Genomic DNA, 56,772 nt, shown 5'->3' with positions numbered 1-56,772 from the left:
CAGCTGCAGCAGGGAGCGGGACGTGGCGCCATTGAATTCCATCCCGATGGCGGCTCCAGTGGCGGTCGCATCGTGATCCAGCGCGGGGATGCCCGATGGCGCATCGATGTGGGCTGGCTGACCGGCGAAGTCCGCTCCGGTCCGGATGCAGTGCAATGACGCGGTCCCGGTCGGGGCTGCGGGGGGGCCGCCATGCGCGCGGCTTCACCCTGCTGGAGGTGCTGGTGGCATTTGCATTGCTGGCCATCGCACTGACCCTGCTGCTGGGCACCTTGTCCGGTGCCGCGCGGCAGGTGGGGCAGGCCGACGCCCGCACCCGGGCGGTCCTGCATGCACAGTCGCTGTTGACCGGCGTGGGAATCGAATCGCCATTGCAGGAAGGCCGGCAGCAGGGACGCTGGGAGCAGGGACGCTACCAGTGGCAACTGCAGGTGCGTCCGTACGTGGAACCGCGTGCGGCGCCGGCGACCGCCGCGGGGTCCGAGGCCGTTGCCGGCCCGCGCCTGGTCGAGCTGGAACTGCAGGTGCGATGGACCCAGCCGCGCGCCGGTGAGCTGCGCTGGCGCACGCTGCGCCTGCTGCCGCCGACGCTGGAGGCAAGCCCATGAAGCCGCGCGCGGCAGGCTTTACCCTGATCGAAGTGCTGCTGGCCACCGCCCTGCTGGCGGCCGGGCTGGCGTTGGCCTTCGTGACCGTGCGTTCGGCGATGACGATCAGCCAGCGCGGCGAGACGATGGCCGCCGACAACGAACGCATGCGGGCCGTTCAGGGGCTGCTGCGGCGGCAGCTGGGCCAGGCCCTGCGCAGCCGCATCGAGCCGGCCGACCCGGCGCGCGAGCCGCTGTATTTCATCGGCGAAGCACAGCGCCTGCGCTTCGTTTCCGAGGTTCCGGGGTACCTGGGACGCGGCGGTTCCTACGTGCATGACCTGCAGGTCGTGCGCAGCGGGCAGGGCGTTCGCCTGCAGTTGGGGCTGGTGATGGTGCAGGGAGGCGTGCAGATCCAGGAACGTCCTCCGCGCGCGCCGGAGCTGCTGGCCGATGGCCTGCGCCAGGTGACGCTGCGTTACCGTGGCATGGACGAGACCACTGGCGCGATGGGCGATTGGATGGACGCCTGGCCCGATACCCGGCGCCCACCGGTGCTGGTAGCGGTGCAGGTGCAGCCGCTGCGCGGCCCAGCGTGGCCGGAGCTGCGCGTGGCGATTGAAAACGCCGGCCAGGAGCAGCCGCGATGACCCCGACGCGTTCGCACATGCAGCGGGGCGCGGCGCTGGTGCTGGTGCTGTGGCTGATCGCCTTGCTCACCGCGCTGGTCGGCGCCTTCGCCCTTTCCGCGCGGATCGAACAACTGCAGCAGCGTGTGCAGGACGACACCGCCCGTGCGCAGGAAATCGGCCACGCAGGGGTGGCCTATGCAATGTCGCGGCTGCGCGCCGATCCCGCGCGGCCACCGTGGCAGCCTGATGGCCGGCTGTACCGCTGGCAGTACGACGGCGCGAAGGTGGATATCCGCATCGAGGACGAAAGCGGCAAGATCAACCTCAACCTGGCCGACCCGGCCCTGCTGGAGGGCTTCCTGCGGGCGCTGGAGGTGCCCCAGGCGCAGGCCACGCAGCTGGCCGGCGCCATCATCGACTGGCGTGATGGCGATGACCTGAGTCCTGCCGGAGGAGGTGCCGAGCTGCCCGACTATGTCGCCGCCGGCCTGCCGTATGGCCCGCGCAACGCGCGTTTCGAAACGTTGGGGGAGCTGCAGCGGGTGCTGGGCATGACCCCTGCGCTGTACCTGCAGATGCGCCCGATGCTGACCCTGCACGGCCGCCAGGCGCGCCCGGACGCGCGTTTCGCCCGCGCGCCGGTGCTGACCGCACTGGGCCTGGATGCGGCGCTGGTACTGGCCCAGCGCGAACAGGAATGGAGCGGTGCCGACGATCCTTCGCGTCCGGCCTCTATTGCCACCGGCAGCGGCACCTATAGTATCGACTGTCGGGTCACGGACGACCGGGGGCGCATCGCCACCAGCCGGGCAGTGGTGCGCAATGCCCGGAACGTGGCGATGGGACGGGCTTACACAGTGCTTGAATGGGAGCAGGGAATGGCGTCGCAATGACAGCATGGCAGCAAGGATTCAGGCAGGTCACCGCGCAGATCGCGCCGCGTGCCGGCCATTTCCTGCGGTGGTGGCGCAGCTCGCTGCTGGCCTGGTTGCCCGAGCGCTGGCAGTGGGCACTGGGCTGGGCGCCTGCCCGCCTGTTGCTGCTGCAGCAGGGTGACCAGCTGCATCTGGAACGCGAAATCGGCAGCCAGCGCCTGCGCGTGGCCAGCCTGGCCTGGCCCTGCCAGGCGACGGCGCTGGCGGCCGCGCTGCCCCCGCGCCTGCAGCGGTTGCCGCGCTACTGGCTGCTGGATGGCGCACAGGTGCTGCGTCGCACGCTGCGCGTTCCCACTGCCGCAGCGGGTCGCCTGCTGGACGTGATGGGCTTCGAGATCGATCGGCAGACACCCTTCACCGCCGACCAGGTGACCCATGACGTACGCCTGCTCGGCGATGCCGGCACCGGCCAGCTGGACGTTGAACTGGTGGTGCTGCCGCGGGTGCGCCTGGAGCAGTGGCAGCAGGCCGTGGGCAGCTGGGCCGATGCGGTCAGCGGCATCGACGTGATCGATCCCGCCGGCAACCCGCTGCAGGTGAATCTGCTACCGCCACTGCTGCGCCGGCACATGCGCAACCCCCAGCTGCGTCTGGAACTGCTGATGGCGGTCGCAGCGGCGGTGATGCTGCTGCTGGCGGGCAGCCAGCTGCTGAACAACCGCGAACAGGCGGCCGACACGCTGCGTGCGGACGTGGAGCGCAGTGCGCGCAACGCGCGTGGCGTTGCCGATGAACGCGCACGGCTGCAGGCGCTGGTGGATGGAGCGCGCTTCCTGGACGGTGAGCGCGCGAAGCGACCGACGATGCTGGCGGTGTGGACTGAACTGAGCGGAAAGCTGCCTGACGGCAGCTTCCTGGAGAAGATCGGCGTGGAAGGCCAGCAGCTCCAGTTGATCGGCCTGAGCCGCGAGGCCAACCAGCTGGTGCCGCTGCTGCAGGCATCACCGTTGTGGCAACGGGTGAACCTGACCGGCGTGCTGCAGGCTGATGGAACGGCAGGCGGACGTGACCGCTTCACCTTGACTGCCGAGCTGCGTGCTGCCGCTCCCGCCGCTGCTGCCATGACGAAAGAGGGAGCGGCCGATGCCGATGCAGCCGACACCCCGTGACCGCTGGCTGGCGCTGGCCCTGCTGCTGGCCGTGCTGGCACTGGTCTACCTGTTGCTGGTGCACCCCTTCTTTACCGTGCCGTGGCGTGCGATCGACCAGGACATCAGCGCACTGCAGCAGCGCCAGCACCGCGTGCAGGTGCAGATCGACCAGCGACCGGAAGTGAGCGCACGCCTGCAGCAGGTGCAGCAGGCGCTGCGCGAGCGGCCCGGATTCCTGCCCGAAGCCACCGCCGAAGCGGCTGCGGCCGCGTTGTCTTCACGCGTGCAGGACGTCGTGCTGTCTGCCAGCCCGGGCAACCGCGGCTGCGTGGTCAGCAACCGCACGCCCATGCCGGACAACCGCAGCGAGGCCAGCTATACCCGGGTCGCCCTGCAGGTGCGGCTGCGCTGCGGCGTGGACGAAACCGCCAGCGTGCTGCATGCCCTGGAAACCGGAAACCCGCGGTTGTTCGTGGAAAACCTCAACATGCTCGCGCAGCGCTTCCAGCAGTCCACCGATGAAGCCGGCACCGGCCTGGATGTATCGTTCGAGTTGATCGGCTATCTGCAGCCCGGAAGCGTCGATCCCGGTGCGGCAGCCGCCGCAGGCGCGGCCACCGCCGACGGCGATGGCGAAACCGCCATGGCAGAGAGCGCCCCGGTGGCGGATCCGGCCCCGGCCAGCGGGCAGGACGATGCCACCCGCGTCCCGCCCGCCGATGCGGAGCAGATCGATGCAGAGTGAGCGCTTCAGCCTGCGTGGAGCGATCCTGCTCGGGCTTGCCCTGCTGGCCGCCGCCGCGTGGTTGGCGACGGTGCTCGGTGTGGGCACCCACATCCGTGGCGAGGACAACAGCGAGGTGGCCGCGCCGCGCCTGCCGATGCTTGCCGATGTCGTGGCGGATCCGATGCTGGCGCCGTCCAGCTTCAGCGCCATCACCGAACGCCCGGTGTTTGCCGAAGACCGCCGTCCGCACCCGTTCCGCTTGGGCGGGCAACCGCAGGCAACGCCGGGCGGGGCACTGCGCTTGACCGGCGTACTGCTCAGCGGCAGCTTCGGTATGGCCACGTTGTCCGGTGACAACAACCGCTCGTTGCGCCTGCGCCTGAATGGCGAAGCGCTGGAAGGCTGGCAGCTGCTGGCGCTGGAGCCGCGCCGCGCCACCGTGCTCGGGCCTGACGGTGCGCAGGTGCTGGAACTGGCGGTATTCGACGGTCAGGGCGGGCAACCCCCCACCCAGCTTCGCAATCCGGGTGCCACCGGTCCGATCCGGCCGCTCGCCGCCGCACCGTCGGTGTCCGCCGCCAGCGCGCGCGCAGGCCAGGCCACGCCGGCAGCCCTCCCTGCCGGCGCTACACCCGCGCCGGCCACCCAGGAAGGGCCTGCCAACCAGGGCCCGAGCGAAGAGCAGATGCGTGCCATCCGCGAACGCATCCGTGCCCGTCGCGAACAGCTGCAGCAGCAACAGCAACGCCAGTCGACGCCGCCCCCCGGCGGCGCTGCCAACCCTTAGAGTGAAAGCATGAACCTGCGTTACCTTTCCTGCTCGTTCGCCCTCGCCCTGCTGGCCGGGTGCACCACGGTGCCGACCCCGGACGTGCGCCGCACGGCGCGCTTTGACAGCGGCACCAGCGTGCCCGCCAACGATCCTGCACTGGCCGCCGAGGACGGCGCGCCGAAGGCGGTGATCCGGCGCGGCACCGGCACCATGATCAACCGCAGTGCCGCATCCGCCCCGTCGCCCGCGCTGGCGCAGGCGAGCAGCGGCGATGCCACGTTCAACTTCGAAGGCGAGTCGCTGCACGCGGTGGTCAAGGCGATCCTGGGCGACCTGCTGGGGCAGAACTACGTCATCGCGCCGGGCGTGCAGGGCACGGTCACCCTGGCCACGCCCAAGCCGGTGTCCGGTGCGCAGGCACTGAACCTGCTGGAGATGGTGCTGGGCTGGAACAACGCCCGCATGGTCTACAGCGGCGGTCGCTACAACATCGTCGCCGCCGACCAGGCCCTGGCCGGCACGGTGGCGCCGAGCACTGCCCCGGCCGCCAACGCGCGCGGGTTCGAAGTCCGCGTGGTGCCGCTGCAGTACATCTCCGCCACGGAGATGAAGAAGGTGCTGGAGCCGTATGCGCGACCCAACGCCATCGTCAACGTCGACAGCGGGCGCAATGTGATCACCCTCGGCGGCACCCGCGCGGAACTGGAAAACTACCTGCGCACTGTGCAGATCTTCGATGTCGACTGGCTGTCGGGCATGTCCGTCGGCGTGTTCCCGATCAGCTCGGGCAAGGCCGAACAGGTCGCCGCCGACCTGGAAAAGATCTTCGGCAAGGACAGTGAAACGCCCAGTGCCGGCATGCTGCGCTTCCTGCCGCTGGAGAACGCCAATGCGGTGCTGGTGATCACCCCGCAGGTGCGTTACCTGGACCAGATCCAGCAGTGGTTGGACCGTATCGACACCGCCGGCGGTGCGCCGCGGCTGTTCTCCTACGAACTGCGTTACGTCAAGGCGCGCGATCTGGCCGAGCGGCTGGCCGAAGCCTTCGGCAGCAGCGGCGGTGGCCGTGGCGGCGACAGCGGCGCGTCACTGGCACCGGGTGCCGCCAGCTCGCGGATCGACGGTGGCGAAAGCCGCGCGCAGGACGCCGGCCTGGACAGCAGTGCGCTGGGCAGCTCCGGCAGCGGCGGTGGCCAGGGCGGACCTTCGATGAACCTGCCGCAGCGCCAGTCAGGCAATGCCAGCGTCACCCTGGAGGTCGGCGGTGACACCGTCGGCGTGTCCGCCGTGGAGGAAACCAACACCCTGCTGGTACGGTCCACGCCGCAGGCCTGGCATTCCATCCGCGAGGTAGTGGAAAAGCTGGACGTGATGCCGATGCAGGTGCACATCGAAGCCCAGGTCGCCGAGGTCAGGCTGACCGGTGACTTGAGCTATGGCGTGAACTGGTTCTTCGAAAACTCGCTGACGCGCGGAAGCGACGACGCGTCCGCTGCCAGCCTGATCGGACCCGGACTGGGTCTGGACGCCAACCTGCGCCCTTCAGGTGGATGGCAATCCCTGTTCGGCGTGGTGACAGGCAACGGCGCGTCATGGACCATCGCGCGCAACAATGCCGCCGCCGTGGTGACCGCACTGGACAAAGTATCCGATGTCCGGCTGCTGCAGACGCCCTCCATCTTCGTGCGCAACAATGCCGAAGCGACCCTCAACGTGGGTGAGCGCGTGCCGATCACCAGCACCTCGTTCAACAGCGGCGTGGGCGGTGGCACCTACGGCCAGGTCCAGTACATCGATACCGGCGTGATCTTGAAGGTGCGGCCACGCGTGACCCGCGATGGCACCGTTTTCATGGATATCGTGCAGGAGGTGAGCAACGCCGAGCAGGTCGCCAGCAACTGCAACCAGGCCAGCGGCGGCTGCAACCCGCGCATCACCACGCGCAAGCTGGCCACCGAAGCGGCGGTGCAGAGCGGCGACACGATCATGCTGGCCGGGCTGACCACCGACTCCGGCACCGACAGCAGCAACGGTATCCCGGGCCTGAGCCGCATTCCGGTGATCGGTGCATTGTTCGGTACCAAGGGCCGCAACAGCGGACGTTCGGAAGTGATCGTGCTGCTGACCCCGACGATCGTGCGCAACGGCCAGGAATCGCGCAACCTGACCGACGAATACAGCCGGCGCTTCCGCGCGATGGAACCGATCAACACCCCGCGCCAGAAGTAATCGGCGACGAGGGCAGTCGCATTGCGGCCGCCCTGCTTGCTACGCTGGCGGCACACGGCCGTGGCACCCGCCCGCCGTGCATCCACCAGCGGAGGCGGGATGGGGGCGATCGTGTTGTTGCCGTTGGGCGTGGATGATTCGTCGCTGGACCGTTGCCTGGCGGCACTGGATGCCGGCACCGCAGCCGGCACGGCGGTGTGGCTGGCCGATGATGCCCAGGCCGGCCCGCGCGCGCAGGCGGTGGTGCAGCACTGGCTGGCGCACACGCCGCTGCAGGCCGAGTACACACGCCGCGCGCGGCCCTTGGGCGAAGTCGCCCATCTGGATGAAATGCTGCGCGCCTGCGCGGGCCTGGATGTTGCGGTGCTGGCGCCGGACAGCGTGCCCGGAGTGGGCTGGCTGGATCAGCTTCAGGCCTGCTTCGCACGCGATGCCTCGATCGCCACGGCCACGCCGTGGTGCAATGCGGGGGAGACCATTGCATGGCCGCGGATGGGCGAGGTCAATCCAGTGCCGGAGGCACCTGCTGCGCTCTCGCAGGCCTGCGCCGGCATGCCGCCGGAACATCCGGAACTGCCTTCGGCGGTGACCCACGCGGTGCTGGTGCGGGGCACCGCCCGGCAACGTGCCGGTGGCCTGGACGCCGACAGCTATGGCGGCTGGAGCGCGGCGCTGATCGACCTGGGCCTGCGCATGGCCGGCCTCGGCTGGCGCAACGTACTGTGCGAGACCGCGTTCGTGGCACGGGCCGACGAGGGCCGGCATGCGCCGGGTGACCTGGAGGCGCTGGCCAGTCGCTGGCCGGCGTGGACGCCACGGCTGGCTGATTTCCTGATGCACGATCCGCTGCGTGCCGCACGTGAGGACCTGCAGCTTCGCTACCAGCGCGCGATAATGCCCAAGGCGCAGGGCGATCTGTTCGGCGTCGCATCGCCGCTGCAGGAGCCGCACGCTTGAACCTCGCCATCGTCGCCGTCGTCGTCACCTACCAGAGCAGCAGCACCATCGAGGACTGCCTGCAGCGCCTGCGCGACGCGCGCGGCATCGCCGAGATCCGCGTGGTGGACAACGGCTCGGTGGACGACACCGTGGACATCCTGCAGCGCCATGCCAGCCATGATCCGCGCGTGCGCTTCATCGCCAACCCGGACAACCCCGGCTTCGCTGCGGCCAACAACCAGGGCGTTGCCGATTCCAGCAGCCCCTGGCTGGCCTTCATCAACCCTGACGTGATGGTGGGAGCGGATACCCTGGCGGTGCTGTGCGAGCGTGCGCAGCCGCTGGGCGATTGCCTGCTGGGGGTCGAGCAGGTGGATGAGCACGGCCGCGCGGATGATGCGGTGCGTCGGCGTGATCCGGATTTCCTGGCGATGCTGCGTTCGCCGGGCAGCGGGTCGAAGCTCGCCCTTGCGCGTGATCCGGACGTGGCGATGCAGTACGTGCCGGCGATTTCCGGTGCGGTGATGCTGATGCCGCGCGCGCTGTTCGACCGCATCGGCGGCTGGGATGCCGGCTACCGGCTGCACGCTGAAGACCTCGACCTGTGCCGTCGCGTGCGCGGCGCCGGTGGCGTGGTGGCCATTGCCAACGACCTGCAGGTGCTGCACGTACGCGGGGTGTCCAGCCGCTCGCGGCCGTTCTTCGTGGAATGGCACAAGCATCGTGGGCTGTGGCGGTATTTCCAGCGCTTCGAGGCACGGCAGCGCAGCCTGCCGGTGCGGGTGGCGGTGTGGGGGGCGATCTGGGCGCATGCACTGCTGCAGGTGCCGAGGCTGCTGCGAGCGGCGTAGCCCCTCGTGGCTGGCGTCTGGTTCTGGCTGCTGGTTTGGCGCCGGGTGGGTGGGTCATGCAGGACACGCCGTGAATCCGTCCATGGAGGCTCGCTGTTCGCATCCATGCGAACAGACGGTCCTGCATGACCCACCCACCCGGCGCCCTGACAGGTTCCGTGCGCCGCCAGCCACGTAAAAAAATGAAAAAAAAGCGGTAGCGCCGACCCATGGTCGGCGGCATCCATCAGACCCCCCTTACCCCCCTTCCGCCGACCATGGGTATGCCGGTCGTCCTGACCAGCACCCTGCGGGCCATCGCAAGCGATGTTGGCAGCGGCTCCTGCCTCTGCCTTCGGCGCTACCGAAGATTCCAAGGCCACCAGGGACCCGTCGAAGGTGGGGCGGGGTGGGTTGGCGGGGGCGTTGAGCGCCATGGATGGCGCGAATCGAGGCCCGCATGGACGCAGTCTTTGCCGTCCCCCGCAAACCCACCCCGCCCCGCCAATCCGCCAGCCCTGCAGCCGTTGCCGTTGCCGTCGCTCTCGCCGTTGCTCCGGCTTGAAGAAGCGGGCGCCGGGCCGCAGGCCCGGCAACAACCCCCGCACGCGGCGCATAATGGCGGCATGATCATCCAATCCCTGCTCGACACCGACCTGTACAAATTCACCATGATGCAGGCGGTGCTGCACCAGTACCCCGGCGCCACGGTGCAGTACCGGTTCAAGTGCCGTACCCCGGGCATCGACCTTGCGCAGTTCATCGATCAGATCGACGCGGAGATCGACCACCTGTGCAGCCTGCGCTTCAACAGCGAAGAACTGGATTACATGCGCGGCCTGCGCTTCGTGAAGCCCGACTTCGCCGACTTCCTCGGCCTGTTCCACCTGGACCGCAAGTACATCACCCTGCGTGCCTCGGACAGCGTGCCCGGCGAGATCGAGCTGGACATCACCGGGCCGTGGCTGCACACGATCATGTTCGAAGTGCCGCTGCTGGCGATCATCAACGAGGTCTGGTTCCGCAACACCACCACCGCCGACATCGCCGAAGGCGAACGACGGCTGCAGGCCAAGGCGGCGCTGCTGCGTGACACCCCCGGTTTCGAGCAGTGCCGGGTCGCCGACTACGGCACGCGCCGGCGCTACTCGCGTGATTGGCATGCACGTCTGTTGCCGCTGCTGCGTGACGCGCTGGGCGCGCAGCTTGTAGGTACAAGCAACGTGCATTTCGCCCGGCTGTACGGCATGACCCCGCACGGCACGATGGCCCACGAGTACCTGCAGGCCTTCCAGGCGATCGGTCCGCGCCTGCGCGATTCGCAGGTGGCCGCACTGGAATCGTGGGCACGCGAATACCGCGGCGACCTCGGCATCGCGCTGTCCGACGTGGTCGGCCTGGATGCGTTCCTGCGCGATTTCGACATGTATTTCTGCAAGCTGTTCGACGGCGTGCGGCATGACTCCGGCGACCCCTTCGACTGGGGCGACCGCATGCTGGCCCACTTCCAGCAGCGCCGCGTCGATCCCCGCAGCAAGGTGCTGGTGTTCAGTGACGGGCTGGATATCGAAAAGGTCATGCGCCTGTTCGATTACTTCCGCGGCCGCTGCCAGGTGGCCTTCGGCGTTGGCACGCACTTGACCAACGATCTCGGCCCGACGCCGTTGAACATCGTGATCAAGATGGTCCGCTGCAACGGACAGCCGGTGGCCAAGCTGAGTGATTCACCGGGCAAGAGCATGTGCGACGATCCCGGTTACCTGGCCTACCTGCGCCAGGTTTTCGAGTTGCCGCCGGGCGTCTGATCCGCCGCGCCTACCGCTGCGCTCGCCGAGCATGGCTCGGCGCTACCAACAGTCGGCGCGCGTGGCGCGACGTCACCCATGGCTTCGGCAGCGCCGCGCCATGCTCGGCGAGCGTTGCGGCAGCGCGGTCACTCCAGCGCGAAGCGCAGCACGAACAATCCGGCCACCAGCCATACCGCCGGGTGGACCTCGCGCCAGCGCCCGGTGCCGGCCTTCAGCGCTGCGTAGGCGATGAAGCCGAACGCCAGGCCATTGGCGATGGAATAGGTGAACGGCATCGCCAGCGCGCACAACGCCGCCGGGACCGACTCGGTCAGGTCGTTCCACTCCACTTCCACCAGTTCACGCAGCATCAGGCCGGCCACGAACAGCAGCGCCGGGGCCGTTGCATAGCCGGGCACCATCGCGGCAAGCGGTGAGAACAGCAACGCCGCCAGGAACAGCGCGGCGACCACCAGCGCGGTCAGTCCAGTGCGCCCCCCCACCTGCACGCCGGAAGCGCTTTCGGCAAAGGCGGTGGTGCTGCTCGTGCCCAGCAGCGAGCCGGCGACGATCGCCGTGCTGTCGGCCAGCAGTGCGCGGCCGAAGCGCTTCTGCGCGCCGGGCACTTTCAGCAGGCCGGCCCGGCCCACCACGCCGTACAGCGTGCCGGTGGCATCGAAGACCTCCACCAGCACGAACACCAGCACCACCTGCAGCAGCACCGCCAGCGGCGCGCCACCGTCATGGTGCAGCAGGCCAGGCAGGTCCAGCTGCAGGAACGTGGGGGCCAGGCTCGGGGGCAGCGACACCAGCCCCTGGTACTGCACGCTGCCGAGCAGCCAGCCGGCGCCGGTGACCGCCAGGATGCCGATCAGGATGGCACCACGCACGCGGCGCGCCTCCAGCACGGCGATCAGCAGGAAGCCGGCCAGGGCCAGCAGCGGCGGGGCGGTAGTGAGCGGCCCCAGCGCCACCAGGGTGTCTTCGTTACCGACGATCACACCGGATTTCTGCAGCGCGATGATCGCCAGGAACAGCCCGATGCCGGCCACGATCGCCGAGCGCAGCGAAGCCGGGATGCCGGCCACCAGCCAGGCGCGCACACCGGTCAGCGACAGCACCAGGAACACCAGCCCGGAAATGAACACCGCCGCCAGCGCCTGCTGCCACGGCAGGCCGGCCGCGCCGACCACGGTGAAGGCAAAGAACGCATTCAGCCCCATGCCGGGCGCCATGCCGACCGGGAAGTTGGCGGCAAAGGCCATCACCAGCGAACCCAGCGCGGCGGCCAGGCAGGTAGCCACGAACACCGCGCCGGCATCCATGCCGGTGGTGGACAGGATGTCCGGGTTGACGAAGACGATGTAGGACATCGTCAGGAAGGTGGTCAGGCCGGCCAGCAGTTCGGTGCGCACGGTGGTGCCGTGCTGCTGCAGCTGGAACAGGCGTTCGAAGAGGGCCATGGGAGTCTCGTGACGATCAGGTGTCACGATCAACGGTCGTGACCTGCCGGAATGCAGAAAGGCCGCGCGAGCGCGGCCTTTCCGGTTGCCTTACTTCAGCGCCTTGAAGCGCAGGCGCTTGGGCGCGGCATCGTCGCCCATGCGGCGGCGCTTGTCTTCTTCGTACTCGCGGTAGTTGCCCTGGAAGAACTCCACGTGCGAATCGCCTTCGAAGGCCAGGATGTGCGTGGCGATGCGATCCAGGAACCAACGGTCATGCGAAATGACGAAGGTGTTGCCCGGGAACTCCAGCAGCGCATCTTCCAGTGCACGCAGGGTTTCGATGTCCAGATCGTTGGACGGTTCATCGAGCAGCAGCACGTTGCCACCCTGCAGCAGGGTCTTGGCCATGTGCAGGCGGCCACGCTCGCCACCGGACAGCGAACCGACCAGCTTCTGCTGGTCCTGGCCCTTGAAGTTGAAGCGGCCGATATAGGCGCGCGACTGGATCTCCACGCCGTTGATGTTGAGGATGTCCAGGCCGCCGGCGATTTCCTGGAAGACGTTGTGGTTGCCTTCCAGCGCGTCGCGGCTCTGGTCCACGTAGGACAGCTTGACGGTCGGGCCGACCACGATTTCGCCGGTATCCGGCTTTTCCTGGCCGGTGATCATCTTGAACAGGGTCGACTTGCCGGCGCCGTTGGGGCCGATGATGCCGACGATGGCGCCGCCCGGCACCAGGAAGTTCAGGTTGTCGAACAGCAGGCGATCGCCGAACTTCTTCGAGACGTTCTTGAACTCCATCACCGCGTTGCCCAGGCGTTCGCCCGGCGGGATGAAGATTTCATTGGTCTCGTTGCGCTTCTGGTAATCGACCGACTGCAGTTCTTCCAGGCGCGCCAGGCGGGCCTTGCCCTTGGTGCGGCCGCCCTTGGCATTCTGGCGCGACCATTCCAGTTCCTTCTGGATCGCCTTCTGGCGCGACTTTTCCTGGTTGTCTTCCTGCTTCAGGCGCTCGTCCTTCTGGGTCAGCCAGTCGGTGTAGTTGCCCTTCCACGGAATGCCGCGACCGCGGTCCAGTTCCAGGATCCACTCGGCGGCGTTGTCCAGGAAGTAGCGGTCATGGGTGACGGCCACCACGGTGCCGGTGTAGCGCGCCAGGAATTGTTCCAGCCATTCCACCGATTCGGCATCGAGATGGTTGGTCGGCTCATCGAGCAGCAGCATGTCCGGCTTCTGCAGCAGCAGGCGGCACAGTGCCACGCGGCGCTTTTCACCACCGGACAGGGTGCCCACGATGGCGTCCCACGGCGGCAGGCGCAGCGCATCGGCGGCCACGTCCAGCTGGTTTTCCAGGGTGTGCGCGTCACCGGCGGCGAGGATCGCCTCCAGCCGCTCCTGTTCCTTGGCCAGCTTGTCGAAGTCGGCACCCTCTTCGGCGTAGGCCAGGTACACCGCATCCAGCGCGGCCTGTGCCTGCAGCACTTCGCCCACGCCTTCTTCGACCGATTCACGTACGGTCTTGGTCGGGTCCAGCTCCGGTTCCTGCGCCAGGTAACCCACCTTGATGCCGGCCTGCGGGCGGGCTTCGCCCTCGAAATCGTTGTCCACGCCGGCCATGATCTTCAGCACGGTGGATTTGCCCGAGCCATTCAGGCCCAGCAGGCCGATCTTCGCCCCCGGGAAGAACGACAGCGAGATGTCCTTGATGATCTGCCGCTTGGGCGGAACCACCTTGGACACGCGGTTCATGGTGTAGATGTATTGCGAGGACATGAAGTCTCCCAGAGGGTCGATCCACCGGGCCGAAAGCCCGGGCCGGCGGAAAACGGAATATTTGACCCAGCATTATCGCCGATCCCCCCTTTCACTGCCATGGCAGCCGGTGGCAGGTTCAGCACTGGGAAAACGCCGAGCCGGACGAGTGGGCCTGCACACTCGACAACGGCCTGAAACCTGACTGTGATCGCCCGGGGCAGCGTCCAGGCTGATGGCTCCAACCCATGGAGATCCCGCATGAAAGCTCTCGGTTTGTTGTTGCTCAGCGCCCTGCTGCCGGTATCGGTGGCCGCCCAGCAGGCACCTCCCCTGCTGTTGCCGAACCTCCAGGTGCTGGATCTGCAGATGGCCGCGGGCGCCGTGAGGGAGTTCGATGTCGAAGTGGCGGCGACCGAGAAATGGCTGCCATACGAGCTGGTCGCCGCAGCGGACGGCGCGGGTCTGTCCGGCACCCTGCTGGTGTCGCTCGCCGACGGCCAGCCGCTGCGGGAGGTGGCGCTGGATGGCACGCGCATCGTCGGCGGGCTGGTGGCGCTGCCCTCCAGCAGCTCCAGGCGCCGCCTGCGGATCAGCCTGCGGGGCGGCGCCACCGATATGCGCGCCGACTTTTCATTGCTGCCGTCGCGTCCGCAGCTCAAGTCCGGGCAGGTGGTGCCGGTCTTTCCCCGTCGTCGCAGCGCAGCCACCTTCGCCCAGACGCTGGAGCTGCGCCTGAGCAAGGCATCCGACGTGGACCTGCGCACCTGGGGCGGGGATGCCACCGTCACCCTGCAGGTGAAGGGAGAAGCGGCTGGCGGCGGCTTCCCGGTAGCGGTGTGCAGGGACGAAGGCGATGCGTGGCGGCGTTGCCTCCTGCCCCGACTGAAGGCCGGCGTCTACTACGTGTCCGTTGAAGGCACCGGCGCGCCGGTCAACCTGCTTGGAAGCTGGACGGCGAGCGAGGGCGGCTGAAGCCTTGCCGGAAAATGAACAGGGGCCTTTCCGGCCACGGAGGAAGCGTTTCCAGCGGGAATCCATTCAGATCGCATGGGCAATATGGACATCGCCCACCCATCCTGCAGAGGTAGACCATGCGCATCAATCGATTCCTGGCCGGTGCCATGGCCTCCGCACTGGCCTTTGCCGCCGTCACTCCGGCATTTGCCGACAACGACCGTCATCGTGGTCACGACCGTCGCGAGTGGCGGGATGACCGTCGCGATGATCGTCGGGACCATCGTGATCATCGCCGTGAAGCGCGCCGCGACTGGCGTGACGACCGGCGGCATGACCGCCGCGACTGGCGGGATGACCGGCGCCATCCCGGTTACTACCGTCCAGCCCCGCCGCCGCGCGTGGTTTACCGGCCGGCCTACCGCCCGGCGTATGGCCCTGGCCCTGGCTATGGCTGGAAGGTCGGTCACCGCTACCGCGATTACTACCGTGGTCCGATCTATGTCGTGAATGATTACAACAGCTATCACGTGCGTCGTCCGCCCCGCGGTCACCACTGGGTCCGCGATGACCGGGGCAACCTGCTGCTGGTGGCCATCGCCACGGGGATCCTCGCCGACTTCGTGATCAACGGCCGCTGAGAGCGGGGTACCCCGCATCGCCCCAGACGGCGCCCGATAAGGGCGCCGTCGTCGTTCACGGCGTTCTGCGGCGATGGCCCCTCTCCGGGCGCAGGCACTACAATTGACCGCCTTGCTGTTCCATTCCTGCCTGCCCCCGGAGAAACCGATGTTCCCGCGCGACGTCCGAATCGAAAGCTACGACCCCGAACTGGCCAAGGCCATCGCCGATGAGTCCCAGCGCCAGGAAGACCACGTCGAGCTGATCGCGAGCGAGAACTACGCCAGCCCGATGGTGATGGAAGCCCAGGGCAGCCAGCTGACCAACAAGTACGCCGAAGGCTATCCGGGCAAGCGCTATTACGGCGGTTGTGAGTACGTGGATATCGCCGAACAGCTGGCGATTGATCGTCTGAAGCAGCTGTATGGCGCTGATTACGCCAACGTGCAGCCGCACAGCGGCTCGCAGGCCAACCAGGCGGTCTACTTCGCCCTGCTGCAGGCCGGTGACACCATCCTGGGCATGAGCCTGGCGCACGGCGGCCACCTGACCCACGGCGCCAAGGTCAATGCCTCGGGCAAGCTGTTCAATGCGGTGCAGTACGGTGTGAACGACCAGGGCCTGATCGACTACGATGAAGTCGAGCGCCTCGCCGTCGAGCACAAGCCGAAGATGGTCGTCGCCGGCTTCTCGGCCTATTCGCAGGTGGTCGATTGGGCGCGTTTCCGCGCCATTGCCGACAAAGTCGGTGCGTACCTGTTCGTTGACATGGCGCACGTGGCGGGCCTGGTCGCCGCCGGCGTCTACCCGAGCCCGCTGGAGCACGCCCACGTGGTGACCTCCACCACCCACAAGACCCTGCGCGGTCCGCGTGGCGGCATCATCATCGCCAAGGGCGCCAGCGAAGAACTGGTCAAGAAGCTGCAGTCGATCGTCTTCCCGGGCATCCAGGGCGGCCCGCTGATGCACGTCATCGCGGCCAAGGCCGTGGCGTTCAAGGAAGCCCTGGAGCCGGACTTCACCCGCTACCAGCAGCAGGTGGTGAAGAATGCCCAGGCCATGGCGAAGACCCTCATTGCGCGTGGCTACAAGATCGTTTCCGGCGGCACCGAAAACCACCTGATGCTGGTCGACATGATCGGCAAGGACGTGTCCGGCAAGGACGCTGAAGCGGCCCTCGGCAAGGCCCACATCACGGTCAACAAGAACTCGGTCCCCAACGACCCGCGTTCGCCGTTCGTGACCTCCGGCCTGCGCCTGGGTACCCCGGCGGTGACCACCCGCGGCTATGGCGAACAGGACTGTGTCGATCTGGCCAACTGGATCGCCGACGTGCTGGACGCACCGGCGGACGAAGCGGTGATCGCACGCGTGCGCGATGCGGTCAGCGCGCAATGCCGGAAGTATCCGGTCTACGGCTGAGCGATCACGGCCCCAGCGGTCGGGGCGGTAACGCCCGGCCGCGCGCCTGCCCCTGCCATGAGCGGCGTTTGTTTGCTGCTCATGGCCTTCTCAGGTACCGTTGCGACGCCGCCATGTCCATCGCATGACGTTTCCGAGACTCAAGGCGCCCCATGCATTGTCCGTTCTGCCAACATGCCGACACCCGTGTAATCGATTCGCGCGTCTCTGAAGACGGCGCGACGATTCGGCGCCGGCGTGAGTGCGAGGCCTGCAGCGAGCGCTTCAGTACGCTGGAAACCATCGAGCTGAAGCTGCCGACCATCGTCAAGGGCGATGGCAGCCGCGAGGCGTTCGAAGCGCGCAAGGTGCGCGCCGGCTTCGACCGCGCGCTGCAGAAGCGTCCCGTGCCGGAAGACAAGATCGAAGCGGCGGTGCGGTCGGTGATCCACCAGCTGCGCATCTGCGGAGAGCGCGAAGTGCCCTCCATCCGCGTTGGCGAGTTCGTGATGAACGAACTGCGCAAGCTCGACCATGTCGGCTACGTTCGCTTCGCCTCGGTCTACCGCAGCTTCGAGGATGTCGCGGACTTCCGCGAAGAGATTGAAAAGCTGGAACGCGATCTGCCGGCCAGCACCGAACAATTGCAGCTGCTGGGCGATGTGATCGCCCTGACCAAGAAAAAGAAAGGCTGACGCGCGCCGCTGCGCGCCTGTGTCCAAGGAGCACCGATGAGCGCTTTCTCCGCGCTGGACCACCTGCACATGGCACGTGCGCTGCGCCTGGCCGAACGTGCTGCCTATACCACCCGCCCCAATCCCATGGTCGGGTGCGTGATCGCCCACGGCGAGCAGGTGGTGGGGCAGGGCTGGCATCAACGTGCCGGCGGCCCGCATGCCGAAGTGTTCGCACTGCGCGAAGCGGGCGACCAGGCCCGGGGGGCCACCGCCTACGTCACCCTTGAACCGTGTGCGCATTTCGGCCGCACGCCACCCTGTGCATTGGCCCTGATCGAAGCCGGCGTCAGCCGCGTGGTGGCCGCCCTGCGCGATCCGTTCCCGCAGGTCGACGGCGGCGGATTCGATCTGCTGCGCGCTGCGGGGATCGAGGTCGACGAAGGACTGATGGCCGTGCAGGCACGGGAGCTCAACCGCGGCTTCCTGTCGCGCGTTGAACGCGGCCGCCCGTGGGTGCGCATCAAGCTGGCCGCCAGCCTGGACGGCCGCACCGCGATGGCCGATGGCCGCTCCAAATGGATCACCGGGCCGGCCGCGCGGGAAGACGTGCAGCACTGGCGGGCGAGGGCGGGCGCGATCCTGACCGGGGCCGACACGGTGTTGGCTGACGACCCGCAGCTGACCGTACGCCTGCCCGGCATCGAGGTGATGCCGCCGCTGCGCGTGGTGCTCGACGCACGGCTGCGTTCGCTTGAGTGCGCGCGCGTGCGCGAAGGCGGGGCGCCTACGCTGTATCTGCACGACGCTGCAGTCAGTGCCCCGGATGCCGCCGATGCGCAGTTCGCCAGCGTGCCCAGCGTGGCCGGTCGGCTGGATCTGGGTGCGGCGCTTTGCCTGCTCGCAGAGCGGGGCATCAATGAAGTGCACACCGAAGCCGGTGCCACCCTGGCCGGTGCGTTGCTGGCGGCCGGATGGGTGGACGAACTGCTGCTTTACCAGGCGCCGACGTTGCTTGGCGAACGCGGCCTGCCGCTGTTCGCCGGCCTGGGTATCGACGCGATGGACCAGCAGCGGCGCCTGCGCCTCATCGATCAGCGCCAGGTCGGCGATGACCTGCGGCTGCTGCTGCGCCCTTCAGTGGTCGTCTCGACCCGGCAGGCATGAAAAAACGGACTCCTTGCGGAGTCCGTTTCTGTCCATCGGTGATCGGATCGATCAGAAGCTGGCGCGCACGCCGGCCGAGTACTGGGTCACGTCTTCGATGACCTGCACTTCACCCACCACGCCCCACATCGGGGTGATGTTGATCTGGCCGCCGACGTTGCCGACCCAGGTGCCGTCCATGTCGCTGCCATCCATGTAGCCGGCTTTCAGCCAGGCTTCGGTGCGTGCCGAGGGCTTGCCACGCACGCCCAGGGTGCCGCGGGCCGCGTTGAAGTGGTCCTTCTGGCGCAGCGTATCGAAGCCGGTCTCCTTCAGGGTCAGCTCGGCGTTCTGGCGGGTCCAGGCGATGTCGGCGGTGAAGTCGACGCGGTCGCTCATGCCCATGTGGTAACCGATACCGAACTCAGGCTGGTCCAGTTCCAGCTTCAGGCTGCCGCCGTCGAAGCCGTAGGACTTGGACACCTGCGACCAGGCGCCGAACAGATAGACCTGCGGTGCGATCGCGAAGGAACCACGGATGTAACCGCCGTCGACCTTGGGGTCGTCCAGGAAGTCATCGTTCACCTTGAACTGGGTCCAGCCGGCTTCAACGTAGGTGTAGCTCAGCTCGTCGGCGGCGAAGGCCGACAGCGGCGACAGGGCGAGCAGGGAAGCGGCCAGCAGCATCTTGCGCATGCGTGAGTTCCTATGAGGTTGCGTTCCATTGCAGGCGGCCGGATGGACCGCCCGGGGCGACATCTTTGTCGCACTCGGCGCGGATTCTAACGAAACTTTCACAAAAAGCGAGCCTTCAGGTCCATTTGTTACACTGGCGCCGCCGGTTCGCCGGTACACAAACGTCTTCAGGGCGGGGTGCGATTCCCCACCGGCGGTAGGTGCCCCTGGCACGAGCCCGCGAGCGCTCCGGCAGGGTCACCCCGGCAGGAGGTCAGCAGATCCGGTCCGATGCCGGAGCCGACGGTCATAGTCCGGATGAAAGAAGACGGTGCCACGGGACCTTGCGGTGCCGTGCGTGCCTGTTTGCCTTGCGGCGTTTTTCGCTCACTTCCGCGGAGAACGTTACTTGTTTACTGGAATCATTGAAGGCCTCGGCCACCTAGCCGCTCGCGAAACCATCGGCGGCGATGTCCGCTTCACCTTCCACGTCGGCAGCCTGCCGTTCGACAACGTCCAGCTGGGCGAAAGCATCGCCATCAATGGCGTATGCCTGACCGTGATCGCGTTCGACGCGCAGACCTTCCAGGCCGATGCGTCGACCGAAACGCTGGGGCTGACCACCCTGGGCCAGCTTGCCGACGGTGCGGTGATCAATCTGGAGCGCGCCATGCGCCCGACCGATCGCCTCGGCGGTCACCTGGTCAGCGGGCATGTGGATGGGTTGGGACAGGTCCTGTCCATCCACGACGACGCACGCGCGCAGCGCTGGCGCTTCGCTGCCCCGGCCAGCCTGCGCCGCTACATCGCCAAGAAGGGCTCGATCTGCGTCGACGGGGTCAGCCTGACCGTCAATGAAGTAGACGAGCAAGGCTTCGAGGTCGCCCTGATCCCGCACACCGTCTCGCACACCGCGTTCTCCAGCACGGCCGTCGGCAGTGCGGTGAACCTGGAAATCGACCTGGTCGCCCGCTACGTGGAACGCCTGCTGGGCGAAGGAGCACGCGCATGAACTTCGCCCCCATCCCCGAGATCCTGGAAGACATCCGCCAGGGCCGCATGGTGGTCATCGTCGACGACGAAGACCGCGAGAACGAAGGCGACCTGATCATGGCCGCCGAGCTGGTCAAGCCCAGCGACATCAACTTCATGGTCACCCATGGACGTGGACTGGTGTGCCTGCCGCTGACCCGCGAACGGGCCGCCGACCTCGGCCTGGCGCCGATGGTGCAGGCCAATACGGCGCAGTTCCAGACCAACTTCACGGTCAGCATCGAAGCCGCCGAGGGCGTGACCACCGGCATTTCCGCGTACGACCGTGCGCACACCATCCGCACTGCGGTGAAGCCCACGGCCAAGGCCAGCGACCTGCACCAGCCGGGCCACATCTTCCCGTTGATCGCCCAGCCGGGCGGCGTGCTGACCCGCGCCGGCCACACCGAAGCGGGTGTGGACCTGGCGATGCTGGCCGGGCTGGAACCGGCCGGCGTGCTGGTCGAAATCCTGAACCCCGATGGCAGCATGGCGCGGCGGCCGGAGCTGGAAGTGTTCGCCCGCGAACATGGCCTGAAAATGGGCTCCATCGCCGACCTGATCGCCTACCGGCTGGCCACCGAAAAGACCGTCGAGCGCGTCGATGAGCGGGAAATCGACACCGAGTTCGGTGCGTTCACCCTGGTCACCTACCGCGACCGCATCGCGCATGACCTGCATTTCGCACTGGTCCGTGGCACCCCGGATGCCGATACCCCCACCCTGGTGCGGGTGCAGGTGGAAAACCCGCTGGCCGACCTGCTGCACTGGCGCCGTGATGATTTCGGCGTGGCCGCCACCGATGCGCTGCGCGCGATCGCTGCGGCAGACAGCGGCGTGATGGTGGTGCTGTCGGCCCCGCGCGACGGCGAGGCCCTGCTGGCGCGGCTGCGCCAGCAGCCGCAGCCGATCGCCCCCGGCAAGGACAAGGATGTAAGCCAGTGGCGCCGCAACGGAGCCGGCGCGCAGATCCTGTCCGACCTCGGGCTGGGCAAGCTGCGCGTGCTGGGCACTCCGCGTCGCCAGGTCGGCCTGGCCGGCTATGGCCTGGAAGTGGTTGAAACGCTGGGCTGCTGAGTCCCGCATCGTGCAGGCGGGCCCGCCGAGGGCCCGCGCACCGCCCGCGCGCGGTAAACTTGCCCCCTCTTACGTACCCCAAACCCGCACATGAGCCATTTCGAAGGCGATCTTCGCTCTCCCGGATCGGCGCGCCTGGCCATCGTGGCCAGCCGCTGGAACGCCCGCATCACCGACGCACTGGTCACCGGCGCCAGGCAGAGCCTGGCCGGCAATGGCATCAGCGAAGACGCCGTGGATGTCATCCGGGTGCCCGGCGCCTGGGAAATCCCACTGGTCGCCGCGCGCCTGGCCGCTGCCCACCAGCACGCCGCCATCATTACGCTGGGCTGCGTGATCCGCGGCGATACCCGCCATTACGAGCACGTGGCCGACCGCTGCGCCGAGGGCCTGATGCGCGTGCAGCTGGACTTCGGCGTGCCGGTGCTGAACGGCGTACTGGCGGTGGAACGTGCCGAGGACGCCGAAGCCCGCGCCGGCGGCAGCCACGGCAACAAGGGTGAAGAGGCGGCCTTGGCCGCCTTGGAAATGATCAATCTTCTGGAGCAGCTGCCATGAACAACAATTCCCAGGGCAGGCCGTCCGGCAGACCCGTGCGCCGCGATGGCGTCGATCCCGTACTGCGTTCGCGCGCGCGCCGCCGTGCCGTGCAGGCCATCTACGCCTGGCAGATTTCCGGCGGCAATGGTCAATCGCTGGTCGCCCAGTTCGCCCACGAACAGGCACGCGAAGTCGCCGACCTGGCGTACTTCGAAGCACTGGTGCATGGCGTGCTCGACAACCGTCGTGATATCGACCAGGCGCTGGCGCCGTACCTGGACCGCACCATCGAAGAAGTCGATGCGATCGAACGGGCGGTGCTGCGGCTGTCGGCCTTCGAACTGCGTTTCCGCGCGGACGTCCCTTACCGGGTGGTGATCAACGAGGCCATCGAATCGGCCAAGCGTTTCGGGTCCGAACACGGCCACACCTATGTCAACGGCGTGCTGGATCGTGCCGCGGTGGAATGGCGCAAGACCGAAAGCGGAAACTGAGCGCCGCTGACATCCGATGTCGTTCGCCGAATTCGCCCTGATCGATCGTATCCGCGCCCGCAGCAAGGGGCGCGATGACATCGTACTCGGCATCGGCGACGATGCGGCGCTGCTGCAGCCGCTGGCCGGCCACTGGCTGGCAGTGACCGCCGATACGCTCAACAGCGGCGTGCATTTCCCGCCGGAGACGATGCCGGCCGATATCGGCTGGAAGACCCTGGCGGTGAATCTTTCCGATCTCGCCGCAATGGGCGCCACCCCGGCCTGGGGCACACTGGCCTTGTCCCTGCCGGAAGCCAGCGAAGAATGGATCGATGCCTTCGCCGATGGGTTCTTCGCACTGGCCGATGCGCATGAGTGGCGGCTGATCGGCGGCGACACCACGCGGGGGGCGTTGTCGTTGTCGGTCACCGCTTTCGGGCAGGTCCCGCACGGGCAGGCGCTGCGCCGTGATGGCGCGCAGGTCGGCGATGACATCTGGGTCAGTGGCACGCTGGGTGATGCCGCTGCTGCGCTGCACCTGTGGCAACGCGGCGCGTTGAACATCGCCACCGCTGCCGTGCCGGGCGATGACGAAATGCTGCGGCAGCGTCTGCTGCGGCCCACCCCGAGGGTGGCGCTGGGCCTGCGCCTGCGTGCGTTCGCACACGCCGCCGTGGACATCTCCGACGGCCTGCTGGCCGATCTGGGGCACATCACCACGCGCAGTGGCGTGGGCGCCGTGGTCGATGCCGACGCCTTGCCGCTGTCACCGGGCCTGCGTGCGCGCTTCGGCCGCGATGCCGCGCGCGCGTGCGCCCTGCGTGGCGGCGATGATTACGAACTGTGCTTCACTGCCGCCGCCAACCAGCGCGACGCGCTGCATGCCGTGGCCGCATCGCTGCGCCTGCCGCTCACCCGCATCGGCCGCATCGTGCAGGGGCACGCCGTACAATGCGAAGGTGAGGCCGGTCCCGGCGGCTACCAGCATTTCGCGTAAGCGCGATCGCGTAGTCCACGCTCGCCGATGCGGCGCGCCCATTGAACCTGCAGGGAATGTCCGGTTGAACCCATGGCGAGTTACCGGGTGCTGCACAGTTCGAGGCATCTTTGCAACTAACCCTATAGTCGGCTGCTGGGTGCGACAACACAATATCCGCTCCTGACAACGAGCGGTCCAATGTCACGTGTCGTCCCTATCCTGCTGGTGTGTGCGCTGGCGTTCCCCAGCTACGCCGGTTCACCGCAGATCAATGTCGGCGCCCTGTTCGACTACCTCCAGCCCGGGCACAGTCACCTGCTCAAGCGCATCCGCAACACTGGTGACGCCACGGCCTACGTCCGGGTGGAAGTGGCCGAGATCGCTTTCGATGCCGACGGCAAGTCCAGCGAGGTACCCGTAGACAACGCGGCGTTGGTGCGCAGCGTTGCCGAGGCGCATGGCGTCATCGCCAGTCCCAGCCGCCTGATCATCGCAGGCAACGGTCAGCAGGCCACGCGGCTGGTGTACCGGGGCACACGTGATCACGAACGCTACTACCGCCTGCGCTTCGTGCCGGTGGCGCCCGGTACCGAAGAATTCCCACTCAGCCAGGAGCAGGCGGAGCAAGCGTCGGAGGTCGCCTCGGCCATCCGCGTGTTCACCGGATTTGGCACCGTGCTATTCGTTGCGCCGGAACACTCGCGCTACGACACGCGCTTGGAATCCGGCCAGGTCCACAACCACGGTAACGCAACCATTGTCCTGGACAACCTGCGCCAGTGCGAGCGGGCCAATCCAGACAGCTGCTCGCCCGGCATCATCGTGCATGTGCGGCCCGGCCGTTCACATCAACTCGAGCGCGCGGACACTCACTTCGTCCGCTACGACCTGAGGGAGGGCGAACGGCAGCGCAGCATCGACACGCGCCGCTGAGGCCCGCCCCGCTTGCCCCTAAGTGATTCCCCAACGGGCCGCCAGGTGCCTGTTCGGTTAGTTATGCCTTAATCCTGGTCATTTTATCCGTCCCCCCCCCCCCTTTGGAGAGTATCCATGTCCATGCTGAAGCACGCGATGGCTGCCGCCGCAGTCCTGCTCATCACCCCGGCCGTCAGCCTTGCCGCTACCGAAACCAAGTCGATCACGATCAACGTGTCCGCTGACATTCCCAATCCCAACGGCCTGCAGGTGTCCACGCCCGATGGCTGGGAAGGCCTGCCGCAGACCCTGCCGTGGGACACCGCCCGCCAGGAGCTGCGCGAACTGACCGGGCGCGTCATCAACGTGAAGTCGACGGCGGCCATCACTGCCTATCTGGCCGCGCCGGCGCAGATGTCCTCCGCAGCCGACGTGGTCCAGCTGAAAGTGAAGCTGGACGGCAAGGAGGTACTGGCCACCGCGGCCAAGAAGATCACTGTCGCCGATGCCACCCAGGCAGCGTCCGGCAAATCGCTGACCTTCGCCATCGCTCCGGTCTTGCCGAATGGCGGCTACAAGCAGGGCACCTACGGTGGTCAATTCCACATGATCTTCGAAAGCAACATCTGAGGCCAGCCAAGCGGGTAACCCTTCCTGCCGCACAGCGCGTGCGGCACGGGCCCCGTCTACTCCCATGCTTCCTTCTTCCATCCATCACCGGCCGCGTCCGGCGCGCCTTGGCATCGCGGTCGCGGCCTTGCTGTTCGCCAGCGGCGCATACGCATCGGTACCGGCCGAACAGGCCAGCCTGCTCGAGCAGCGCGAGCGCATGCCGGCCGACTTCCGCGAGCATCTGTTCGGCAACCCGCTGACCGTGCGTGTGGAGCTGGACGGTCAGTACCTGGGGGATGCCGAGGTGCTGCTGCACGACGACAACCGGCTGCAGCTCATCGGCTTCGTCGACAGCAGCGACAGTCCCTTGCCGCACACCGAACGCACGCGCTGGACCGACGCGCTGGCCGAGCCACAGCCTCTGGGCGTCTGTGCATCGCGCTGTGGTGGCCTGGCCGCGTTGCACTACAGCCTGGCCAACTCCCTGCTGACACTGCTGACCCCGGCAGGTGCAACGCGGGAAGAACGCACGTTTGCGCTGCCGGCGACCGGCAGCCATGGCCTGATCGTCCGCAACAGCCTGGCCGTACACGGTGGCCAGGATCACCCCTCCACAGCGCGCTACAGTGCCGAACTCCAGGGCAGTATTGGCCGCTGGAGCACGCTGGGCAGTTACCAGTATTACGCCCAGCCCGGTAGCAGGGCGCACTACCTCAGCGCCTTGTACGCCCAGCGCGAACTGGGTGACCACTTCATGCGCGCCGGTTACTTCCTGCCCACATTCGAAGGCATCATCCGTCAGCCACGTGCACCTGGCACGGAAAACGACACCGCGCTCGGGGTGATGTTCGGCTCGTCCGATGCGCTGTTGGCCGATACACGCAGCGTCAGTGCCTACCCGATCTATGTCACCGCCAGCCGGGAGGGCATCGTGGAGATCCTGCGCGACGGGAAGCTGCTGTCCACGCAGGCGGTGAAGCCTGGCATCCAGGAAGTCGACACCCGGCGCCTGCCTGGCGGCATCTACGATGTCGAGCTGCGGGTCATCGAAGAAGCACGGGAGGTATCGCGGGAAACCGCGTCGGTGCACAAGCCCAACCGTTGGCGTGATCCCTCCCGACGCTGGCGCTACAGCGCGTTCGTCGGGCAGCAGCGCGGAGTTCTCGACACTGCCCGGTCGCCGCGCAACGGGCAGGTCGCGGCAGGGGCCGTGGCCAATTACCTGCTGCACCCGCGTGCGATCGCTGGCGCCACGGTCCAGCAGACCGGCGACCGCCATGCGGCTGGACTGTCGATGGACTGGCAGGCCAGTGATCGCTTCAGCACCTTCATCAACGCCTACACCTCACCCGAAGGCGGTCGGGGCGTGGACCTGCAGGGTCTCTACCGCTACCGTACCGGCTCGGCGGTGGTCAACCACGCGCGCAGCTGGGCAGAGCAGCGCTACTGGACACCGCCCGATGCGGGTGCGCCGCCACGCTGGGAAACACGCGGCGGCTGGCAGGACACCACGGCGTTGTCGATCACCCAGCGCTTCAGCCATCGCGACAATGCCAGCCTGCGCATCGCCCGTAGCAGTGGGTTCACCAAAGGCACTGGTATCGACATCGCCTACGGTCGCCGAGAAACGGTGTTCGGTATCCAAGACCTGAACTGGCGTGTCGCAGCTTACGATCGACCGGGCGCGGTCTTCACCCACTACCGGCGGCAGCGTGGCGTGGACCTGACGGTCAGTATTACGCTGGGCAGCGAGCGCCGCGCTTACAGTGGCAGCCTGGGCAGCCGCACCGCCGATGCGGGCCGGCGCGACGCCTACCTCACCGCGATGACCAGCCAGCGCCTGGACGGCACACTGCTGCAACGCGTCAACGGTATGGTCAGTGCTGAGCGCGAAGGCCTCGCTGCGGGCATCGGAGCCTATCTGCAGAACCCGCTGCTTGAAGGCGACGTACAGCTCCAGCGCAGCGCCGGCGCGGGCCGGGTCAGCGGTAGCGCCAACCTGGACAGCACCGTGGTAGTGGGCGGTGGTCACGCTGCCGTGGTGGCCCAAGGGCGCAGCGGCAGCGTGGACACAGGCATCATCGTCGAGGTGCGCAGCGATCTTCCCGATATCGCACTGCGCGCCGACGACAGCCGCGGTGGCAGCGTCGACCTGCACCCAGGGCGCAACTTCGTTCCCGTCACTGCGTATCGCCCCGGGCATGTGCAGTTCGATTTCCAGGGCCAGCATGCACCGGCTGCTGCGGTGCAGCCGTCCGCGGTCAGCTACCACCTCAACAAAGGCGGAGTCATGCACGCGGTGGTTGATGTGCTGCGCACGTTCACCGTGATGGGGCAGGTGCTGGATGCTGAAGGCAACGGCGTGCGTGGCGTCCAGGTGATCAATCATGCCGGCCGTAGTGTCAGCCAGGAGCAGGGCTTCTTCACCGTGGAGCTGAGCGCGCGCGAACGGATGTTGGAACTGCGTTACCCGACGCTGGTCAGCTGCGTGCTGAACCTGGAGGAAGACCGTCACCCCCGGGAGGGCGACGTGGTGATGGTTGGTGGCGTTGGTTGCCCGCCCGCGCTTGTCACACGCCAGCCCGCTCAATGAATCAGGCAGGACTTCCCATGGATATTCGTAAAACCGTTCTACTGCTGCTCGCGCCGCTGACCGCAACATCCGCCGCCGCCCGCGTGGTGGAGGCGGAGGTCACCGGCGAATTCAGGCCCAATGCCCTGGACCCAGGCAACACCGCTTTCCGCAACACCACGCCGCAAGGCGCATTCTGTAGGTGGCGGGAGGCCGAATGCAAGCGAAGCGGCGCCTACATTTTTGACCTCGGCGGCGGCGAGTACTGGCGAAAAGCGGATCCAGCGGGCGAGTCCCCCCGGCGAGAGACGACCTACATCAAATTTCCACCACCGCGCACCATCACGCTGCACGACATCTCCAGCGGAAGCAGCTTCGAGGCGACGATCAGCTTCGTGGCCATGTCCATGCGGCTCAACTTCGGCCGCGGCCAGGATCCGTGGTACCACGGCGTTGGCGGTGGCTGCAGCTCCATCAGGGGCGCCGGTGGGCTTGGCTGGTCGGTGGGCGGATGGCTGGTGCGCACCCCGGCCACACCAGCCGAGTGCTACAGCAGCGTCACCCGTGGATCGCGCAGTTACGCCTACCGGGATGTCGGGTTTGGCATCCACGTAACGCTGCCCAATGCGACGACGCTGCAGGACGGCCGCTACGTTGCCCAGGAAACCTGGACAACCGGTGGCGCTGGGGCCGACATTGATCTGGGTGACAACATCACGGGTGTACAGGGCGTGCGCATGAACTTCGTGTTCGATGTGATCCACGACTTCCAAGTGCGCTTTGCCAGCGCGTCACCCCGCGTGCAGCTTGCCCCGGAAGGCGGTTGGGACCGCTGGATCGGGCAGGGCCTGCCACCGGCACGGCTGCGCCAGGAGCTGCCGTTCCACCTCACCACCTCCATGGACTTCAGCATGAAACTGCGCTGCCAGTATTCTGCGGGCGATCATTGCGGGATTCGCAACGCAAGGGAAGACAGGCTGGTTCCGGTGGAGGTGGAGGCCACTCTGCCGGGCATGACCAACCTGCGCGATGGCCGATCAGCGCAGAACACCCATTTGTCACCTGATGCCGGGCAGGCACCGCGCTTCACGTCCGATGGTTACCTGACGCAGCGCCGCTCGTCACTGCATTTCACTGCTGGTCGCGATGCGGTGATGGAGATGCTGAAATTCCCCGGTTCGCGCTGGGAAGGTGACATGACGTTGGTGTTTGACGCCAATCCCTGATCGGCAGCGACACCAGGCCCGGGCGCGTCGCCGTTGTCGGTGACCGCCCTCGGGCAGCTCCCGCAGGGCAAGGAATTCCGCCGCGACGGCGCGCAGCGTGGCGCTGACATCTGGGTGAGCGGAACGTTGGGTCATGCGGCCGGAGCGCTGCAGTTGTGGCAACGTGAGAAGCTGGATGTTACGTGCGTTGCGGCAGACCCTGCGCTTGAATACCTGCGCCAGCGCCTGCTGCGCCCGACGCCGCGGGTGGAGCTGGCCACAGCATTGCGTGGCATCGCTGCAGCGGCTGTGGAACTAATGGTCAATCGCCCTGATACAGGAAATGGCCGTCGCAAGCGGTGGGCGGATGATCCGTATGGGCGAATCACCAGAGGTGACGGCGGGCGTTGCAGCGGATTGATTGCATACAGTGGTTATCAACATTTCACCTGAAGCCGGCACCAGGCGTGTCCCGCTGTCAGCGATAGTCCGCCTTGAGAATCGCCTCGCCGATGATGGTGCCGCTGGACAGAGGGGCGTTGGTCCGCCGGTAACGCACACTGAGTGGAATCACTTGGCTACCCTTGGTACTGGTGCCGTGTACCCACTTCTGATTGAACTGCACTGGAGATCCGCTACGCAGCAACTGCAGACTGACGCCCTTTGCAGTGCTGCCTTTCGCCGGCGTCAGCTCGCTACCGGCCTTGGCCGCGTTGCCAGCGTCACTGAGAGTGAGTTCGACGTGGATCCCGCTGGTGGGGCACTCCATTCGAACGTCAACGTCCTGCTCCAGGGCGGTATCGCCTTCGTTGGCCAGCAGCGCGGCAGTCGCGTCCTGCAGGTTGGCCGCGCGCGGCGTCAAGGTACACGTGGGTGAATGCACACGCAGCGTAAGGCGGTGAGCGTGGCTTACTCTGTTGCCGGTGCTGGGTGTTGTCCTTCGGCTGGTGCCGCTGAACATCGGTGGCGTGCCAGCGCTCATGACGATGCCGCCCCGTGAGATGAGCGCGTACTGCAGGCTGAGAGTGGCCTGGCCTTGATCAGGTTCGAACTTTCCGCCGGCATAGAAGTAACCGTGCGTCGGCCCATCCAGTTTCAGGGGAAGGTGGGTTCGGGCTGCAAACGTTCCGCCCCTGAGCCGGAAAATGACCAACGGAGAACTCGCTTCCCATCCGTACGCGGGATAGGTCTTGCCTTCAATAGGCACGTCACGGACGTAGTCCAGACCGACCATGGACGGAATGAACTCCAGAGGTATCCGCTCGCCGGGGTTGCAGCTCGCGATCTTGCCGCCCACCGGTCCCGTCTTCCATTCGCTCAGCTGTACATCAGGCTGTGCCTCTTGAGGTATCTCGACAGTATGGGACGAGCTATCGGAACCTGAGGCGTCGCAAGCAAGCACGTGCGGACATGCGGGCGCGGCAGCGAGGGCAAGCAGAAGACGGGCAGATAAGGGCAGGGTAGAATCTGGCATCGCATTCAATGGCGTCTACGGCAATGAAGGCCGCCTCTGTAAAGAAAAGTAAGGTTCAATGCGCAGGAAGCACGGCCACTTCCGACTGGTGCTCGCGCGTCGCGCCGTAATCATCAATCCATTGAAACGTGACCCGCGTTGGTCGCTTGGTGGCGGGATTGATCGGCACCTGCAGAGTCCCCTTCGGCTCGATCACGCTCGCGGGCAGTTCGATCTCATCCGCCAACGTAACGCTTGCCAAGGTGATATGGAATGCGCTGGGGTTGACGATCTGCAGCCACTGTCGCTTGCCCTCTTGGCGCAGCGTCCATTCAAGCATCTCTGCCGCTTCGGCGGGACGACCGGCAATTTCGGTTGGCCGATAGAAGAGTTTCAGCCGGGAGCGGATCGCGAACTGCAACGTGCTCTGTTGCGCATCGTCCGGTGCTGGCGGAACGTCGAGGAGATTGAAGTACAGCAGCGATTCGCGATCGGTCGGCAGTTCTTCAGAGGGCCGCGGCGCGTAGGTCACGCGGAAGGTCTGGCCTGCGCCGACCTGCAGCACACGCTGATCTGCCGGACTGATCCGAAAAGGAACGTTGTCGATTTCCGAGGCCTCCGACCCATCGCCAGCATCAACCCAGATCTGGACCATCGCTGGTGCCTGGCCCTCATTCCGGACCCGGATGCTGGCGGTACGCTGCTTGCCCCCATCGACGATCACACGGGTTCCTTCTATCGTTACCCCCGCCATGGCCGGCGGACTAAGCACGCCAAAAGAAAGCAGCGCCGCGATGATGGATTGTCGAATCATGGGTAGGGTGTCCTGAGGAATTCAGCGATAGATGAGCGTCAACTCAAACTCGGCATAGGCCGTTCCGGCCGATGCCTCGACTCCGGTTGTTCTGAAGGCAGCGCTGCCACGCAGAATCCAGGGCTGCTTGGATGTCACGTTCACCGAGCGGGTCGAGTCCTGGCCCAGCGGAATCTCCGTATCGTGCTCGTCGAAGAGGGCTACACCGATCCCGCTGGCCGTCGAGGCGGCGGTCAGGGCGATACTTTTCATGTCGGCTGCGCGCGGGCCGTCGAAACGTACGCCCAGCCGCTGTGTACCGGACGCGCCTGCGCACTGGATGCTGACGGAAAACGGCGTGCGCATCGCGGGGAGGGCTTGATCTGCGGCGGTCAGCGGTACCGCGCCTAGTCCAATGACCATGGCCCCCACAGGTTGGATGACACACGTCGCTGCCAGCAGCTCACCACGGATTGCAAGAACGTGCGCGCTTGCGATGGGCGTTGTACAGAGAATGCAGAAAGCTGCGAGGGCCTGATGGATCGAACGCATGACGATGTGCGAATCGGGGGAGCGACATTTGCCGGAAAGTCGGCGCGCCGCGGAGATTGAATAGTGGTCGCGCCGCATTGTCAGGGGTATCAGGCAAGCTGCAGTAAGTCATTTCCAATTCAAATATGAATGCCTGAAAACAATGCAGTGTGCGTATTTCTGGTTCATCGGGGCAGCGTTCTGACATATCGAGCGACAAAGGTTCAGGACGAGCGAATTATTCATAGGAAAATCGCATGCTCAGCCACAACATTCCTTATGTCGTAAGCGATATCCGGCGGGCAACATGGGTCCTCGAAAGCTACCGGATACGCGCGCCGTGCGCCGCCGAGGGATGCTTGAGAGAGCCGATTCCCCATGATCACGTCGTCTGTTGTTGCCTCGCGATTCACACGCTTCCCCGCGACCTGCCTTTCAGGTGCGGCTGCGGTGGTCTCGCTCTTCGGAACATGTATCTCTGCGACCGCCGGTGAAAATGTCCGCTTCAGCCGGAGCTTTTTGCCGGGCGCCAATGCGCAGCTAGACCCGTATCTCATGGAGCCCACGCTGCAGCCCGGAAATCGAGTCGTGGACATCATCGTCAACGGAAAACGGCTCAAGCAGCGGGAGATTGAATTCTCCGTTCGCCCACCTTCACGCGACGTCGAGCCCTGTATTGATGCAGTACTGCTTCGCGATCTGCCGCTCGATCCGGCGTTGCTCGGCGGTACCGGAAACAACGAGGGATGCGTCGATCTCCCGCAGCGGGTGGCCGGCGCTACCGTGACTTACGTCGACAGTGATCTGCAGCTTCTGATCACCATTCCGCAGGCTGCCCAGCCGGTGCTGAAGGCGGATGTCGTGAGTCCGGAGGAGCGCGACAACGGCATAACGGCCGCGTTTGTCGACTACAGGGCGCGACATCGCATTACACACAACGTGCAGGCGTCCTCGCTCAGCCTGTGGAGCGGCATCAATCTCGGCAGTTGGCGCCTGCGCAGCCAGACGTGGCTCAGCCGCAATGAATCCCATACGCGCGCAGATTCCTTCAATACCGCGCTGGAACGTGATCTCCCCGCATCCGGCATGCGCATGCTGCTCGGCCAGGGATCAACCAGCGGCCGGTTCTTCGACAGCGTCCCGTTCACAGGTATGCGGATACACAGCGACGAGCGCATGCTGCCCGAGTCCATGCAGGGTTACGCGCCCACGGTCCGTGGAATCGCGCAGACGGCCGCGATCGTGCGCATTCGGCAGGGCGGCAGGATTATCCGCGAGCTGGCGGTTCCTCCCGGGCCCTTCGTTGTCGATGATCTGCCCGGCGGCAGTTTTTCGGGCGACCTCGATGTCACGGTAACGGGTGATGACGGCAGCGAGACGCGGTACAGGGTACCGGCTGGCGGCGCGCCGCTGGCGCTTCGGCACGGCGCCGAGCAACGCAGTTTCACGGTGGGACGACTGGCCATGGCAGGCAGGTCGTCCGATGACGCGCGGGGCTTCATTGAAGCGACCTATGCGCGTGGCGTTGCCAATCATCTGACGCTTCTGGGCGGGGGACACTACCGGCGCAATTATCAGGCCGTCCTGGCAGGGGGCGCGTTGAGCACACCGGTCGGCGCGCTCGGGTGGGATGTCGTTTCCCAGCGCCTGCTTCGATTGGGCGCTGCAATGACGGGGCAGCGCATGGGCTTGACCTACGCGTACACGATGCTTCGCTCGGGCAGCAGCCTGAGTATGTCGGCCTATAGCTATGGTCGTGCAGGACGATTGGAAAACATTGACTGTGATCGCTTGACCGAAGCGTGCCGCGTGTCCGGCGACGCCTCAGCGCGTACCCGGCGGCGCGTGCACTCGACGTTTTCCCAGCGAGTGGGTGCGGTTGCCGCCATACATCTCAGCGCAGGTTGGGAGTCGTTCTGGAACGAGCGGCCGAACAGCGTGGACCTTCAGTTGGGATTGCATGGCAGGCTGGGCACTGCCACGTGGTCGGCCACCGTATTGCGCCGCCGTGATGGAGGGGCCAAGGCGGGTACCGACTATGCACTTCAGGTTTCACTGCCGCTCCGCCGGTCGCTGCGCAGTACGCAAGCGATGGTCCAGATCGCGCCAGGAACATCCAGCCCGCTGACCATGGGAGTGTCCGGCGTGGTGTCCACCGCGCAGGCTATGAGCTATCACGTTTCACTGCATCCTGGCGATGCCCACCCGCTTCATCAAGCCAATGTTGCCTATCAAGGCAGTCGTGCTGGCATCGCTGCCAGCGCCTTCCGCGGGCCGTGGGGTGATTCCTATGATCTCATGATTGAAGGAGGCGCAATCGCTCACCGCGATGGTTTGACGTTTGGCCGCAGCATGGGCGGCATGGCTGGGGCGGCGGCACTGGTAGCGGCGCCGGGCGCGCAGGGGGTGGGGGTGCGCAATGTACAAGGACTCCGGTTGGGTCGTAGTGGATACGCCGTGGTTCCTTACCTGACGCCCTACCGATGGAACCGGATCGAACTGGACGCTGCTGGACTTCCGCTGGATGTTGAGTTGCTGCAGACCTCTCAACGCGTAGCGCCGACCAGCGGCAGCATCGCACGCGTCCACTTCGATGTGGTGCAGGAACGGGTGCTTTTCATCGACGCGATCGACCCAGCAGGCAACAGGCTGCCGTTTGCAGCGCCGGTGTACGACACGGCTGGGCGGCTGCGGGGAAGCGTTGCCCAGGGCGGTGTGATCCGTCTCGATTCCTCCGATGGCGACGGGAGTGTCTTCGTGCGGCCGCCCAACGCTGCACCGTGTCGGCTCGACTATACGCGCCCATCCACTGCAGATGCCTATGGGCTGTTTTGGAGCCGAAGCGTCTGTGTGCCCGTATCCCCATCCTCGGCGGTCGCGCCGTGATAGGGCAATAACGCGGGCGATTCCGCCCGTTAATCGCCGGACATGTGTCCGGCACGTTATTCATCTCAAAGGAAAGACTGTGAAAAGACGACTCAATCTCCCTCTCCGCCTTGCAATCTCGGCTGGCCTCGTCGCCTGTGCGGGCCCAGCGCTCGCCGATACCGCAACGCTGACGATCAACGGAAAAGTGTTACCGGGTACCTGTGTACTGGACATTCCTGCAGTGAAATTGCCAGACCTGAACGCCGCGGACGTAAAGGAGGGCGATCTTAAAATGACAGACGCTGCTGTCAATTTCAAAAACTGCGTTGCCATCAAGAAAATCAACCTTGAATTTACCGGTGCAGCCGCCGATGCAGATGCCGAGCACTGGAAGAATACGGCCGCTGGGGATGGCGCAGCGCGGGGCCTGGCAGTCGTGCTGAAGGATGGCGCAAAGTTTGATGTAACTCTGAAGAGCGGTGACAAACGTTCGCTCGCCGCGAGTTCCACCAACAGTTACCCGTTCAAAGTGGGCTATCACCACGCCAAGGATGCCGAGTTCTCCTCGGGCAGCGTAATTGCTTCCATCACGGTCAAGGCCACCTACGAATAACGTGTCGCTGTGCTTGACTTGTTGTCGCCGTCGGTCACGGCGGCGGCAGCACCTTGCCAGGATTGAGGATGCCGTCCGGATCCAGCGAGCCTTTGATGGCGCGCATTGCCGCCAGGGTCTCCGGGGTGAAGGCCTGGGCCATGAAATCACGCTTGGCCAGGCCGATCCCATGCTCGCCGGACAGCGTGCCTTCAAGCGCCAGCGTCAGCGCGAAGATGCGCGGCAGGGCGGCCTGCGCCCGCGCGTTTTCTTCCGCGTCGTCCGGGTGGTACAGGATGTTCACGTGCAGGTTGCCGTTGCCGGCATGGCCGAAGGTCACGATGGTCAGGTCGAACTCGGCGCCCAGTGCCTGGACCCCGCCCACCAGCTCCGGAATGCGCGACACCGGCACCACTACGTCTTCATTGATCTTGCCCGGCGCGATGCTGCGCAGCGCCGGCGACAGCGCCTTGCGTGCCGCCCAGAGCTTCTCGCGCGCTGCGCCTTCCATTGCCACGTCCAGCGCGATCATGCGTTCGCCTTCGGCGGCGTTGGCCAATGCCTGCAGCAGGTAGGGCAGGGTGTCATGGTCGCCATCGGCTTCGATCAGCAGCATGGCCCCGGCGTCGGGTACATCGGCGCCATTGCGCCGCAGCAGCTGCAGGCTGCGCGCGTCCATGAACTCCAGTCGCGTCGGCACCACCGGCTGTCCCATTACCCGCGATACCGCCTGCGCGGCGGCATCGGCATCGCGGTACAGCACCCGCAGGCCGGCCTGGGCGACTGCCACCGGGGTCAGCTTCAGGGTGGCCTCCACGATGATCGCCAGCGTGCCTTCACTGCCCACCAGCAGATGGGTCAGGTCGTATCCGGTGGCGTCCTTGGTGTAGGCGCCGCCGCAGCGGATCAGGTCACCGGTACCGGTCACCGCCACCAGGCCGAGCACGTTGTCGCGGCTGGTGCCGTACTTCACCGCGCGCGGCCCACCGGCATTGCAGGCCAGGTTGCCGCCGATGCTGCAGATGTCGGCGCTGGAGGGGTCCGGCGGCCAGAACAGCCCGTGCGGCGCAAGCACCTGCTGCAGGTCGCCGTTGAGCACCCCCGGCTCTACCACTGCACAGCGATCGCCGGCACGTACCTCGAGGATCCGCGCCATGCGTGCCAGCGACAGCACGACGCTGCCCTGCAGCGGGACGGCGGCGCCGGTAGTGCCGGTGCCTGCGCCGCGTGCGACCACGGCCACCCGATGCCTGCGGCAGGCGCTGACGATCGCCTGCACCTGCTCGCGGGTGGACGGCAGCGCGACCGCCAACGGCAACTGGCGGCGCCAGGAATTGTCCTGCGCGTTTGCATCCCGCGCAGCGGCGTCGGTTCGCCAGCCATCCACACCGAGCAGCAGGGACAGTTCGGCAACCAGCGCGGCGGGCAGTTCGGTGTTCATCGAGATTCCAGCAGAAGCAAAGGGAGAATGCGCTCAGCCGTCCAGCCGGAACGCGTCACGCAGCCACTGCAGGCGCGGCGGGTCGCCGCTGGCCTGCACCACGTCGAAGCGGCACGGCTGGTTGCACAGCGCCGGGTGCGCCTGCAGGTACAGCTGCGCGGCCAGCACCAGCCGCTGCTGCTTGCGGGTGTCCACCGAGGCGGCGGCGCCGCCGAAATCCGCGCGGGCGCGGTAGCGGACTTCGACGAACACCACGGTCCCGCCGTCGTCCATTACCCGGTCCAGCTCACCGCCGCGGAAGTTCACGTTGCGGTCCAGCACCGTCAGACCGGCCTCGCACAGCAGGCGCTCGGCGGCCGCTTCGACCGCCGCGCCACGCCGGGCCCTGTCAGTTGGCACTGGCGATCGGCATCGGCCGCCCGCCGCTGAAGGTCGACCACGCCGGCACGCGCAGGATGTTGCCACCGCCGTCCAGGTACAAGGTGCCGGTGGCGCCGGACAGTCCGCCCTGGGCGGCCAGCGATTCCATGTACGCGCTGATCTTCCACGCATCGAAACCGAAGGCGAACAGGCGACCGGCCGCACCGCGTGCGCTCGGCAGCATCTGGCCGGCGGTGCCGGCGCTGGGCAGGCCGGCCACGCCACGCACGTTCCAGGCTTCGTTGGGATAGATGATGCCGTCCAGCGCCACGTCTTCTTCGGGCTTGCCGCTGCCCACGGTCAGCTGCGAAGTGCCTACGCGGGTGCCGCCGCCGACGCCGGCAAGGGCAAGCTGCGGGGCCAGTTGGCGGGCCTGCGGCGCGCGTACCGCCAGCAGTACGCCGTCGGCCTGGCCGGCAGCGCGCAGGCGCGCGCTGATGTCGCCCACGGTGTCCGCCACGCCGATCGTGGCCAGCACCTGGCCACCGCGCTGGGTGAAACGTTCGGCGAACGCGGCGGCGGTGCGGCGGCCGGTGTCGTCACCGCTGTGCAGCACGATCACCTTGGCGCGCTCCCGGCCGCGCAGGTACTCGGCGGCCATCACGCCGTCGTCTTCCGGCGCCAGCGAGAAGCCGGCGCTGCCGGCCGGCGGTGCATCCTTGCCGCGGTTCAGCGCCAGCACCGGCACCGGCAACTGGGCGCGGCCGTAGACGGCATCCACTTCGTCGCGCCCCAGCGGGCCGACGATGAAGTCCGCACCGCTGCTCACGGCCCGGTCGTAAGCCGACAGCGCGCCGGCCGCGGTACCGGCGGTATCGATGAAATCAATTTCCGGCTTGCGCCGGGTTTCGCCGTAGTAGCCGGTCAGCAGGCCATCGCGCACTGGCTGCGCGGCGGTGGCCAGGCGGCCGGTCAGCGGCAGCAGCACCGCAAGCTTCACCGGCGGCCGGTAGCCATCGCTCATCGCCGGCGGGCGCTTGCTGGTATCGAACTGCGCGGTGGCTGCATCGCGATCGAACGGACGCGGCAGCGGCAGGCCGCGTGCGATCAACGCACGGCCGGCGAAGTTGTACAGCGGATCGTTGGCCGGCAGCGCGGCGGCGCGCGACTGCAGGGTCGCGTCATCCAGCGTGCCGAGCAGGCCGATGATCGCCGACTGGTTGTCGGTGCGCGGCTTGCCTGCAAGACCCACATTGGCGCGGGCGCGTTCCTGGGCGGCACCGAAGGCGTCCCCGGTGGCCTGCAGGGCACCGGCGCGGGCCAGCTGCCAGCGCGGTGCCAGTGCCGGCAACAGCTCGGTGGCCGGTTCGGACAGGGCGGCCAGCGCCTGCGCGGGTTGCTTGTCGGCCAATGCCAGTTCGGCGGTGGTCAGCAGGTAGCGCTGGCGGCTCGCGGCGGACAACTGGCGCGGCTGCAGCTGGGACAGCAGGCTGCGCGCGCGCGTTGCATCGCCGGCTTCATGCCAGGCGAACGCGGCATCGGCCAGCGCATTGCTGCGTGCGGCGCCGCGCAGGGTGCCTGCCAGGCTTTCCAGCTGCATCGCCGCATCGCGCGGCCGGCCCTGTTCGATCAGCAGCAGGGCCTGCCCTTGGGCCGGTGACTCCGGTGCGCTGGTGAGGCTGGTCGTGGCGCAGCCAGCCAGCAGCAGCAGCGACAAGGACAGGGCGGAGATCCGGACGACAGGCTTGTTCATGATCAGGTCCATGCAGTAAGGGCAGCGGCCGTGGCCGGGTACACGCTAGGATTCTACCCTTGACCTTGGAGTGCCGCTGAAATGACCGTTGCCACGCTGTATGTCGTCGCCACCCCGATCGGCAACCTTGCCGACCTGAGCCCGCGCGGGCAGGAGGTGCTGCGCACGGTGGCGGCAATCTGTGCCGAAGACACCCGGCGTACCGGCCAGTTGCTGTCGCATTTCGGCATCTCCCAGCCGCTGGTGGCCCTGCACGACCACAATGAAGAGCTGCTGGCGCAGCGCATCGTGGCCCGCCTGCAGGCCGGCGAGTCGCTGGCGCTGGTCAGCGATGCCGGCACCCCGCTGGTCAGCGATCCGGGCTTCCGGCTGGTGCGCGCGGCGCGCCAGGCCGGGATCCGGGTCAGCCCGATTCCCGGTGCGTGCGCGGCGATCGCCGCACTCAGCGTGGCCGGCCTGCCCAGTGATCGCTTCGCGTTCGAAGGCTTCCTGCCGGCCAAGCCCAGTGGCCGTCGTGATCGGCTGCAGGGCCTGGCCGGGGAACTGCGCACGATGGTGTTCTATGAATCCTCGCACCGCATCACCGAGTCGCTGGCCGACATGGCCGCGGTGTTCGGCGGAGAGCGCCCTGCGGTGCTGGCGCGTGAGCTGACCAAGCTGTTCGAAACCGTGCTCGATGGGGACCTGCACAGCCTGCAGCAGCAGGTCGACGCCGATGAGAACCAGCGCAAGGGCGAGTTCGTGGTGATGGTGCAGGGCGCGGCCGATGACGAACAGGCGCAGCTGGCCGAAGGCCGTCGGGTCTACGCCACGCTCAGCGAGCACCTGCCGCCGTCCACCGCGGCCAAGCTGGCAGCCGAACTGACCGGTGCCCCGCGCAAGGCGCTGTACGGCAGCTGATCATCGCCGCCCCCGGAAACGGGCGGATATGGGAGAATGCACGCGGCGGAGTCGGCCAGACAGTCGCGTCATCCTTCGGGATGCCGAGGAAAGTCCGGGCTCCACAGGGCAAGGTGCCAGGTAACGCCTGGGCGGCGCAAGCCGACGGAAAGTGCAACAGAGAGATACCGCCGAACGGCCTTCGGGCGCGTGGTAAGGGTGAAATGGTGCGGTAAGAGCGCACCGCGAGTCTGGCAACAGACCGGTACGGCAAACCCCACCTGGAGCAAGACCAAATAGGGACCTCATGGCGCGGCCCGCGTCGGGTCCGGGTAGGTTGCTTGAGCGTTGCGGTGACGTAACGCCTAGAGGAATGACTGTCCACGACAGAACCCGGCTTATCGGCCGGCTCCGCCACCTTTCATCGCATTGGCGATGAAGCGCCCCTGGTTTGCTGCGCAGACCAGGGGGCCCGGCGGCAGCGTGCCCCCAATCCCCGCGCCTGTCGGCGCGTCCCCTTTTACCAAACGGGGCTCTGGACCCAGATGCGTTATTGGAAACTGAGCTGATCCTGGCCCAAGGCAACGCCCTGCGGCCCGAACCGTCGTTCGTGGATCGCACCCCGGCCGTCATGGTCGATGAGGATCAGGGTGCTGGCGCGGGTGCCGTAATCGTCGCCGCGGATGAAGGCCGGGCTGAGCCAGCGTTCCCGTTCCTGTCCGATCCCGGTGTCCGGAAGGTCGGCATCGGCCGGCCGGTGTTCATCGGCCAATGCCGTCCACAAGGGCTCCAGCGACGACGTGCCGGTATGGATCCACGTGCCCAGCGCGTCCATCAGCCGTTGCGTCTTCGGCCACGGTGCGTCGAGCGCGCCGTTGGACAGGCCGTGGATACCGGGTGCCAGCTGTTGCTGTTCGGCCGGGTGGTTGCCGAGGAAGTGCAGGGCCTGCGCGTCTGCCAGCAGCAGGTTGAACGGGGCGTACGTCGCGGCCACGCGCGAGAGCCGGTCGGCGTGCACGCCAGCCGCTGCGCTGCCGCGCAGGTACTCGGCGACCAGCGCGCCGCGTGACGGCCCGGCCTGCGAGGCCAGCGGATCGCGGACATTGGTCACCACCGCCATCCGCGCGCCCGCACCGACGCCTGTCCATCCACCGCCTGAACGCAGGTCGCGCCCGCCCATCACCTGCGGCGCGTCGGCCCAGCGTGACAGCGGCGCGGTCGGCCGGGCGTGGAACTCATCGCGGTTGCCGGCCATCACCAGGCGCCAGCGCGGGTGGTGAAGCCAGGCCAAAGCAAGCAGGCACATGCGTTCCATTGTCCTGTTTTGCGCAGTTGCCCGCTACGCAATCCGCACGATCAATGAATGCGAGGCGGAGGTTTCACGCCCTCTGCACACCCCTGAACTTCGCCGAAATCTCAAAATTTGAGACGAAACAGCCACTTGTGGATAAGCCTTGAACAAGTCTCTAAAGATCGCTGCAAGCTATTGATGAGACAGGCGATTTCCTGTTCCAAAAGTTGTTGACAACCCTTTGACCGCTGATAAGGTGGGCAACAGAGGGAAAACCGGGTCTTTTGTGGTTTTTCGTGGTTCAATGTTTCATCACGCTGAAGGAAAGGTGCACGCGTCGTGTTTCAGGGCGAGACGGCCATCACAGTTGACGATAAAGGGCGCATGGCGGTTCCAACCGTTCATCGCGACCTGGTCGCGCGCGTGAGCAACAACCGCCTGGTCCTGACCTACAACCCCTTTGAATCCGGCTGCCTGTGGCTGTACGCCGAATCGGAGTGGGAGCGTGTCCGTGACGACGTCATGGCCAAGCCGAACACGCAGCGGGTGGTGCGCCTGCTGCAGCAGAAACTGGTCGGTTCGGCCGCACATCTGGAGCTGGACGGCAATGGCCGCATCAGCATCCCCGCCAGCCACCGCGGCGCGGTGGGCATCGAAAAAAAGGCGGTATTGCTGGGCATGGGTGACAAATTTGAACTGTGGAGCGAGCAGGCACACCGCGCATTGATCCAGCAGACGTTGTCTGACGAGGATCTGGGCGATGGGCTTCTCGACCTGAAATTGTGAGCCGGGGTGCCCGGGTGCGCGGAGCAGCGCAGACCGGTCACCTCCCGGTGTCGCAGTCGCCGGCGGGTCATCTGCCGGTGCTGTACACCCAGGTCCTTGACGGCCTGAGGGTGATCGAAAACGGAACCTACCTGGACGGCACGTTCGGCCGCGGCGGTCATGCGCGTGGCGTGCTGGAGCAGCTCGGCGCGGGTGGCCGGCTGCTGGTCATGGACAAGGACCCGGACGCCATCGCGGTGGCCGAGCGCGACTTCGCGCCGGACCCGCGCGTGTCGATTTTCCGTGGCAGCTTCGCCCAGTTGCTGCAGTGGGACGCAACCGCCGCCGGCCTGGACGGGGTGCTGTTCGACCTCGGGGTGTCTTCGCCGCAGCTGGACGTTGCCGAGCGCGGTTTCAGCTTCGGCAAGGACGGTCCGCTGGACATGCGGATGGACCCGGACAGCGGTGAAAGCGCGGCGCAGTGGCTGGCGCGCGCCGACGACACCGAAATCGCCGACGTGCTGTGGACCTATGGCGAAGAGCGCCAGAGCCGCCGCATCGCGCGCGCCCTGGTCGCCCGCCGGCAGAAGCAGGCTTTCACCCGCACCGCCGAACTGGCCGATGCCATCGCTTCGGTGATGCCGCGTGGCAAGGACAAGATTCATCCCGCGACCCGCAGCTTCCAGGCGATCCGCATCCACATCAACCGCGAACTGGCCGACCTCGAGGCCGGGCTGGATGCGGCGCTGGAACGGCTCAAGCCCGGTGGCCGGCTGGCCGTGATCAGCTTCCATTCGCTGGAAGACCGCATCGTCAAGCAGTACATGAACCGGTTGGCCAAAGCGCCTCCGAGCAACCGTCGCCTGCCCGAACAGCAGGTGTTCGTGCCTACGCTGGACCTGATCGGCGGTGCCATCAAGGCCAACGACGACGAACTGTCCGGCAACCCGCGCGCCCGCAGTGCGGTGCTGCGCGTGGCGCAGAAGCGTGAGGTCGCCGGATGAGCCGGTTGATCCTGATCGTGCTGCTGGCCTGCACGGTCGCTTCGGCGATCGGGGTGGTGTTCGTGCGCCATCGCCATCGCCAGACCTTCATCGAGCTGGCCCGCGCCGAGCGCGTGCGCGATGAGCTGAACATCGAATTCGGCCGGTTGCAGCTGGAACAGGCGACCCTGGCCGAGGCCAACCGGGTCGACCAGGTGGCGCGTGAAAAACTCGGCATGAAGTTCCCGGAAGCCGCCGACGTGGTGGTGGTCCGTCCATGAACAAGACCGGCCGCAACCGTCCCCGCAACGCCTTCAACCTGCGCCAGCGCCTGCGCTGGGTGGCGTTGGCGCTTGGCCTGTGTTCGGTGTCGCTGGTCGGTCGTGCCGCGTACGTGCAGTTGATCAACAGCGACTTCTACCAGCGCCAGGGCGAGGCGCGCTACCTGCGCGAGCTGCCGATCAAGACCTCGCGCGGGATGATCACCGACCGCAACGGCGAGCCGGTGGCGGTCTCCACCCCGGTCGCTTCGATCTGGGTCAACCCGCAGGAACTGCTGCGCACGCCGGATCGCATTCCGGAGCTGGCGACCGCGCTGGGCCTTTCGGTGGACGACCTGAGCAGCCGCCTGAGCCAGAAGGCGGACAAGGAGTTCATGTACCTGCGTCGACGCATCAACCCGGACGATGCGGAAAAAGTGGTCGCGCTGAAGATTCCCGGCGTTGCCGCGCAGCGCGAGTTCCGCCGCTTCTATCCGCAGGGCGAAGCGATGGCGCACGTGCTCGGCTTCACCAACATCGACGACCGCGGCCAGGAAGGACTGGAGCTGGCCTTCGACGAATGGCTGCGCGGCGAAGCCGGTGCCAAGCGGGTGATCCGCAACCGCAAGGGCGAAACGGTGGAAAGCGATCTGCTGCGCGCCGCCACGCCGGGCAAGGACCTGACCCTGAGCATCGATCGCCGGATTCAGTTCCTGGCCTACCGCGAACTGCGCAATGCGCTGGTTGCCAACAAGGCGGCGGGCGGTTCGATCGTGATCATGGACGTGGCCACCGGTGAAGTGCTGGCGATGGTCAACCTGCCCACCTACAACCCGAACTCGCTCGATGGCGCGGTGCCGGACACGCGCCGCAACCGCGCGGTGACCGATCTGGTCGAGCCGGGCTCGACGATGAAGCCGCTGACGATTGCGTCCGCGCTGCAGGCCGGCGTGGTCACCAAGGACACCATCATCGACACCAACCCCGGCTACATGTCGCTGGGGCGGTACACCATCCGCGACGTGCCGCGTAACAACGGCGTGCTCAACGTCACCGGCGTGATCACCCGCAGTTCGAACGTCGGCGCGGCCAAGGTCGTGGCCAAGATGACCGACCAGGTGTTCTACGATTCGGTGCACAACTTCGGCTACGGCAGCCGTCCCGGCAGCGGCTTCCCCGGTGAATCCGGTGGCGTGCTGCCGCGCCCGGCGCGCTGGAGTGGTTCGTCCAAGACCACCATGTCCTATGGCTACGGCCTGTCGGTGACCCCGCTGCAGATCGCCACGGCGTATTCGGCGCTGGGCAACGGCGGCAAGCTGATCCCGCCGACCTTCGTCAAGGGCCAGCACAACGAAGCGCGCCAGGTGGTCGATCCGGAAGTCGCCAAGGAAGTGGTGGCGATGATGGAAACCGTGGTCACCCAGGGCGGTGCCAAGCAGGCGGCGGTGCTGGGTTACCACGTGGCCGGCAAGACCGGTACCGCACGCAAGGCCGGCCCCGGTGGTTACGAACGCGGCCATTACAACGCGCTGTTCGCCGGCGTGGTGCCGGCCAGCAACCCGCGCTTCGCCACGGTGATCGTCATCAATGATCCGCAGGCGGGCAAGTATTACGGCGGCCTGGTGTCGGCGCCGGTGTTCCACAACGTCATGGACGGCGCGCTGCGCCTGATGGACGTGCCGCCGGATGACATCCAGTCCTGGTTGACCGCGCAGCAGTCGGGCAAGACCGGGCATTCGGCCTCGGTGCTGCCGACGCCGCCGGCGGACGTGGTGTTGCCGGCCGATGCCGCTGCTGAATTCGACGCCGCGCTGCCGACCGCCGCGCAGGCCCCCGCGCCTGCCCCCGCACCGACGGGAGGCACGCAATGAGCCGTAGCATGCTGCTTTCGACCCTGCTTCCCGATGTCGCCCTGGGCGGCCGCGAGGTGACCATCACCGGGCTGGTGATGGACAGCCGCGCGGTGCGTGCCGGCGATGCGTTCGTGGCCATCGCCGGCTTCGGCGCGCATGGCCTCGGTTTCGTCGACCAGGCGCGTGGCGCCGGTGCGTCGGCGATCCTGTTCGAACCCCCTGCGCCGCAGGAGCTGCCCGCACCGGCCGATGCCATCGCTGTGCCCGGGCTGCGCGCGCGCATGGGCGCGATGGCCGACCAGTTCCACGGCGCACCATCGCGCGCGATGCGCATGGTCGGGGTGACCGGCACCAACGGCAAGACCTCCACCGTGCAGCTGCTGGCCCAGGCCTGGCACCTGCTGGGCACCCGCAGCGGCAGCATCGGCACGCTGGGCGCCGGGCTGTTCGGCGCTGTGCAGCCGACCGGCTTCACCACCCCGCTGGTGCTGCAGATGCATGCGCTGCTGGCCGAGCTGCGTGACGCCGGCGCGCAGGCGGTGGCGATGGAAGTCAGCTCGCACGCGCTGGACCAGGGCCGCGTCGATGCCGTGCACTACGACGTGGCGGTGTTCACCAACCTCACCCGCGACCACCTGGATTACCACGGCGACATGGACACCTATGGCGCGGCGAAGGAGCGGTTGTTCCACCGCCCGGGCCTGCGTGCATCGGTGGTCAACCTCGACGATGCCTTCGGCCGCGTGCTGCATGCGCGCCTGCCGGCCGGCCAGCAGGCGATCGGCGTGAGTTCGCGCGATGCCGCCGGCGCTGCCGTACGCGCGCGCGACATCGTGCTGGACGGGCAGGGCCTGGCGTTCACCCTGCAGATCGCGAACGACACCGCAGAGGTGAGATCGCCGCTGCTTGGTCGCTTCAACGTGGACAACCTGCTGGCCGTGGCAGGCACCCTGCATGCGCTGGGCCATCCGCTGGCCACCATCGCGGCGGTGCTTGGCCAGCTGCAGCCGATCCATGGGCGGATGAACCGCCTCGGCGGCGCGGTGGGCGAGCCCACCGTGGTCATCGATTACGCGCATACCCCGGATGCCCTGGAACAGGCGTTGTCCAGCCTGCGCGGCCATGTCGCCGGCCAGTTGGCCTGCGTGTTCGGCTGCGGCGGCGAGCGTGATGCCGGCAAGCGCCCGCAGATGGCGGCGATCGCCGAACGCCTCGCCGACCGGGTGACGGTGACCGACGACAACCCGCGCGGTGAAGACGGTGACCGCATCGTGGCCGACATCCTGGCCGGTTTCAGTGATCTTTCGGCGGTGCACGTGCAGCGCGACCGCGCGCGTGCCATCGCTGCGGCTGTTGCCGCGGCAGGCGAAGGCGATATCGTGCTGATCGCCGGCAAGGGCCATGAGCCCTACCAGGAGATCAACGGCGTCCGCCACGCCTTCGATGACACCGACGTGGCTGCGGCAGCGTTGGCGTCACGTGCACACGTGGAGGGCGTGGCATGAGGCGCACCCTGCTTTCGCTGATCGCGCATTGGGCCGGTGGCGAAATCCATGGCGACGACGTCGCCATCGATGCCATCAGCAATGACACCCGGCAGATGAGCTCCGGCAGCCTGTACGTGGCGTTGCGCGGCGAGCGCTTCGACGGGCATGATTTCGGCACCGATGCGCAGGCGCGCGGCGCGAGTGCGCTGCTGGTCGAGCGCCTGCTGCCGCTGAACCTGCCGCAGGTGCTGGTCGCCGACAGCGAGCTGGCGCTGGCCCGCATCGCCGCCGGCATGCAGCGCGATCGCAGCGCCGGCGTGTTCGCCATCACCGGCAGCAACGGCAAGACCAGCGTGAAGACCCTGCTGCTGGATATCCTGCGCCAGCATGCGCAGGCCGCGCACAAGGTGGTGTATGCCAATCCGGGCAACTTCAACAACGAGATCGGCCTGCCGCTGGCGGTGATCGCCGCGCCGGAAGATGCGGATTTCGCTGTCTATGAAATGGGCGCCGGCAAGCCCGGCGACATCGCCTACCTGACCGACATCGTGCGTCCGCGCTGGTCGCTGGTGAACAACATCGCCGCCGCGCACCTGGAGCGGATGGGCAGCCTGCAGGGCGTGGCCAGCACCAAGGGTGCGATCTACGCCGCGCTGCCGGCCGATGGCGTAGCGGTGATCAACGCCGACGACGCCTTCGCACCGTGGTTCGAACAGCATTTCATCGGTACCCCGCCGCGTTGCGGCGTGCTGCGTTTCAGCCTGGACCACAGCGCGGACGTGAGCGCATCGGCGATCCGCTTCGACGCCGCTGGCAGCCACTTCGTGCTGCACACGCCGGCCGGCGAGGCGTCGGTATCGCTGCCGTTGCCGGGCCGCCACAACATCGGCAATGCGCTGGCAGCCACCGCGCTGGCGCTGGCGGCGGGTATCCCGCTGCAGCAGATCGTGGCCGCGCTGGCGGTCACCGAACCGGTGCCGGGCCGCCAGATTGCCCATCGCCTGCCCAATGGCGCGGTGCTGGTGGATGACAGCTACAACGCCAATCCCGGCTCGCTGGCGGCGGCCATCGATGCCCTCGCCGGCAGCGGCCAGGATGGCTGGCTGGTGCTGGGCGACATGCGCGAACTCGGCCCGGACGCGGTGGCACTGCATGCGCAGGCCGGCCAACGCGCGCGCCAGGGCGGCATCAAGCGCCTGTATACGCTGGGTCCGCTCAGCGCTGCCGCGTCGGCTGCATTCGGCGACGGTGGACGACATTTCGAAACCCATGACGCGCTGGCGCGCGCGCTGCAGGACGACCTGCAGGCCGGCGTGCGCTGCCTGGTCAAGGGATCCCGTGGCAGCGCCATGGACAAGATCGTGAAAGCGCTGCTCGCGCAAGGAGAGGAAGCCCCCCATGTTGTATGAACTGGCTCGATGGTTGCAGCAGCTGGAGAGCTCGTTCGGGCTGTTCAACTACCAGACGTTCCGCGCCATCCTGGCGGCGCTGACGGCGCTGTTCCTGTCGCTGTGGATGGGCCCCGCGGTGATCCGCCGGCTGGCCCAGTTCAAGGGCGGCCAGCCGATCCGCACCGATGGCCCGCAGACCCACTTCGCCAAGGCCGGCACGCCGACCATGGGCGGCTCGCTGATCCTGCTCACCGTCACCCTGGCCGTGCTGGCCTGGGCCGACCTGAGCAACCGCTACGTGTGGCTGGTACTGGCGGTGATGATCTGCTTCGGTGCCATCGGCTGGTACGACGATTGGATCAAGATCGTGCGCCGCGACCCGAACGGCCTGAAGTCGCGCTACAAAATACCTGCTGCAGTCGATCTTCGGCCTGGCCGCGGGCCTGTTCCTGTACTTCACCGCCGACGTGCCGTCCGCGCTCACCTTCTACATCCCGATGTTCAAGTCGGTGGCGCTGCCGCTGGCCGGCATCAGCTTCGTGGCCATCGCCTATTTCTGGATCGTCGGCTTTTCCAACGCGGTCAACCTGACCGACGGCCTGGATGGCCTGGCGATCATGCCGACCGTGCTGGTGGCGTGCGCGCTGGGCGTGTTCGCCTACGCATCGGGCAACGTGGTGTTCTCCAACTACCTGCAGATCCCGCAGATCCCGGGGGCGGGCGAGCTGGTGATCATCTGCGCGGCGATCGCCGGCGCCGGTCTGGGCTTCCTGTGGTTCAACACCTATCCGGCCATGGTGTTCATGGGTGACATCGGCGCGCTGGCGTTGGGTGCGGTGTTGGGCACCATCGCGGTGATCGTGCGCCAGGAGCTGGTGCTGGTGATCATGGGCGGCGTGTTCGTGGTCGAGACGCTGTCGGTGATGATCCAGGTCGCCTCGTTCAAGCTTACCGGCAAGCGGGTGTTCCGCATGGCCCCCATCCACCACCACTTCGAACTGAAGGGCTGGCCGGAGCCGCGCGTGATCGTGCGCTTCTGGATCATCTCGGTGGTGCTGGTGCTGGTCGGCCTGGCCACGTTGAAGGTGCGCTGATGAATGACCTGTCGCGCCAGGCAACACGCCTTGAAGCCATCGGAGGCCACTTCGACAAGTGGCTGCTCGGCGCGATCATCGCGCTGACCGGGCTGGGCGTGGTGATGGTCGCGTCCAGTTCGATCGCGCTGATGAGCAGCCCGTTCTACTACCTCAACCGCCACTTGATTTTCCTGGCGGTGGGCATCGTGCTGGCCGGGCTGGCCATGCGCACCGAACTGAAAACCATCGAGCAGTACAACCAGTTGCTGCTGCTGGGCTGCTTCGCGCTGCTGATCGTGGTGTTCATCCCCGGCCTCGGCAGCAGCGTCAACGGCGCCCGGCGCTGGATCAACCTCGGCGTCTCCAAGTTCCAGACCGTCGAAGCGGTCAAGGTGCTGTACATCGTGTGGCTGTCCAGCTACCTGGTGCGCTTCCGCGATGAAGTCAACGCCACCTGGCCGGCGATGCTCAAGCCGCTCGGCGTGGCCGGTGCGCTGGTGGTGCTGATGCTGCTGCAGCCCGACTTCGGCTCGTCCACCCTGCTGCTGGCGATCACCGCTGGCATGTTGGTGCTGGGCGGGGTCAACATGCCGCGCATGTCCATGCCGATCATCTTCGGCATGATCGGCATGACCGCGCTGGCGATCTTCGAACCCTACCGCATGCGCCGCATCACCTCGTTCCTGGATCCGTGGGCCGACCAGCAGGGCGACGGCTACCAGCTGTCCAACGCGCTGATGGCCGTGGGCCGCGGCGAGTGGACCGGCGTCGGCCTGGGCAATTCGGTGCAGAAGCTGTACTACCTGCCTGAAGCCCATACCGATTTCATCTTCTCGGTGACCGCCGAAGAGCTGGGCTTCATCGGCACCTGCCTGATCGTGGCGCTGTATGCGCTGCTGGTGGGGCGCACGATGTGGCTGGGCATGCGCTGCGTGGAAATGAAGCGGCACTTCTCCGGCTACATCGCCTTCGGCATCGGGCTGTGGATCAGCATGCAGAGCTTCGTGTCGATCGGCGTCAACCTGGGCATCCTGCCGACCAAGGGCCTGACCCTGCCGTTGATCTCGTCGGGCGGTTCCAGCGTGCTGATGACCTGCGTGGCGATGGGCCTGCTGCTGCGCGTGTCCTATGAACTGGACCGCGCCGAGCGCCGCCACGCGGTGCGCATGGGCGGTGGCGACGATGCCAGCGAGGACGTGGTGCGCGCACCGGCCGGCGCCGCGCCCGCCGCCGTTCCGGGGCGCGTGGCCAACGTCGCCAGCCGCCAGCAGACGAGCGCGGACGCACCGGCGCAGGACACCGCTCCGCGTGGCACCAGCCGCCTGCAGACGCGCATCGAACCGACCTTCGGGAGGCTGTCATGAGCGCGCGCGCTTCTGCCGATCGCCCGGTGATGATCCTGGCCGGTGGCACCGGCGGCCACATCTTCCCGGGACTGGCCGTGGCCCGCGTGCTGCGCGAACGCGGCATCCCGGTGACCTGGCTGGGCGCCGCGGGCCAGATGGAAACGCGCCTGGTGCCGCAGCATGACGTGCCGATCGACACCCTGGACATCGCTGGCCTGCGCGGCAAGGGCAAGCTGGCCCTGCTGGGCGCGCCGTGGCGACTGCTGCGCGCGATCCGCCAGGCTGGCTTCATCCTGCGTGACCGCCATCCGCGCGCGGTGATTGCATTCGGCGGTTATGCCTCCGGACCCGGCGGCCTGGCCGCGCGCCTGCATGGCCTGCCACTGCTGGTACACGAACAGAACCGTGCCCCCGGCATGACCAACCGCTTCCTGTCGCGCTTCGCGCAGCGCGTGCTGACCGGTTTTCCCGGCAGCTTCGCCGCCCGCGAAGAAGCCGTTGGCAACCCGGTGCGTGCCGAGATCGCTGCCATCGCGCCGCCCGAACAGCGCTTCGCCGGCCGCAGCGGTCCGCTGCGCGTGCTGGTGGTGGGCGGCAGCCAGGGCGCGCGCGCACTCAACACCGGCGTGCCGCAGGCGATCGCCGCGCTGGGTGCAGCGTATCCGGTGACGGTGCGCCACCAGAGCGGCGAAAAGATGCACGGCGAAGCCATGGATGCGTACGCCAAGGCCGCTGTCGAGGCAGAAATCACCCCCTTCATCGCCGACATGGCCGACGCCTTCGCTTGGGCGGATGTGGTGGTCTGCCGTTCCGGTGCTTCCACCCTGGCCGAGCTGTGCGCGGTCGGCGTGGGCAGCGTGCTGGTGCCGTTCCCGGCCGCCGTCGACGACCACCAGACCCGCAATGCCGAGTATCTGGTCGAGCGCGATGCCGCCGTGCTGTTGAAGCAGGGCGACGCGCTGGTGACCGGCATCACGTCACTGTTGCGTGAACTATCCGAAAATCCCGCCCGCCGCATGCAGATGGCGAAAGCCGCACGTGCGCTGGCCAAGGTCGATGCCGCAGAGCGCATCGCCGATATCATCCTCGAGGAAGCTGTATGAACAACGTGCCGCGCCACCGCGCCGACACCACGCGGAGCTGCGCATGATCCGCCGCCTGCACGACACCAACGACCTGGTGCGCGCGTTCCCGCGCGTGCATTTCGTCGGCATCGGTGGCACCGGCATGAGCGGCATCGCCGAAGTGATGCTGACGCTGGGCTATGAAGTGTCCGGTTCGGACAACGCCGACAACACCGCGACCCGTCGCCTGGCCGGCCTCGGCGCGCGCATCATGCGCGGCCACTCCGCTGCCAACGTGCTCGGCACCGACTGCGTGGTGGTGTCCAGCGCGATCCGCGAAGACAACCCGGAGCTGATGGAAGCGCGCAGCCAGCGCATCCCGATCATGCCGCGCGCGGCCATGCTGGCCGAACTGATGCGCTTCCGCCGCGGCATCGCGGTGGCGGGCACGCACGGCAAGACCACCACCACCAGCCTCACCGCGGCGGTGCTGAGCGAAGGTGGACTGGATCCGACCTTCGTCATCGGTGGCCAGCTGCTGGCGGCTGGAGCCAACGCCAAGCTGGGCAGTGGCCAGTGGCTGGTCGCCGAGGCCGACGAAAGCGATGGCAGCTTCCTGCGCCTGAATCCGCTGATGTCGATCATCACCAACATCGATGCCGACCACCTGGAAAACTACGGCAACGACTTTGCCCGGGTGCAGGCAGCGTTCGCCGAATTCCTGCAGCGGCTGCCGTTCTACGGCCTGGCCGTGCTGTGCATCGATGACCCGGAAGTGGCCGCGCTGGCGGCGAAGACGCCGCGCCACGTGATGAGCTACGGCCTCAGCGACCACGCCGACGTGCGCGCCGAGAACGTGGTGCAGGAAGAGGCGCGGATGCGCTTCACCCTGCGCCTGCCGCAGGGCACCAGCCAGGAAGTGCTGCTGGCCCTGCCGGGCAGGCACAACGTGCTCAACGCGCTGGCCGCCGCCGCGGTCGGCTGGCAGCTGGGCGTGGCCCCGGATGCCATCGCGCGCGCGCTGGAAAGCTTCGCCGGCGTCGGTCGCCGCTTCAACGACCTGGGTGAAGTCACCACCGCCAGCGGCGCCAGGGTCCAGGTCATCGATGATTACGGACACCATCCCAGCGAGCTGGAGGCGGTGTTCGCCGCCGCCCGCGGTGGCTGGGCCGACAAGCGCCTGGTGGTGGCCTTCCAGCCGCACCGCTACAGCCGTACCCGCGACCAGTTCGACAAGTTCGCCGCGGTGCTGTCCAGCGTCGATGCGCTGGTGCTGAGCGAGGTCTACCCGGCCGGCGAAGAACCGATCGCCGGTGCCGACTCCGAAGCGCTGGCGCGCGCCATCCGCGCGCGCGGCCGTGGTGAACCGGTGGTGGTCGGCAAGGCCGCCGAGCTGGCACACGTGCTGCCCGATGTACTGCAGGACGGTGACCTGCTGCTGATGATGGGCGCAGGTGACATCGGCGCGGTGGCACAGCAGATCGCCACCGAAGGCTTCAGCGTGGAGGGCCAGGCATGAGCGGCTTTACTTTCCCGGCGCCGCGCAGCAGCGATCCGGCCGACTTCGGTCGGGTCGGCGTGCTGCTCGGCGGCACCTCCAGCGAACGTGAAGTGTCGCTGGATTCCGGCCGCAACGTGCTCGAGGCGCTGCAGGCGCGCGGGGTGAACGCGTTCGCCATCGATGGCATCCCGGCGCTGTCCAGGGCGCTGGTCGCCGGCGAGGTCGATCGTGTGTTCAACATCCTGCACGGCCACAACGGCGGGGGCGAGGACGGTATCGTGCAGGGCTTGCTGGAAGCCTTCGGCGTGCCGTACACCGGCTCTGACGTGCTGGGTTCGGCGTTGAGCATGGACAAGATCCGCACCAAGCAGGTGTGGCTGTCGGTCGGACTGCCCACCCCGCAGTACCGCAAGGTGACCGCAGCAGACGTGCATGCGCAGGCCGCCGAGCTGGGCCTGCCGGTGGTGGTCAAGCCGGCCAACGAAGGCTCCAGCGTCGGCATCAGCCGGGTCTTCGACGACGCCGGCCTGGACGAAGCGGTGGCGCTGGCCACCCGCTACGACGGCCAGCTGCTGATGGAACAGATGGTGGTCGGCGACGAGCTCACCGTCGGCATCCTCGGCGATGTCGCGCTGCCGTCGATCCGCATCGTGCCGAAAGGCCAGTGGTACGACTACGACGCCAAGTACAAGGCCGACGACACCCAGTACCTGTGCCCGGGCCTGGATGGCGCCGACGAAGAGGCCATCCGGCACCTCGCGCTGGCCGCCTTCCGCGCCGCCGGCTGCCGCGGCTGGGGCCGGGTGGACGTGATGCGTGACCGCAGCACCGGCCGCCTGTTCCTGCTGGAAGTGAATACCGCCCCGGGCATGACCAGCCATTCGCTGGTGCCCAAGGCGGCCGGGCAGGCCGGTATTGGGTTTCGAAGAGCTGGTCTGGCGCGTGCTGGAACAGACCCTGGCCGACCCGTCGCAGGAGAATCGCCACGCATGAACGCGGTGCTGCGCATCTTCGTCTGGCTGATCGCCCTGTCCGTGGTGGCACTGCCCGTGGTGGCCGTGCTCAACGGCTGGGTGGGCGCCGAACGCTGGCCGCTGGCCAAGCTGCGCGTGCACGGTGAGTTCAAGCGGGTGCCGGCCGAACAGCTGCAGAAGGTACTGCTGCCGTATGCGCACGCCGGCTTCTTCGCGGTGCGCCTGCAGGACGCCCAGGACAGCATCGAGCGCCTGCCGTGGGTGGAAAGCGCCCGCGTGCGCAAGCAGTGGCCGGACGTGCTGGAAGTGACGCTGGTCGAACACAAGCCGTTCGCGCGCTGGGGCAACGATCGCCTGCTGTCCGAGCAGGGCAAGCTGTTCCCCACGCCGAAGAAGCTGGCCGACCTGCAGCTGCCGCAGCTGGATGGCCCGGACAGCCAGACCGAAGAAGTGGTGACGCTGTACAACGAGGCGCGTTCGATGTTCGCCCCGTCCGGGCTGGACGTGACCCGGCTGAGCATGGACGCGCGTGGCAGCTGGTCGCTGCTGCTGAGCAACGGCACCGAAGTGGTGGTGGGGCGCGACGATGCGCGTTCGCGCCTGCAGCGCTATGTACGTGTGTTGCCGCAGTTGGCCAGCCAGGCCGCGCCGATCGAGCGCGCCGACCTCCGATACACCAATGGCTTCACCCTCAGCTGGGGTGAACCGCCGGCCGCAGCGCCGAAGAAAACGCAGGACAGGACATGAATCGCAAGGGTGACAAATCGTTGATCGTCGGCCTCGACATCGGCACCTCCAAGGTGGTGGCGCTGGTGGGTGAGTACTCGCCGGGCAACCCGATCGAGGTGATCGGCATCGGATCGCACGAATCGCGTGGCCTCAAGCGCGGCGTGGTGGTGGACATCGAATCGACGGTGCAGTCGATCCAGCGGGCGGTGGAAGAAGCCGAGCTGATGGCCGGCTGCGAGATCCGTTCGGTGTACGCCTCGATCTCCGGCAACCACGTGCAGTGCAAGAACTCGCCCGGCATCGTGCCGATCCGCGACGGCGAAGTGACCTGGGGCGACCTGGATCGCGTGCTCGATGCGGCCAAGGCAGTGGCGATTCCGGCCGACCAGAAGATCCTGCATGCGATCCCGCGCGAGTACGTGCTGGATGATTCGCAGGAAGGCATCCGCAACCCCGTCGGCATGACCGGCGTGCGCCTGGAGGTGCATGCGCACCTGGTGGTGTGCGCGCAGTCGGCCGCGGCCAACATCAGCAAGTGCGTGCAGCGCTGCGGCCTGCAGGTGGACGACCTGGTGTTGTCCTCGCTGGCGTCCAGCGTGGCGGTGCTGACCGCCGACGAGCGCGAGCTGGGCGTGGTGCTGGTCGACATGGGCGCCGGCACCACCGACATCGCAGTGTTCGTGCAGGGCGCGATCTGCCACACCGCCTCGCTGCCGATTGCCGGCGACCACGTCACCAATGACATCGCCCACATGCTGCGCACGCCGACCCCGGAAGCGGAGCAGATCAAGGTGCGTTACGCCTGTGCGCTGGCCCAGCTGGCCACCGCCGAGGAAAGCATCCAGGTGCCGAGCGTCGGTGACCGCCCGCCGCGCCGCATGCCGCGCCATGCACTCGCCCAGGCCGTGCAGGGGCGTTACGAAGAAATCTTTGAAATGGTGCAGGCCGAACTGCGCCGTTCCGGCTTCGAAGAACTGGTGCGCGCCGGCATGGTGCTCACCGGCGGTGCTTCGAAGATGGAAGGCGTGGTCGAACTGGCCGAGGAAATGCTGCAGATGCCGGTACGCGTGGGCATTCCGCAGCACGTCACCGGGCTGGGCGAAGTGGTCGGCAACCCCGTCCACGCGACCGGCGTCGGCCTGCTGCTGATGGGCAGCCAGATCGAGCATCCGCGCCGGCCGTCACTGCCGGCCGGGCGCGCGGGAAGCATGTTCAAGAAACTGAAAACGTGGTTCCGCGGCGAGTTCTGACCGCGGCAATGCCGGCCCCGGCCGGCTGCTTTGAGACGCAACACCGCAACACCGCAACACATCGCAACAACACACCACTACAGCCGCAACGGCGGCATGCAGCGGAAGGCAGGATGCCTCCCCCGCAACATGCCAAAGGAAGCGGATACAACCGAGGACACGGACATGGCGCATTTTGAACTGATCGAAAAGATGGCACCCAATGCGGTGATCAAGGTCGTTGGCGTGGGCGGCGGCGGCGGCAACGCCGTGGCGCACATGGTCAACTCTGCGGTGGACGGGGTGGAATTCATCACCGCCAACACCGATTCGCAGGCCATCAAGAACTGCGGTGCGAAGCTGCAGCTGCAGCTGGGCACCAACGTCACCAAGGGCCTGGGCGCTGGCGCCAATCCGGAAGTCGGCCGCCAGGCCGCGCTGGAAGACCGCGAACGCATCATGGACGCGCTGCAGGGTGCGGACATGGTCTTCATCACCGCCGGCATGGGCGGCGGCACCGGTACCGGCGCTGCGCCGGTGGTGGCACAGCTGGCAAAGGAAATGGGCATCCTGACCGTGGCCGTGGTCACCAAGCCGTTCCCGTTCGAAGGCCGTCGCCGCATGCAGGTCGCGCTGAAGGGCATCGAGGAGCTGAGCCAGCATTGCGACTCGCTGATCACCATCCCGAACGAAAAGCTGATCACCGTGCTGGGCCGCAACGCCACCATGATCCAGGCCTTCCGTGCCGCCAACGACGTGCTGCAGGGCGCCGTGCAGGGCATCGCCGACCTGATCGTGCGTCCGGGCCTGATCAACGTCGACTTCGCCGACGTGCGCACCGTGATGTCTGAAATGGGCCTGGCGATGATGGGCACCGGCACCGCCCGCGGCGATGACCGCGCGCAGGCCGCGGCCGAATCGGCCATCCAGAACCCGCTGCTGGACGATGTGAACCTGGCCGGCGCCAACGGCATCCTGGTCAACATCACCGCCGGCGCGGACTTCACCATGGCCGAATTCGACGAGATCGGCCGCACCATCGACGGCTTCGCATCGGAAGACGCCACCGTCGTGGTCGGCACCGTGCTGGATCCGGACATGCAGGACGAAGTACGCGTCACCGTGGTCGCCACCGGCCTGAACCGCGTCGTTGCCGGCAAGACCCAGCGTCCGGGCGAGCGTGCGCCGATCAAGCTGGTCCGCAACGCCACCACCGGCCAGCCGGAGTTCTCCGACTTCGACAACGGCGGCGACGCCGTGTCCAAGGCCGTCGGCGGCGTGGGCCTGGGCCTGCGTCGGGCAAGCAGCGACAGCGTTGCGACCTCCTCGGCTCCCTCGTCGTCGGCGTCCAGCAGCGCCACCACGCCGACCGCCGAACTGCCCAACGACTACCTGGACATCCCGGCGTTCCTGCGCCGCCAGGCGGACTGATCGCCGACGCCGGGGTTGTCCTCCCCGGCGGCAAGCACCATGTCCTGCATTGCAGGCGCCGGGCCAGGATGGGCCCGGCCGCCCTGTCATGCGTGAGCTGCACCTGCATCGCGC

General features: G+C 67.1%; 51 protein-coding genes, 1 other RNA gene, 2 pseudogenes and 1 riboswitch (1 of these 55 running past the window's edge). Of the genes and pseudogenes, 44 read left to right on the top strand and 10 right to left on the bottom strand.

Annotated features, from left to right (window positions below):
• The 11 genes from QE373_RS15660 to pncB form a co-directional block, all read left to right on the top strand.
• A protein-coding gene (locus tag QE373_RS15660; protein ID WP_057508339.1) for a GspH/FimT family pseudopilin crosses the window boundary here: on the top strand, positions 1–159 show its final stretch. It extends 336 nt beyond the left edge of the window; 159 of the gene's 495 nt are visible here — the last part of the coding sequence; its start codon lies beyond the left edge, outside the window; its stop codon occupies positions 157–159.
• Positions 156–608: a prepilin-type N-terminal cleavage/methylation domain-containing protein gene (locus tag QE373_RS15655; protein WP_309688219.1), complete on the top strand. Its 453-nt coding sequence runs from the start codon at positions 156–158 to the stop codon at positions 606–608. Before QE373_RS15660 ends, QE373_RS15655 begins: the two co-directional genes overlap by 4 nt.
• The gene (locus tag QE373_RS15650) at positions 605–1,237 is read left to right on the top strand and encodes a prepilin-type N-terminal cleavage/methylation domain-containing protein (RefSeq protein WP_309688216.1); all 633 of its coding nucleotides are present in this window, start codon (positions 605–607) and stop codon (positions 1,235–1,237) included. The genes QE373_RS15655 and QE373_RS15650 overlap by 4 nt, the downstream gene beginning before the upstream one ends.
• On the top strand, positions 1,234–2,112 hold the full coding sequence (locus QE373_RS15645; RefSeq protein ID WP_309688214.1) for a type II secretion system protein GspK: 879 nt from the start codon (positions 1,234–1,236) through the stop codon (positions 2,110–2,112). Before QE373_RS15650 ends, QE373_RS15645 begins: the two co-directional genes overlap by 4 nt.
• Positions 2,109–3,263, top strand: coding sequence for a PilN domain-containing protein (locus QE373_RS15640; protein WP_309688210.1), 1,155 nt, complete (start codon positions 2,109–2,111; stop codon positions 3,261–3,263). The genes QE373_RS15645 and QE373_RS15640 overlap by 4 nt, the downstream gene beginning before the upstream one ends.
• Positions 3,238–3,990 (top strand): type II secretion system protein GspM, encoded by a 753-nt coding sequence (gene gspM / locus QE373_RS15635; RefSeq protein WP_309688207.1) that lies wholly within the window; start codon positions 3,238–3,240, stop codon positions 3,988–3,990. Before QE373_RS15640 ends, gspM begins: the two co-directional genes overlap by 26 nt.
• Positions 3,980–4,759: a hypothetical protein gene (locus QE373_RS15630; RefSeq protein ID WP_309688204.1), complete on the top strand. Its 780-nt coding sequence runs from the start codon at positions 3,980–3,982 to the stop codon at positions 4,757–4,759. Before gspM ends, QE373_RS15630 begins: the two co-directional genes overlap by 11 nt.
• 9 nt (positions 4,760–4,768) lie before the next feature.
• Positions 4,769–6,973: a type II secretion system secretin GspD gene (gene gspD, locus QE373_RS15625; protein WP_309688201.1), complete on the top strand. Its 2,205-nt coding sequence runs from the start codon at positions 4,769–4,771 to the stop codon at positions 6,971–6,973.
• Between the two features lie 99 nt (positions 6,974–7,072).
• Positions 7,073–7,930, top strand: coding sequence for a glycosyltransferase (locus QE373_RS15620; protein WP_309689861.1), 858 nt, complete (start codon positions 7,073–7,075; stop codon positions 7,928–7,930).
• Positions 7,927–8,763 carry a glycosyltransferase family 2 protein gene (locus tag QE373_RS15615; RefSeq protein WP_309688199.1) on the top strand — a complete coding sequence of 279 codons (837 nt, stop codon included), beginning with the start codon at positions 7,927–7,929 and terminating at the stop codon, positions 8,761–8,763. The genes QE373_RS15620 and QE373_RS15615 overlap by 4 nt, the downstream gene beginning before the upstream one ends.
• 605 nt (positions 8,764–9,368) lie before the next feature.
• Positions 9,369–10,547 carry a nicotinate phosphoribosyltransferase gene (pncB, locus tag QE373_RS15610; protein WP_309688198.1) on the top strand — a complete coding sequence of 393 codons (1,179 nt, stop codon included), beginning with the start codon at positions 9,369–9,371 and terminating at the stop codon, positions 10,545–10,547.
• Positions 10,548–10,675: 128 nt separating this feature from the next.
• Here the strand turns inward: pncB and QE373_RS15605 are convergent, their stop codons facing one another.
• Positions 10,676–11,992, bottom strand: a complete 1,317-nt coding sequence (locus tag QE373_RS15605) for an NCS2 family permease (protein WP_309688196.1) — start codon at positions 11,990–11,992, stop codon at positions 10,676–10,678.
• Between the two features lie 90 nt (positions 11,993–12,082).
• Entirely contained in the window at positions 12,083–13,747 is a 1,665-nt protein-coding gene (ettA, locus tag QE373_RS15600; protein WP_309688194.1) for an energy-dependent translational throttle protein EttA, read from the bottom strand.
• A 240-nt stretch (positions 13,748–13,987) separates the two neighbouring features.
• Here ettA and QE373_RS15595 point away from each other — a divergent pair, with 240 nt between their 5' ends.
• The 5 genes from QE373_RS15595 to ribD all read left to right on the top strand — a co-directional run bounded on the left by QE373_RS15595 (position 13,988) and on the right by ribD (position 18,546).
• Positions 13,988–14,701 (top strand): hypothetical protein, encoded by a 714-nt coding sequence (locus QE373_RS15595; protein WP_309688191.1) that lies wholly within the window; start codon positions 13,988–13,990, stop codon positions 14,699–14,701.
• A gap of 119 nt (positions 14,702–14,820) precedes the next feature.
• Positions 14,821–15,324, top strand: coding sequence for an RcnB family protein (locus QE373_RS15590; protein WP_123698640.1), 504 nt, complete (start codon positions 14,821–14,823; stop codon positions 15,322–15,324).
• A gap of 148 nt (positions 15,325–15,472) precedes the next feature.
• Positions 15,473–16,726, top strand: coding sequence for a serine hydroxymethyltransferase (gene glyA, locus QE373_RS15585; protein WP_057507786.1), 1,254 nt, complete (start codon positions 15,473–15,475; stop codon positions 16,724–16,726).
• 152 nt (positions 16,727–16,878) lie between these two features.
• Positions 16,879–17,400, top strand: a complete 522-nt coding sequence (gene nrdR / locus QE373_RS15580) for a transcriptional regulator NrdR (protein ID WP_042613625.1) — start codon at positions 16,879–16,881, stop codon at positions 17,398–17,400.
• Between the two features lie 36 nt (positions 17,401–17,436).
• The gene (gene ribD / locus QE373_RS15575) at positions 17,437–18,546 is read left to right on the top strand and encodes a bifunctional diaminohydroxyphosphoribosylaminopyrimidine deaminase/5-amino-6-(5-phosphoribosylamino)uracil reductase RibD (RefSeq protein ID WP_309688183.1); all 1,110 of its coding nucleotides are present in this window, start codon (positions 17,437–17,439) and stop codon (positions 18,544–18,546) included.
• A 51-nt stretch (positions 18,547–18,597) separates the two neighbouring features.
• Here ribD and QE373_RS15570 read toward each other — a convergent pair whose 3' ends face one another.
• A complete protein-coding gene (locus QE373_RS15570; RefSeq protein WP_057507789.1) occupies positions 18,598–19,221 on the bottom strand; it encodes a hypothetical protein in 624 nt (207 codons plus the stop codon).
• A 159-nt stretch (positions 19,222–19,380) separates the two neighbouring features.
• Positions 19,381–19,534: riboswitch (FMN riboswitch) on the top strand.
• A gap of 75 nt (positions 19,535–19,609) precedes the next feature.
• Here QE373_RS15570 and QE373_RS15565 point away from each other — a divergent pair.
• The 10 genes from QE373_RS15565 (at position 19,610) to QE373_RS15520 (ending at position 29,061) form a co-directional block, all read left to right on the top strand.
• Complete coding sequence (locus QE373_RS15565) at positions 19,610–20,212, top strand: riboflavin synthase (protein ID WP_309688179.1); 603 nt, start codon at positions 19,610–19,612, stop codon at positions 20,210–20,212.
• Positions 20,209–21,309 (top strand): 3,4-dihydroxy-2-butanone-4-phosphate synthase, encoded by a 1,101-nt coding sequence (ribB, locus tag QE373_RS15560; protein WP_042613629.1) that lies wholly within the window; start codon positions 20,209–20,211, stop codon positions 21,307–21,309. Before QE373_RS15565 ends, ribB begins: the two co-directional genes overlap by 4 nt.
• A gap of 90 nt (positions 21,310–21,399) precedes the next feature.
• Positions 21,400–21,867 carry a 6,7-dimethyl-8-ribityllumazine synthase gene (ribH, locus tag QE373_RS15555; protein WP_309688177.1) on the top strand — a complete coding sequence of 156 codons (468 nt, stop codon included), beginning with the start codon at positions 21,400–21,402 and terminating at the stop codon, positions 21,865–21,867.
• A complete protein-coding gene (gene nusB, locus QE373_RS15550) occupies positions 21,864–22,343 on the top strand; it encodes a transcription antitermination factor NusB (protein ID WP_057507793.1) in 480 nt (159 codons plus the stop codon). The genes ribH and nusB overlap by 4 nt, the downstream gene beginning before the upstream one ends.
• 16 nt (positions 22,344–22,359) lie before the next feature.
• Positions 22,360–23,322, top strand: coding sequence for a thiamine-phosphate kinase (thiL, locus tag QE373_RS15545; RefSeq protein ID WP_309688174.1), 963 nt, complete (start codon positions 22,360–22,362; stop codon positions 23,320–23,322).
• A 207-nt stretch (positions 23,323–23,529) separates the two neighbouring features.
• On the top strand, positions 23,530–24,237 hold the full coding sequence (locus QE373_RS15540; RefSeq protein ID WP_309688172.1) for a CS1 fimbrial subunit B flags: Precursor: 708 nt from the start codon (positions 23,530–23,532) through the stop codon (positions 24,235–24,237).
• Between the two features lie 117 nt (positions 24,238–24,354).
• Positions 24,355–24,849: a CS1 type fimbrial major subunit gene (locus QE373_RS15535; protein WP_309688170.1), complete on the top strand. Its 495-nt coding sequence runs from the start codon at positions 24,355–24,357 to the stop codon at positions 24,847–24,849.
• A 64-nt stretch (positions 24,850–24,913) separates the two neighbouring features.
• A complete protein-coding gene (locus tag QE373_RS15530; protein ID WP_309688164.1) occupies positions 24,914–27,424 on the top strand; it encodes a TcfC E-set like domain-containing protein in 2,511 nt (836 codons plus the stop codon).
• Between the two features lie 17 nt (positions 27,425–27,441).
• A complete protein-coding gene (locus tag QE373_RS15525) occupies positions 27,442–28,629 on the top strand; it encodes a hypothetical protein (protein ID WP_309688162.1) in 1,188 nt (395 codons plus the stop codon).
• Positions 28,630–28,662: 33 nt separating this feature from the next.
• Positions 28,663–29,061: a hypothetical protein gene (locus QE373_RS15520; protein ID WP_309688159.1), complete on the top strand. Its 399-nt coding sequence runs from the start codon at positions 28,663–28,665 to the stop codon at positions 29,059–29,061.
• 25 nt (positions 29,062–29,086) lie between these two features.
• On the opposite strand, the gene QE373_RS15515 is transcribed toward QE373_RS15520, so the two are convergent.
• The 3 genes from QE373_RS15515 to QE373_RS15505 form a co-directional block, all read right to left on the bottom strand.
• Entirely contained in the window at positions 29,087–29,905 is an 819-nt protein-coding gene (locus QE373_RS15515; protein WP_309688155.1) for a fimbrial protein, read from the bottom strand.
• A 232-nt stretch (positions 29,906–30,137) separates the two neighbouring features.
• Positions 30,138–30,875: a molecular chaperone gene (locus QE373_RS15510; protein WP_309688153.1), complete on the bottom strand. Its 738-nt coding sequence runs from the start codon at positions 30,873–30,875 to the stop codon at positions 30,138–30,140.
• Positions 30,876–30,896: 21 nt separating this feature from the next.
• Positions 30,897–31,406 (bottom strand): fimbrial protein, encoded by a 510-nt coding sequence (locus QE373_RS15505; protein WP_309688151.1) that lies wholly within the window; start codon positions 31,404–31,406, stop codon positions 30,897–30,899.
• A gap of 357 nt (positions 31,407–31,763) precedes the next feature.
• On the opposite strand from QE373_RS15505, the gene QE373_RS15500 reads away from it, so the two are divergent.
• Together QE373_RS15500 and QE373_RS15495 are read left to right on the top strand one after the other, a co-directional pair.
• The gene (locus QE373_RS15500) at positions 31,764–34,271 is read left to right on the top strand and encodes a fimbria/pilus outer membrane usher protein (RefSeq protein ID WP_309688149.1); all 2,508 of its coding nucleotides are present in this window, start codon (positions 31,764–31,766) and stop codon (positions 34,269–34,271) included.
• Positions 34,272–34,350: 79 nt separating this feature from the next.
• Positions 34,351–34,866: a fimbrial protein gene (locus QE373_RS15495; protein WP_309688147.1), complete on the top strand. Its 516-nt coding sequence runs from the start codon at positions 34,351–34,353 to the stop codon at positions 34,864–34,866.
• 34 nt (positions 34,867–34,900) lie between these two features.
• On the opposite strand, the gene QE373_RS15490 is transcribed toward QE373_RS15495, so the two are convergent.
• From QE373_RS15490 to QE373_RS15480, 3 genes are read right to left on the bottom strand one after another with little or no spacing between them, the layout of a single operon-like run.
• Positions 34,901–36,286 carry an FAD-linked oxidase C-terminal domain-containing protein gene (locus QE373_RS15490; protein WP_309688144.1) on the bottom strand — a complete coding sequence of 462 codons (1,386 nt, stop codon included), beginning with the start codon at positions 36,284–36,286 and terminating at the stop codon, positions 34,901–34,903.
• 33 nt (positions 36,287–36,319) lie between these two features.
• A complete protein-coding gene (locus QE373_RS15485) occupies positions 36,320–36,685 on the bottom strand; it encodes a YraN family protein (protein ID WP_057507801.1) in 366 nt (121 codons plus the stop codon).
• Positions 36,675–38,399: a penicillin-binding protein activator gene (locus tag QE373_RS15480; RefSeq protein ID WP_309688139.1), complete on the bottom strand. Its 1,725-nt coding sequence runs from the start codon at positions 38,397–38,399 to the stop codon at positions 36,675–36,677. Before QE373_RS15480 ends, QE373_RS15485 begins: the two co-directional genes overlap by 11 nt.
• 81 nt (positions 38,400–38,480) lie before the next feature.
• Here QE373_RS15480 and rsmI point away from each other — a divergent pair, with 81 nt between their 5' ends.
• Both rsmI and rnpB read left to right on the top strand, forming a co-directional pair.
• The gene (gene rsmI, locus QE373_RS15475) at positions 38,481–39,299 is read left to right on the top strand and encodes a 16S rRNA (cytidine(1402)-2'-O)-methyltransferase (protein ID WP_309688136.1); all 819 of its coding nucleotides are present in this window, start codon (positions 38,481–38,483) and stop codon (positions 39,297–39,299) included.
• A 47-nt stretch (positions 39,300–39,346) separates the two neighbouring features.
• Positions 39,347–39,695, top strand: an RNA gene (gene rnpB, locus QE373_RS15470) — RNase P RNA component class A.
• 133 nt (positions 39,696–39,828) lie between these two features.
• Here the strand turns inward: rnpB and QE373_RS15465 are convergent.
• On the bottom strand, positions 39,829–40,584 hold the full coding sequence (locus QE373_RS15465; RefSeq protein WP_309688134.1) for an NRDE family protein: 756 nt from the start codon (positions 40,582–40,584) through the stop codon (positions 39,829–39,831).
• Positions 40,585–40,908: 324 nt separating this feature from the next.
• On the opposite strand from QE373_RS15465, the gene mraZ reads away from it, so the two are divergent.
• From mraZ to ftsZ, 14 genes and pseudogenes are all read left to right on the top strand, one after another.
• Positions 40,909–41,355 (top strand): division/cell wall cluster transcriptional repressor MraZ, encoded by a 447-nt coding sequence (gene mraZ, locus QE373_RS15460; RefSeq protein ID WP_042613641.1) that lies wholly within the window; start codon positions 40,909–40,911, stop codon positions 41,353–41,355.
• Between the two features lie 14 nt (positions 41,356–41,369).
• Positions 41,370–42,338 carry a 16S rRNA (cytosine(1402)-N(4))-methyltransferase RsmH gene (gene rsmH / locus QE373_RS15455; protein WP_309689858.1) on the top strand — a complete coding sequence of 323 codons (969 nt, stop codon included), beginning with the start codon at positions 41,370–41,372 and terminating at the stop codon, positions 42,336–42,338.
• A complete protein-coding gene (ftsL, locus tag QE373_RS15450) occupies positions 42,335–42,598 on the top strand; it encodes a cell division protein FtsL (protein ID WP_042613642.1) in 264 nt (87 codons plus the stop codon). Before rsmH ends, ftsL begins: the two co-directional genes overlap by 4 nt.
• Positions 42,595–44,448, top strand: a complete 1,854-nt coding sequence (locus tag QE373_RS15445; protein WP_309688131.1) for a penicillin-binding transpeptidase domain-containing protein — start codon at positions 42,595–42,597, stop codon at positions 44,446–44,448. Before ftsL ends, QE373_RS15445 begins: the two co-directional genes overlap by 4 nt.
• The gene (locus tag QE373_RS15440) at positions 44,445–45,935 is read left to right on the top strand and encodes a UDP-N-acetylmuramoyl-L-alanyl-D-glutamate--2,6-diaminopimelate ligase (protein WP_309688128.1); all 1,491 of its coding nucleotides are present in this window, start codon (positions 44,445–44,447) and stop codon (positions 45,933–45,935) included. Before QE373_RS15445 ends, QE373_RS15440 begins: the two co-directional genes overlap by 4 nt.
• Entirely contained in the window at positions 45,932–47,326 is a 1,395-nt protein-coding gene (murF, locus tag QE373_RS15435) for a UDP-N-acetylmuramoyl-tripeptide--D-alanyl-D-alanine ligase (protein ID WP_309688124.1), read from the top strand. Before QE373_RS15440 ends, murF begins: the two co-directional genes overlap by 4 nt.
• Positions 47,316–48,402: pseudogene (mraY, locus tag QE373_RS15430) on the top strand (phospho-N-acetylmuramoyl-pentapeptide-transferase). Before murF ends, mraY begins: the two are co-directional and overlap by 11 nt.
• Complete coding sequence (gene ftsW / locus QE373_RS15425; protein ID WP_057507809.1) at positions 48,402–49,748, top strand: putative lipid II flippase FtsW; 1,347 nt, start codon at positions 48,402–48,404, stop codon at positions 49,746–49,748. Before mraY ends, ftsW begins: the two are co-directional and overlap by 1 nt.
• Positions 49,745–50,833 carry an undecaprenyldiphospho-muramoylpentapeptide beta-N-acetylglucosaminyltransferase gene (gene murG / locus QE373_RS15420; RefSeq protein WP_309688120.1) on the top strand — a complete coding sequence of 363 codons (1,089 nt, stop codon included), beginning with the start codon at positions 49,745–49,747 and terminating at the stop codon, positions 50,831–50,833. The genes ftsW and murG overlap by 4 nt, the downstream gene beginning before the upstream one ends.
• A gap of 43 nt (positions 50,834–50,876) precedes the next feature.
• Complete coding sequence (gene murC / locus QE373_RS15415) at positions 50,877–52,313, top strand: UDP-N-acetylmuramate--L-alanine ligase (RefSeq protein ID WP_309688117.1); 1,437 nt, start codon at positions 50,877–50,879, stop codon at positions 52,311–52,313.
• Positions 52,310–53,288 (top strand): annotated as a pseudogene (locus QE373_RS15410) (D-alanine--D-alanine ligase). The gene murC and the pseudogene QE373_RS15410 overlap by 4 nt, the downstream one beginning before the upstream one ends.
• Complete coding sequence (locus QE373_RS15405) at positions 53,285–54,016, top strand: cell division protein FtsQ/DivIB (RefSeq protein ID WP_057507813.1); 732 nt, start codon at positions 53,285–53,287, stop codon at positions 54,014–54,016. Before QE373_RS15410 ends, QE373_RS15405 begins: the two are co-directional and overlap by 4 nt.
• Entirely contained in the window at positions 54,013–55,248 is a 1,236-nt protein-coding gene (ftsA, locus tag QE373_RS15400) for a cell division protein FtsA (protein ID WP_042613652.1), read from the top strand. Before QE373_RS15405 ends, ftsA begins: the two co-directional genes overlap by 4 nt.
• A gap of 165 nt (positions 55,249–55,413) precedes the next feature.
• The gene (gene ftsZ / locus QE373_RS15395) at positions 55,414–56,658 is read left to right on the top strand and encodes a cell division protein FtsZ (protein ID WP_057507814.1); all 1,245 of its coding nucleotides are present in this window, start codon (positions 55,414–55,416) and stop codon (positions 56,656–56,658) included.
• The last annotated feature ends 114 nt before the right edge of the window (positions 56,659–56,772 follow it).

This window comes from Stenotrophomonas sp. SORGH_AS_0321, assembly GCF_031453215.1.
GTDB classification, from domain to species: Bacteria; Pseudomonadota; Gammaproteobacteria; order Xanthomonadales; family Xanthomonadaceae; genus Stenotrophomonas; species Stenotrophomonas chelatiphaga.
This window is presented reverse-complemented; position numbering and strand designations above follow the sequence as displayed.

Bases quoted from the DNA above. Each gene is read 5' to 3' on its own strand.
- QE373_RS15645 (WP_309688214.1), top strand. From the start codon at position 1,234: ATGACCCCGACGCGTTCGCACATGCAGCGGGGCGCGGCGCTGGTGCTG.
- QE373_RS15445 (WP_309688131.1), top strand. From the start codon at position 42,595: ATGAACAAGACCGGCCGCAACCGTCCCCGCAACGCCTTCAACCTGCGC.
- rsmI (WP_309688136.1), top strand. From the start codon at position 38,481: ATGACCGTTGCCACGCTGTATGTCGTCGCCACCCCGATCGGCAACCTT.
- QE373_RS15405 (WP_057507813.1), top strand. From the start codon at position 53,285: ATGAACGCGGTGCTGCGCATCTTCGTCTGGCTGATCGCCCTGTCCGTG.
- nrdR (WP_042613625.1), top strand. From the start codon at position 16,879: ATGCATTGTCCGTTCTGCCAACATGCCGACACCCGTGTAATCGATTCG.
- ribH (WP_309688177.1), top strand. From the start codon at position 21,400: ATGAGCCATTTCGAAGGCGATCTTCGCTCTCCCGGATCGGCGCGCCTG.
- ftsL (WP_042613642.1), top strand. From the start codon at position 42,335: ATGAGCCGGTTGATCCTGATCGTGCTGCTGGCCTGCACGGTCGCTTCG.
- QE373_RS15480 (WP_309688139.1), bottom strand. From the start codon at position 38,399: ATGAACAAGCCTGTCGTCCGGATCTCCGCCCTGTCCTTGTCGCTGCTG.
- QE373_RS15440 (WP_309688128.1), top strand. From the start codon at position 44,445: ATGAGCCGTAGCATGCTGCTTTCGACCCTGCTTCCCGATGTCGCCCTG.
- murF (WP_309688124.1), top strand. From the start codon at position 45,932: ATGAGGCGCACCCTGCTTTCGCTGATCGCGCATTGGGCCGGTGGCGAA.
- QE373_RS15490 (WP_309688144.1), bottom strand. From the start codon at position 36,286: ATGAACACCGAACTGCCCGCCGCGCTGGTTGCCGAACTGTCCCTGCTG.
- QE373_RS15500 (WP_309688149.1), top strand. From the start codon at position 31,764: ATGATCACGTCGTCTGTTGTTGCCTCGCGATTCACACGCTTCCCCGCG.
- QE373_RS15590 (WP_123698640.1), top strand. From the start codon at position 14,821: ATGCGCATCAATCGATTCCTGGCCGGTGCCATGGCCTCCGCACTGGCC.
- ftsZ (WP_057507814.1), top strand. From the start codon at position 55,414: ATGGCGCATTTTGAACTGATCGAAAAGATGGCACCCAATGCGGTGATC.
- QE373_RS15655 (WP_309688219.1), top strand. From the start codon at position 156: ATGACGCGGTCCCGGTCGGGGCTGCGGGGGGGCCGCCATGCGCGCGGC.
- QE373_RS15630 (WP_309688204.1), top strand. From the start codon at position 3,980: ATGCAGAGTGAGCGCTTCAGCCTGCGTGGAGCGATCCTGCTCGGGCTT.
- QE373_RS15570 (WP_057507789.1), bottom strand. From the start codon at position 19,221: ATGCGCAAGATGCTGCTGGCCGCTTCCCTGCTCGCCCTGTCGCCGCTG.
- thiL (WP_309688174.1), top strand. From the start codon at position 22,360: ATGTCGTTCGCCGAATTCGCCCTGATCGATCGTATCCGCGCCCGCAGC.
- QE373_RS15595 (WP_309688191.1), top strand. From the start codon at position 13,988: ATGAAAGCTCTCGGTTTGTTGTTGCTCAGCGCCCTGCTGCCGGTATCG.
- ettA (WP_309688194.1), bottom strand. From the start codon at position 13,747: ATGTCCTCGCAATACATCTACACCATGAACCGCGTGTCCAAGGTGGTT.
- ftsW (WP_057507809.1), top strand. From the start codon at position 48,402: ATGAATGACCTGTCGCGCCAGGCAACACGCCTTGAAGCCATCGGAGGC.
- gspM (WP_309688207.1), top strand. From the start codon at position 3,238: ATGCCGATGCAGCCGACACCCCGTGACCGCTGGCTGGCGCTGGCCCTG.
- QE373_RS15525 (WP_309688162.1), top strand. From the start codon at position 27,442: ATGGATATTCGTAAAACCGTTCTACTGCTGCTCGCGCCGCTGACCGCA.
- QE373_RS15650 (WP_309688216.1), top strand. From the start codon at position 605: ATGAAGCCGCGCGCGGCAGGCTTTACCCTGATCGAAGTGCTGCTGGCC.
- QE373_RS15505 (WP_309688151.1), bottom strand. From the start codon at position 31,406: ATGCGTTCGATCCATCAGGCCCTCGCAGCTTTCTGCATTCTCTGTACA.
- murG (WP_309688120.1), top strand. From the start codon at position 49,745: ATGAGCGCGCGCGCTTCTGCCGATCGCCCGGTGATGATCCTGGCCGGT.
- QE373_RS15605 (WP_309688196.1), bottom strand. From the start codon at position 11,992: ATGGCCCTCTTCGAACGCCTGTTCCAGCTGCAGCAGCACGGCACCACC.
- nusB (WP_057507793.1), top strand. From the start codon at position 21,864: ATGAACAACAATTCCCAGGGCAGGCCGTCCGGCAGACCCGTGCGCCGC.
- QE373_RS15535 (WP_309688170.1), top strand. From the start codon at position 24,355: ATGTCCATGCTGAAGCACGCGATGGCTGCCGCCGCAGTCCTGCTCATC.
- ribB (WP_042613629.1), top strand. From the start codon at position 20,209: ATGAACTTCGCCCCCATCCCCGAGATCCTGGAAGACATCCGCCAGGGC.
- ribD (WP_309688183.1), top strand. From the start codon at position 17,437: ATGAGCGCTTTCTCCGCGCTGGACCACCTGCACATGGCACGTGCGCTG.
- glyA (WP_057507786.1), top strand. From the start codon at position 15,473: ATGTTCCCGCGCGACGTCCGAATCGAAAGCTACGACCCCGAACTGGCC.
- pncB (WP_309688198.1), top strand. From the start codon at position 9,369: ATGATCATCCAATCCCTGCTCGACACCGACCTGTACAAATTCACCATG.
- QE373_RS15530 (WP_309688164.1), top strand. From the start codon at position 24,914: ATGCTTCCTTCTTCCATCCATCACCGGCCGCGTCCGGCGCGCCTTGGC.
- QE373_RS15620 (WP_309689861.1), top strand. From the start codon at position 7,073: ATGGGGGCGATCGTGTTGTTGCCGTTGGGCGTGGATGATTCGTCGCTG.
- QE373_RS15510 (WP_309688153.1), bottom strand. From the start codon at position 30,875: ATGATTCGACAATCCATCATCGCGGCGCTGCTTTCTTTTGGCGTGCTT.
- QE373_RS15465 (WP_309688134.1), bottom strand. From the start codon at position 40,584: ATGTGCCTGCTTGCTTTGGCCTGGCTTCACCACCCGCGCTGGCGCCTG.
- gspD (WP_309688201.1), top strand. From the start codon at position 4,769: ATGAACCTGCGTTACCTTTCCTGCTCGTTCGCCCTCGCCCTGCTGGCC.
- ftsA (WP_042613652.1), top strand. From the start codon at position 54,013: ATGAATCGCAAGGGTGACAAATCGTTGATCGTCGGCCTCGACATCGGC.
- QE373_RS15640 (WP_309688210.1), top strand. From the start codon at position 2,109: ATGACAGCATGGCAGCAAGGATTCAGGCAGGTCACCGCGCAGATCGCG.
- murC (WP_309688117.1), top strand. From the start codon at position 50,877: ATGATCCGCCGCCTGCACGACACCAACGACCTGGTGCGCGCGTTCCCG.